This is a genomic window from Parapedobacter sp. ISTM3 (genome assembly GCF_016533505.1).
Classification (GTDB): Bacteria; Bacteroidota; Bacteroidia; order Sphingobacteriales; family Sphingobacteriaceae; genus Parapedobacter; species Parapedobacter luteus.
In genome coordinates this window covers 114,864-172,534 of the sequence record NZ_JAENGN010000007.1, presented here as the reverse complement: position 1 = coordinate 172,534, position 57,671 = coordinate 114,864, and the positions used below count along the sequence as shown (strand labels likewise).

Annotated in this window: 50 protein-coding genes and 1 riboswitch (2 of these 51 cut by a window edge); of the genes, 29 read left to right on the top strand and 21 right to left on the bottom strand. The window is 49.4% G+C overall.

All coding sequences use genetic code 11. The annotated features are described in order from the left end of the window. Positions 1-164 carry the 3' portion of a gamma carbonic anhydrase family protein gene (locus JHJ32_RS11710; protein ID WP_079717112.1) on the top strand. Its footprint begins 352 nt before the window's first position, so 164 of the gene's 516 nt are visible here — the last part of the coding sequence; the start codon falls outside the window, past its left edge; it ends in the stop codon at positions 162-164. Positions 165-174: 10 nt separating this feature from the next. Here the strand turns inward: JHJ32_RS11710 and JHJ32_RS11705 are convergent, their stop codons facing one another. The 5 genes from JHJ32_RS11705 to apaG all read right to left on the bottom strand — a co-directional run bounded on the left by JHJ32_RS11705 (position 175) and on the right by apaG (position 7,487). Beyond that, on the bottom strand, positions 175-1,839 hold the full coding sequence (locus tag JHJ32_RS11705; RefSeq protein ID WP_200121068.1) for an Ig-like domain-containing protein: 1,665 nt from the start codon (positions 1,837-1,839) through the stop codon (positions 175-177). An 81-nt stretch (positions 1,840-1,920) separates the two neighbouring features. Beyond that, entirely contained in the window at positions 1,921-3,780 is a 1,860-nt protein-coding gene (mnmG, locus tag JHJ32_RS11700; RefSeq protein ID WP_200121067.1) for a tRNA uridine-5-carboxymethylaminomethyl(34) synthesis enzyme MnmG, read from the bottom strand. 76 nt (positions 3,781-3,856) lie between these two features. Beyond that, positions 3,857-5,719 (bottom strand): ABC-F family ATP-binding cassette domain-containing protein, encoded by a 1,863-nt coding sequence (locus JHJ32_RS11695; RefSeq protein ID WP_200121066.1) that lies wholly within the window; start codon positions 5,717-5,719, stop codon positions 3,857-3,859. Then, positions 5,716-6,372 carry an oxidoreductase gene (locus JHJ32_RS11690; RefSeq protein WP_200121065.1) on the bottom strand — a complete coding sequence of 219 codons (657 nt, stop codon included), beginning with the start codon at positions 6,370-6,372 and terminating at the stop codon, positions 5,716-5,718. The genes JHJ32_RS11695 and JHJ32_RS11690 overlap by 4 nt, the downstream gene beginning before the upstream one ends. Before the next feature lie 728 nt (positions 6,373-7,100). Continuing rightward, the gene (gene apaG / locus JHJ32_RS11685) at positions 7,101-7,487 is read right to left on the bottom strand and encodes a Co2+/Mg2+ efflux protein ApaG (RefSeq protein ID WP_200121064.1); all 387 of its coding nucleotides are present in this window, start codon (positions 7,485-7,487) and stop codon (positions 7,101-7,103) included. Between the two features lie 127 nt (positions 7,488-7,614). Between apaG and JHJ32_RS11680 the strand changes: the two genes are divergently transcribed. The 8 genes from JHJ32_RS11680 (at position 7,615) to JHJ32_RS11645 (ending at position 13,578) form a co-directional block, all read left to right on the top strand. Then, the gene (locus JHJ32_RS11680; RefSeq protein ID WP_200121063.1) at positions 7,615-8,322 is read left to right on the top strand and encodes an SAM-dependent methyltransferase; all 708 of its coding nucleotides are present in this window, start codon (positions 7,615-7,617) and stop codon (positions 8,320-8,322) included. A 2-nt stretch (positions 8,323-8,324) separates the two neighbouring features. Then, positions 8,325-9,602, top strand: a complete 1,278-nt coding sequence (locus JHJ32_RS11675) for an FAD-dependent monooxygenase (protein ID WP_200121062.1) — start codon at positions 8,325-8,327, stop codon at positions 9,600-9,602. Between the two features lie 57 nt (positions 9,603-9,659). Beyond that, complete coding sequence (locus JHJ32_RS11670) at positions 9,660-9,947, top strand: hypothetical protein (RefSeq protein WP_200121061.1); 288 nt, start codon at positions 9,660-9,662, stop codon at positions 9,945-9,947. Positions 9,948-9,973: 26 nt separating this feature from the next. Continuing rightward, a complete protein-coding gene (locus tag JHJ32_RS11665; RefSeq protein ID WP_079717120.1) occupies positions 9,974-10,720 on the top strand; it encodes an alpha/beta fold hydrolase in 747 nt (248 codons plus the stop codon). A 9-nt stretch (positions 10,721-10,729) separates the two neighbouring features. Next, positions 10,730-11,197: a GNAT family N-acetyltransferase gene (locus tag JHJ32_RS11660; protein ID WP_200121060.1), complete on the top strand. Its 468-nt coding sequence runs from the start codon at positions 10,730-10,732 to the stop codon at positions 11,195-11,197. Between the two features lie 61 nt (positions 11,198-11,258). Then, positions 11,259-11,720 carry a hypothetical protein gene (locus JHJ32_RS11655; RefSeq protein WP_200121059.1) on the top strand — a complete coding sequence of 154 codons (462 nt, stop codon included), beginning with the start codon at positions 11,259-11,261 and terminating at the stop codon, positions 11,718-11,720. Between the two features lie 7 nt (positions 11,721-11,727). Continuing rightward, entirely contained in the window at positions 11,728-12,825 is a 1,098-nt protein-coding gene (locus JHJ32_RS11650) for a Nif3-like dinuclear metal center hexameric protein (protein ID WP_079717123.1), read from the top strand. Beyond that, positions 12,826-13,578 carry a zinc ribbon domain-containing protein gene (locus JHJ32_RS11645; protein WP_079717124.1) on the top strand — a complete coding sequence of 251 codons (753 nt, stop codon included), beginning with the start codon at positions 12,826-12,828 and terminating at the stop codon, positions 13,576-13,578. It begins immediately after the preceding gene. A 62-nt stretch (positions 13,579-13,640) separates the two neighbouring features. Here JHJ32_RS11645 and JHJ32_RS11640 read toward each other — a convergent pair whose 3' ends face one another. After that, on the bottom strand, positions 13,641-14,930 hold the full coding sequence (locus JHJ32_RS11640) for a hypothetical protein (protein WP_200121058.1): 1,290 nt from the start codon (positions 14,928-14,930) through the stop codon (positions 13,641-13,643). Further along, the gene (locus JHJ32_RS11635; RefSeq protein WP_079717126.1) at positions 14,923-15,756 is read right to left on the bottom strand and encodes a DNA adenine methylase; all 834 of its coding nucleotides are present in this window, start codon (positions 15,754-15,756) and stop codon (positions 14,923-14,925) included. Before JHJ32_RS11635 ends, JHJ32_RS11640 begins: the two co-directional genes overlap by 8 nt. Positions 15,757-15,918: 162 nt before the next feature. Here JHJ32_RS11635 and uvrA point away from each other — a divergent pair, with 162 nt between their 5' ends. The 6 genes from uvrA (at position 15,919) to JHJ32_RS11605 (ending at position 25,505) form a co-directional block, all read left to right on the top strand. Continuing rightward, the gene (gene uvrA, locus JHJ32_RS11630; RefSeq protein WP_079717127.1) at positions 15,919-18,777 is read left to right on the top strand and encodes an excinuclease ABC subunit UvrA; all 2,859 of its coding nucleotides are present in this window, start codon (positions 15,919-15,921) and stop codon (positions 18,775-18,777) included. 10 nt (positions 18,778-18,787) lie between these two features. Then, on the top strand, positions 18,788-20,620 hold the full coding sequence (gene mutL, locus JHJ32_RS11625; protein WP_200121057.1) for a DNA mismatch repair endonuclease MutL: 1,833 nt from the start codon (positions 18,788-18,790) through the stop codon (positions 20,618-20,620). 15 nt (positions 20,621-20,635) lie between these two features. After that, positions 20,636-21,367, top strand: a complete 732-nt coding sequence (locus tag JHJ32_RS11620) for a rhomboid family intramembrane serine protease (protein WP_079717129.1) — start codon at positions 20,636-20,638, stop codon at positions 21,365-21,367. A gap of 103 nt (positions 21,368-21,470) precedes the next feature. Further along, positions 21,471-22,352, top strand: coding sequence for a rhomboid family intramembrane serine protease (locus tag JHJ32_RS11615; RefSeq protein ID WP_200121056.1), 882 nt, complete (start codon positions 21,471-21,473; stop codon positions 22,350-22,352). Continuing rightward, a complete protein-coding gene (locus JHJ32_RS11610) occupies positions 22,352-23,476 on the top strand; it encodes an endonuclease/exonuclease/phosphatase family protein (protein WP_200121055.1) in 1,125 nt (374 codons plus the stop codon). The genes JHJ32_RS11615 and JHJ32_RS11610 overlap by 1 nt, the downstream gene beginning before the upstream one ends. A gap of 700 nt (positions 23,477-24,176) precedes the next feature. After that, entirely contained in the window at positions 24,177-25,505 is a 1,329-nt protein-coding gene (locus JHJ32_RS11605; RefSeq protein ID WP_079717133.1) for a PhoH family protein, read from the top strand. Here JHJ32_RS11605 and JHJ32_RS11600 read toward each other — a convergent pair. Then, on the bottom strand, positions 25,500-26,855 hold the full coding sequence (locus JHJ32_RS11600) for an RNA methyltransferase (protein ID WP_079717134.1): 1,356 nt from the start codon (positions 26,853-26,855) through the stop codon (positions 25,500-25,502). The two genes, JHJ32_RS11605 and JHJ32_RS11600, sit on opposite strands and share 6 nt — an antisense overlap. 126 nt (positions 26,856-26,981) lie before the next feature. Here JHJ32_RS11600 and JHJ32_RS11595 point away from each other — a divergent pair, with 126 nt between their 5' ends. The 8 genes from JHJ32_RS11595 to JHJ32_RS11560 all read left to right on the top strand — a co-directional run bounded on the left by JHJ32_RS11595 (position 26,982) and on the right by JHJ32_RS11560 (position 37,718). Continuing rightward, complete coding sequence (locus tag JHJ32_RS11595) at positions 26,982-27,398, top strand: hypothetical protein (RefSeq protein WP_200121054.1); 417 nt, start codon at positions 26,982-26,984, stop codon at positions 27,396-27,398. Between the two features lie 169 nt (positions 27,399-27,567). After that, positions 27,568-28,125: an RNA polymerase sigma factor gene (locus JHJ32_RS11590; protein ID WP_079717136.1), complete on the top strand. Its 558-nt coding sequence runs from the start codon at positions 27,568-27,570 to the stop codon at positions 28,123-28,125. A gap of 109 nt (positions 28,126-28,234) precedes the next feature. Then, positions 28,235-29,443 carry a FecR family protein gene (locus tag JHJ32_RS11585; RefSeq protein ID WP_200121053.1) on the top strand — a complete coding sequence of 403 codons (1,209 nt, stop codon included), beginning with the start codon at positions 28,235-28,237 and terminating at the stop codon, positions 29,441-29,443. 205 nt (positions 29,444-29,648) lie between these two features. Beyond that, a complete protein-coding gene (locus tag JHJ32_RS11580; RefSeq protein WP_079717262.1) occupies positions 29,649-33,140 on the top strand; it encodes a TonB-dependent receptor in 3,492 nt (1,163 codons plus the stop codon). Positions 33,141-33,148: 8 nt separating this feature from the next. Continuing rightward, the gene (locus JHJ32_RS11575) at positions 33,149-34,915 is read left to right on the top strand and encodes a RagB/SusD family nutrient uptake outer membrane protein (RefSeq protein WP_200121052.1); all 1,767 of its coding nucleotides are present in this window, start codon (positions 33,149-33,151) and stop codon (positions 34,913-34,915) included. A gap of 2 nt (positions 34,916-34,917) precedes the next feature. After that, positions 34,918-35,763, top strand: coding sequence for an endonuclease/exonuclease/phosphatase family protein (locus tag JHJ32_RS11570; RefSeq protein ID WP_079717139.1), 846 nt, complete (start codon positions 34,918-34,920; stop codon positions 35,761-35,763). 131 nt (positions 35,764-35,894) lie between these two features. Continuing rightward, positions 35,895-36,194, top strand: coding sequence for an acylphosphatase (locus tag JHJ32_RS11565; RefSeq protein WP_370584507.1), 300 nt, complete (start codon positions 35,895-35,897; stop codon positions 36,192-36,194). Positions 36,195-36,212: 18 nt separating this feature from the next. Then, positions 36,213-37,718, top strand: a complete 1,506-nt coding sequence (locus JHJ32_RS11560) for a lipopolysaccharide biosynthesis protein (RefSeq protein WP_200121051.1) — start codon at positions 36,213-36,215, stop codon at positions 37,716-37,718. On the opposite strand, the gene dusB is transcribed toward JHJ32_RS11560, so the two are convergent. From dusB to JHJ32_RS11520, 8 genes are all read right to left on the bottom strand, one after another. Beyond that, positions 37,715-38,707 carry a tRNA dihydrouridine synthase DusB gene (dusB, locus tag JHJ32_RS11555; protein ID WP_079717264.1) on the bottom strand — a complete coding sequence of 331 codons (993 nt, stop codon included), beginning with the start codon at positions 38,705-38,707 and terminating at the stop codon, positions 37,715-37,717. The genes JHJ32_RS11560 and dusB overlap by 4 nt on opposite strands. Positions 38,708-38,750: 43 nt before the next feature. Next, positions 38,751-39,545 (bottom strand): indole-3-glycerol phosphate synthase TrpC, encoded by a 795-nt coding sequence (gene trpC / locus JHJ32_RS11550; protein WP_079717141.1) that lies wholly within the window; start codon positions 39,543-39,545, stop codon positions 38,751-38,753. Between the two features lie 6 nt (positions 39,546-39,551). After that, positions 39,552-40,217, bottom strand: a complete 666-nt coding sequence (locus tag JHJ32_RS11545; RefSeq protein ID WP_079717142.1) for an aminodeoxychorismate/anthranilate synthase component II — start codon at positions 40,215-40,217, stop codon at positions 39,552-39,554. Positions 40,218-40,224: 7 nt separating this feature from the next. After that, a complete protein-coding gene (locus JHJ32_RS11540) occupies positions 40,225-41,634 on the bottom strand; it encodes an anthranilate synthase component I family protein (RefSeq protein ID WP_200121050.1) in 1,410 nt (469 codons plus the stop codon). Between the two features lie 231 nt (positions 41,635-41,865). Next, entirely contained in the window at positions 41,866-42,543 is a 678-nt protein-coding gene (gene trmD, locus JHJ32_RS11535) for a tRNA (guanosine(37)-N1)-methyltransferase TrmD (RefSeq protein ID WP_079717144.1), read from the bottom strand. Positions 42,544-42,667: 124 nt separating this feature from the next. Beyond that, entirely contained in the window at positions 42,668-44,989 is a 2,322-nt protein-coding gene (metE, locus tag JHJ32_RS11530; RefSeq protein ID WP_200121049.1) for a 5-methyltetrahydropteroyltriglutamate--homocysteine S-methyltransferase, read from the bottom strand. A gap of 119 nt (positions 44,990-45,108) precedes the next feature. Beyond that, positions 45,109-45,212: riboswitch (SAM riboswitch) on the bottom strand. A gap of 116 nt (positions 45,213-45,328) precedes the next feature. Next, a complete protein-coding gene (locus tag JHJ32_RS11525; protein ID WP_200121048.1) occupies positions 45,329-46,021 on the bottom strand; it encodes a response regulator transcription factor in 693 nt (230 codons plus the stop codon). Between the two features lie 10 nt (positions 46,022-46,031). After that, entirely contained in the window at positions 46,032-47,840 is a 1,809-nt protein-coding gene (locus tag JHJ32_RS11520) for a sensor histidine kinase KdpD (protein ID WP_079717147.1), read from the bottom strand. A 121-nt stretch (positions 47,841-47,961) separates the two neighbouring features. Between JHJ32_RS11520 and JHJ32_RS11515 the strand changes: the two genes are divergently transcribed. Continuing rightward, entirely contained in the window at positions 47,962-48,333 is a 372-nt protein-coding gene (locus JHJ32_RS11515; RefSeq protein WP_200121047.1) for a hypothetical protein, read from the top strand. A gap of 18 nt (positions 48,334-48,351) precedes the next feature. On the opposite strand, the gene JHJ32_RS11510 is transcribed toward JHJ32_RS11515, so the two are convergent. From JHJ32_RS11510 to JHJ32_RS11500, 3 genes are all read right to left on the bottom strand, one after another. After that, on the bottom strand, positions 48,352-49,071 hold the full coding sequence (locus JHJ32_RS11510) for a TylF/MycF/NovP-related O-methyltransferase (protein ID WP_079717149.1): 720 nt from the start codon (positions 49,069-49,071) through the stop codon (positions 48,352-48,354). A gap of 257 nt (positions 49,072-49,328) precedes the next feature. Beyond that, positions 49,329-50,759: a pyruvate kinase gene (pyk, locus tag JHJ32_RS11505; protein ID WP_200121045.1), complete on the bottom strand. Its 1,431-nt coding sequence runs from the start codon at positions 50,757-50,759 to the stop codon at positions 49,329-49,331. 108 nt (positions 50,760-50,867) lie between these two features. Continuing rightward, positions 50,868-51,290: an IPExxxVDY family protein gene (locus JHJ32_RS11500; protein WP_079717151.1), complete on the bottom strand. Its 423-nt coding sequence runs from the start codon at positions 51,288-51,290 to the stop codon at positions 50,868-50,870. A gap of 273 nt (positions 51,291-51,563) precedes the next feature. Here JHJ32_RS11500 and JHJ32_RS11495 point away from each other — a divergent pair, with 273 nt between their 5' ends. The 5 genes from JHJ32_RS11495 to JHJ32_RS11475 all read left to right on the top strand — a co-directional run bounded on the left by JHJ32_RS11495 (position 51,564) and on the right by JHJ32_RS11475 (position 55,695). Next, positions 51,564-51,800, top strand: coding sequence for an acyl carrier protein (locus JHJ32_RS11495; protein WP_079717265.1), 237 nt, complete (start codon positions 51,564-51,566; stop codon positions 51,798-51,800). Between the two features lie 26 nt (positions 51,801-51,826). Then, positions 51,827-53,080: a beta-ketoacyl-ACP synthase II gene (gene fabF, locus JHJ32_RS11490; RefSeq protein ID WP_200121044.1), complete on the top strand. Its 1,254-nt coding sequence runs from the start codon at positions 51,827-51,829 to the stop codon at positions 53,078-53,080. A gap of 65 nt (positions 53,081-53,145) precedes the next feature. Next, on the top strand, positions 53,146-53,877 hold the full coding sequence (gene rnc, locus JHJ32_RS11485; protein ID WP_079717153.1) for a ribonuclease III: 732 nt from the start codon (positions 53,146-53,148) through the stop codon (positions 53,875-53,877). A 61-nt stretch (positions 53,878-53,938) separates the two neighbouring features. Continuing rightward, a complete protein-coding gene (gene hisS / locus JHJ32_RS11480) occupies positions 53,939-55,330 on the top strand; it encodes a histidine--tRNA ligase (RefSeq protein WP_200121043.1) in 1,392 nt (463 codons plus the stop codon). Next, positions 55,327-55,695 (top strand): YccF domain-containing protein, encoded by a 369-nt coding sequence (locus JHJ32_RS11475; RefSeq protein WP_079717155.1) that lies wholly within the window; start codon positions 55,327-55,329, stop codon positions 55,693-55,695. Before hisS ends, JHJ32_RS11475 begins: the two co-directional genes overlap by 4 nt. A gap of 2 nt (positions 55,696-55,697) precedes the next feature. On the opposite strand, the gene radA is transcribed toward JHJ32_RS11475, so the two are convergent. Both radA and JHJ32_RS11465 read right to left on the bottom strand, forming a co-directional pair. Next, the gene (gene radA, locus JHJ32_RS11470; RefSeq protein WP_079717156.1) at positions 55,698-57,080 is read right to left on the bottom strand and encodes a DNA repair protein RadA; all 1,383 of its coding nucleotides are present in this window, start codon (positions 57,078-57,080) and stop codon (positions 55,698-55,700) included. Between the two features lie 37 nt (positions 57,081-57,117). Further along, positions 57,118-57,671, bottom strand: the end of a protein-coding gene (locus JHJ32_RS11465) for a serine hydrolase (RefSeq protein ID WP_200121042.1). The gene runs 1,228 nt beyond the window's last position; the window shows 554 of its 1,782 coding nt (coding positions 1,229-1,782); its start codon lies beyond the right edge, outside the window; its stop codon occupies positions 57,118-57,120.

The following is a 57,671-nucleotide window of genomic DNA, read 5'->3' as shown; positions in this document are numbered from 1 at the left end:
CAGCCGGTGCCGTGGTACTTGAAGGAACGATGTGCGAGAGCGGGTATTTATATGCCGGTGTTCCCGCTAAGAAGATAAAGCCGATATCGGACGAGCAGCGGAAGTTGCTCGATGAACTTCCGCTGCGCTATGTGATGTACTCCGGGTGGTTCTCAGCGGAATAGCCATCTATGACTATTTTGGAACGTTGATGGTTTCTTCTTGTTCCCAGTTCGCACGGATGATAAACGTTTTGCCAATGTACCAGACCCGCTCGGGTTGTCTACGTTCATATACGTTGCCAGGATCCCATTTTCCATTGAAGTTCTCGTCGTAAACGATTCGTACGGTATACTTGCCGCCGGGCATCTGGCGAAAGGGAATGTCTGACGGTCCTCTGATTGCAACGCTGCGGTAAACAAAGTCCATTTTTTCATTGGTCACCTGGACCAAGTACTGGAGTGTGGTATCCGGCACGTTGACTTTTAAAATAATGTCGCCGAAATTTTCCGTTTCGTCTAAGGTGAACGATCGGGTTACACTTTTGCTTTTATCACCGAAGTAACCCGAGAAAGCACCCTCTTCGAAGGTCAACGAGTAGTTTCGTTTCGGTCGCCAGTTGTATCGCAAGATAAATCGCCTTGGTGCAACGGTATCACGTGCAAGTTGGAAATTGGTACGTGGTATGGAATCTTCCAGAAGAATGATTTTGCTTCGATCGATGGCCTGCACGGGAGAGCCTGCAGTAAGTTCAATATGCCTGATCCGGTTTACCCGATTTCCGGTTAAGTTGTCGGTTATGATGAAATCGCGGTCATATTTTTCGTTTCGGCCGCGGCGCATAGTCACGGAGTCCAATGGATTGCCATCGTCGAGGAAACGGACTTTTAACGAATCGAATGTCAGATCATTGAGCCATACCACGGCGGAATCGCGATTTACGGAATATTCGAGCTGCTTGTCTTCGTTGAGTTCGGGCGGATACGTGATGATGATTTCCGGGTTTTCAAGTGGTTTATTGAAGGCAAACGTTAGTCTTCCATTGGATTCGAGCTTGCGATCGAGCAGACGGAAATTACGGGCGATTCCACGTGAGAGCTGAAGTAGGATACCCGATGTGTCCTGCGCTAAGGTAATGGAATCATTAAGGAATCCAATAAGTTCGCTGGGGTCGTTATATACACGGTCGTTATTTTCTTCTTTAAGGGCATAGATGTGGTATGTATCTTCACGGAGGTTTCTGAACTGGAAATTTCCCGCGGTATCTGTCAGTGTGAAGATATTTGCTTTGCGTTTGCCAAAGATGGAATCCTGTCGGGTGGGAATAAGCATTACCGTGACTTCTTTTTCTGACAGTTTCGTGAGTGCATTGATGACTTTTCCGGAAACGGCCAGGGAGTCGATGATATCACCGGTGGAAAAAACATAGCTGTAATTCAATAATGGATTGTTTTCATTGAAGTCACCGATGGCCTTACCGAAATTGATGGTGTAGGTTGTATTTTCAGCAAGCGAGTCGGGAAGTTCGATTTCGATGTTTCGCCTGCGGACACGCGGGCTGATGGGTTGGTCGATATCCGGTGATACGCTGATTTCCCTGAGCGGATTAGTTAGCCGGATATATTCATCAAATTCGATAACGATCTTTTCAGCGTTGAAGTTTCGCGTTAGATTAGGCGGCGTCTCATTGATAATTTTGGGCGGTATTGAATCTCTGGGGCCACCGGTGGGCTGCTGTATGCTCGCGCATTGCCAAGTGAGCAAAATAAGGCCGGTAAAGAAGGCGAAAACACCCCATTTCGGATTTGAGCCTATTTTTAGGCGATTAGAGCGAGTTTTTATTTTGGACGATTCTTGCATCGGGTATGTCGGAGAAAATGCCTTATAGCTGATTTATGAAAGCCGAAGTTTTTTACGGTTAAGTAGTTGAAAACAAGATTATTAACTCATATGAACCATTAAAACGGATATATCTGATGGTGAAACCCCCGAAATACGGGATGCCTGGCCAAGAGTACGCGGCTTGACCTTAATTAATTTTTCCCGGGCTTCTTTTGAAAGGGATACCAGACTGGTGTAGTCAAATTCTGGATTGATTTCCTGATCTTCCATGCGGCGCATCTTATTCACGATTTCGATTTCCTTTTCAAAATAGCTGTCGTATTTGACTTTGATTTCTGCCTGCTCGATGATTGCTTTATCATAGTTTGACAACAAGGTAGCCAATCCGCTGTCGGCCCGCGAGATATCGCCGATACTTACCTGAGGTCGGGTAAGGATGTGAAACAGGCGTGTTTTCTGCGTAAGCGGGCTGGTATGCAGTTCCTGCAAAATTGGATTGATGGCGTCGGTATCGACGGAGTGCGTCCGCAGGTATTCAACGATTCGGTCGGCTGAAGCCACTTTCTGTTTTACCTGTACGAGGCGTTCGTCGGATACAAGGCCCAATTGGTGGGCAATCGGTGTAAGCCTGGCATCTGCATTGTCTTGACGTAGCAGCAGCCGGTGCTCAGCCCGTGATGTAAACATGCGGTAAGGCTCTTCGGTTCCTTTGGTCACCAAATCATCGATAAGTACGCCGATATAGGACTCAGAACGTTTAAGAATCAATTCATGCAAATCATTGATGCGTTGGTGGGCATTGATGCCGGCGATGAATCCTTGGCTGGCGGCTTCTTCGTACCCCGTGGTGCCGTTGATCTGGCCAGCGAAAAAGAGGTGTTTGATCTGGTGGGTTTCCAGCGTCAAATCCAATTGCATCGGAGGAAAATAGTCATATTCGATCGCATAGCCCGGCCGGAACATCCGGGCATTTTCAAAGCCGGGAATCAGCCGGAGTGCCTTAAGTTGGATATCTTCCGGCAAAGAAGTGGAAAAGCCATTGACATAGATTTCGACAGTCTTCCAACCTTCAGGTTCCACAAAGATCTGGTGACGATCGCGCTCGGCAAAACGGTTTATTTTATCTTCGATGGATGGGCAGTAGCGCGGACCGAGACCTTTGATTCGGCCTGTAAACATGGGGGATTTTTCGAAACCTTCTTTTAATGTTTCATGCACGGCCTCATTGGTATAGGTAATCCAGCAACAGCGTTGTTCGGTGGGAAGCTCCACATTGGTAAAGGAAAACCGCCCGCGTTCGTCGTCACCCCATTGTTCTTCCATCTTCGAATAGTCAAGGCTTCTTCCGTCTACACGCGGTGGCGTGCCGGTTTTCATGCGTCCGGATTGGAAACCTAAGCTGACTAATTGCTCGGTGAGACCCGTTGCGGCCTTTTCGCCGGTACGTCCTCCGCCAAAGCGTTTTTCGCCGATGTGGATAGTGCCATTCAGGAAGGTGCCGTTGGTGAGGACTACCGCATCACTTTCAATCGCCAGGCCCAGGGACGTGACTACACCATTTGCCCTGCCGTTTTTGACAATAATTTCCTTAACGGTGTCTTGCCAAATATCGATGTTTGGCAAAGATTCGAGCTGTAGTCGCCATTCTTCAGCAAACCGCATGCGGTCATTTTGCGACCGTGGACTCCACATTGCGGGACCTTTCGATCGGTTAAGCATACGGAACTGGATGGTTGTTTTATCGGCGATAATTCCAGAGTAGCCGCCCATGGCGTCAATTTCCCGCACAATTTGGCCTTTAGCGACTCCTCCCATCGCCGGGTTGCAACTCATTTGTGCAATCGTGGCCATATTCATTGTAATAAGTAACACGGACGATCCAAGGTTTGCCGCTGCCGCAGCAGCCTCGCATCCCGCATGCCCCCCTCCCACTACAATGATATTATATTTTTTAAACATGATGTCTCTTTTTGTTCCACGTGGAACATTTATTAACTTCAATTACCGATGTTCCACGTGGAACATCTTATGAATATTATATATACTCTCCTAAGTCGAGCCACCGAGCTGTTTTCAGATCGAGGTCATTATTTAATTGTTCGATTTCGCTTGCGATTTCCGCTATCGCAGTATAATCGTTTGTTTCGTTTAATGCACTGGTTCGCTCAGCTATTCGCTGCTCAAGCAACGGTATCTCAGAATCCAAGGATTCATATTCTTTTAATTCTGTATACGACAGTTTCTTTTTGACGGGCGTTTTGTCTGTTTTCGGTGGCGCTTTCTGTTCGACCGCTGTCTTGGCTCGCTGAACTAATATTGCCTGTTCGGATTTATAATCCGCGTAGTTGCCATTATAAATCGTGACGGTGCCGTTGCCTTCGAAAATAAAGAGTTGGTCCGTGAGCCGGTCAAGTAGATAGCGGTCGTGGGAAACCATTAATAATACCCCCGGGTAATTCACCAAAAACTCCTCCAGTACATTAAGCGTATCAATATCCAAATCGTTGGCAGGTTCATCGAGAATAAGGAAGTTTGGATTTTGCATGAGTACACGCAAAAGTTGCAATCGCTTGCGCTCTCCCCCACTAAGTTTGCTTACCATATTGAATTGCTTTTCCGGCGGGAAAAGAAATTGGGTAAGGAGTTGTGAAGCCGATAGTGTATCGCCGTTAGCCATACTGATATATTCGGCTACGTTTTTTACGACATCGATCACACGTTCGGTTTCGGAAGAAGGTACCAAACCTCCCTGCTTGTAATAACCGAATACGGTCGTGCCTCCTTTGGTTACGGTGCCGCTATCCGGTTGCTCCAACCCGGTAATCAGATTCAGGAAAGTCGATTTTCCAGTACCATTTCGGCCAGCGAGGCCGACGCGGTCGCCTTTTTTAAAAACGTATGAGAAGTCGCTGATAAGCGTTTGTTCGTCGTAACCCTTTGATATGCTTTCCAGTTCAAGTATCTTATTGCCTTGCCTGCTTATTTTTACACTGAGTTGTACGGTGTCGTTCTGCTTTTGCCCTTTGGTTTTCTCTTCCAATTCATGGAAGGCGTCGATGCGCGCCTTGGACTTTGTACCCCTGGCCTGGGGTTGCCTGCGCATCCATTCCAGCTCCTTCCGGAGGAGGTTCCGATTGCGATCCAGTAAGACACCAGCAGCTTCTTCTTGTTCGGCTTTCTTTTCCAAATAGTAACTGTAGTTGCCTGTATAAGCTGTAAGCTTGCCATGGTCCAGTTCGCGGATTCCGGTGCTTACCGCATCAAGAAAATACCGGTCGTGGGTGACGAGCAACACCGTCTTTTGTCCCGTAGTAAGCAGTTTTTCCAACCATTCGATCGTTTCGATGTCGAGGTGGTTGGTCGGCTCGTCCAAAATGTAGACATCGGGCTCATCGATAAGCAGTTTCGCCAAGGACAGGCGCTTCCGTTGACCACCCGACAGCTTGGCGACTTCCCGTGAAAAATCGGTAATCTGCAAACGGGAGAGGATACTTTTGATCGTGTGTTCGTATTCCCAAGCATTCAACGCACTGAGCTGGTCACTTAGTACCATCAGCTGGTGGGCGTCTGCCTGGGGGCTTGCGACCAACTCTTCATATCGCCGGATAAGCCGCTGCTGTTCGTTGTCTGCACTATAAATAAAATCGTTGATAGACGCATAGGCACTTAGGTCGGGGTCTTGGGGAAGGAATCCTATTCGAATGCCCTTTTCCTTGACCACGGTTCCCTCGGTTGGATCCAATGCACCCGCAAGAATGCGAAGCAACGACGATTTGCCCGCTCCGTTGGCGCCGACCAAGGCCACCCTGTCCCCTCGCTGCAAACCGAAATGAAGATTCCTGAACAGCCACCTGTCGTGATAGCTGTGTCCTAACCGTTCTGTTGATAAAATACTCACACCACGTTCTTAATATCGTCCCAGTAATAAATAAATCTCCCTTTGGTATGGCGTTGCGCGACGCTGTTCATCGCCTTGGCAACAGCCGTGGCTGGAATGCTGCGATACCGCTTCATACGGCCTACTAAAAGTGGATTGATGACGTTGAAAACCCGTTCTGAAAACGACTCCAGCGCCCGATGCTCCTGTCGTTGCCCGGTAAGTAAGGAGGGCCGGAAAATATGCAGGCCATCGAAATTAACGGCTGAAATGTCCCGTTCGGTCTCCCCCTTCATCCGTAGGTAGAAATTAGCCGACCGCGGATTGGCACCGATAGCTGAAACCAAAAGGAATGCACGGGCGCCGTTTCTTTTTGTTAGCTGTGCGACAGCCAACGGATAGTCATGATCAATTTGATAATACGCGGCTAAATCCGGGGTTTTCTTCTTTGTGGTACCCAGACAACAAAATACGTCATCTGCAATCAACTGCTTTTCTATTTTTGTAATTGATTGTAAATCAGCGATTAATTGTACAAAATTAGGATGTTCGACGGGCAAATTCCTGCGGGTCACCGCGATTACCCGGCCATAGGCCGGATTATCAAGCAGCTGCCTTAACAACGCACCGCCGATGAGTCCCGTGGCCCCGAATAGTATAGCCGTTTTTTGCATCCTACAAATTTTTGTGCAAAAATACGCAAATATATTGGTACTCTACTGAATAGGTGTGGCACCAGAGGGATTTCGCTTTCTAAGTATTTTGTTGGCCAGCTTTGGATACGCAACGCAACTGGCGGACTCGCTGCGCTCATCCCCCTAGGTTGCTTATGCGTGTCCAAAGCTGGCCTAAGCTCTCGACAGGTTGCGTTTATTAGCCATGGTTTTTGGAGATTGCGAGGAGCGGCATGTTGGATACGAACGCAACTGGAAGACTCGCTGCGCTCATCCTTCCAGGTCGCTTATGCGTGTCCAAAGCTGCCTCCAAGCCTTTTTTACAACAAGTTAAAACCAATGACTAACTTTTGGTCAACATTATTAGGGTTTTATAGGGATTTTATAGGGACCTAATAGGGATATTATAGGGATTCATCCCTATTAAACATGAATAAACTATTAATTAAATATCAATTATATTATAATTAGCCTAACGTTTGGTGTTGAAGGATTGGATGGAAAATGGGAAAGGCTTCGGCGACCTGAGTAAGCGGGTGTCAGCCAGGCTAAAATCGTATTGGGAGGGGAACTTAAATCGTAAAGGTAGCCGGTATGAGCTGCTGCCTAAAAGGGATACGAGCTAAGCAAAGCAGACCTCTCGGACGCCGCTGAAAACAAGCAAGAAATGAAATGTAGAATGGCTCATGCGGCCGCATTGCCATTTAAAGGCAATTTCAATGAAAAAATCAGTTTAACCGATGGGGCGCAATCAGGTCAAATTTTGGAATATTGACGTAAAAGAGATTTCCGTCAAACTCGCGGAGCATCTGGTATGTTCCTTTCATGGTACCCATATCACTTTTGAGGTTGCAGCCTGATACGTATTCGTGCTGCTCACCCGGCTCGATAACGGGCTGCTGGCCGACGACGCCTTCTCCTTCCACCTCCCGGTGCGAGCCATTTGAATCAAAGATATACCAATGCCTGCGCAGAAGTTGGACACTGTAATCACTTAAATTTTCGATGGTAATCTTATAGGCAAACATGAAATGCTCATTTTCCGGATTGGAATATTCGGGCTGATACACGGTTTCAACTGAAACCTTTACCCCGTCAGTAATTTGCGTGACCATGCTTATCACAGATTTTTGGCCAATTTAACAAATGTGTTTGAATTAATGAAGCATAGGGGGAAAATACCTGCCGCTGAGCCGTCGCTGATGTTGCTGTTTCGCGCCGCAATTTTCATTACCTTTGTGCATGCCTTATGGAACGTTGTATCTTATTCCCGTGCCTTTGGCCGATGAAGCCGCAGAAGCGTCCTTTACGCCGTACCTTACGCGCGTCATCAACGGCATCGATGAATATATTGTAGAGAATGAAAAGACTGCTCGCAAATTTCTCAAACAGGCTGGACTTGAGAAGGCGCAGCGCGATTTGGTTATGCATGATTACGGCAAGCACGCCCGCGATAAAGCAGATACCGCAGCTTTTTTCAGGGGCTTGCAGGCGGGTAAAGACGTGGGCTTAATGAGTGAGGCCGGATGCCCCGGTGTCGCCGATCCGGGAGCCGCTATCGTGGCGGAAGCGCATCGCAGGGGCATTAATGTCGTGCCTTTGGTCGGCCCCAGTGCTATCTTGCTGGCGTTGATGGCTTCGGGGTTTAATGGGCAGAGCTTTGCGTTCCACGGCTACTTACCAATCGACAAAGCTGAACGAGCCAAAAAAATCAAAGTCCTGGAGCAGGCGGCCCAGCGGGAGCGGCAGACGCAACTGTTCATCGAAACGCCCTTTCGCAACAACCAGTTACTGGCCGAAATTCTGCGTATAGGCAAGCCTCAGACCCGGCTTTGCGTGGCATGCAATCTTACAGCCGCGGATGAGCAGATTGTCAGTCAGCCTTTGCAGCTATGGCGGAAAGGCTCCTATGACTTTCACAAAAAACCGGCAATTTTCCTGATTTTCTAACCGTGGACAACGTCAACTATACCGATGTGCTCATCGTGGGTGCTGGCCCTTCGGGCCTGATGATGGCGGCCCAGTTGCTCCGGTTTGGCGTACAACCCGTAATCATTGATAGCAAGTCGGGGCCGGACAGAACCTCCAAAGCCATCGCCGTGCATGCGCGCTCGCTGGAGCTGCTGAGGCAAATGGGGCTGGCTGATCCGCTACTTGCCCAGGGCACACCCTGTTATGGCATGCAGCTACAGTCGGGCCGAAATATACTGGGTAAACTGGATTTTTCCCAAATGGACAGCCCCCATACGGTGTTTCCGTTTATTCACATTGTCCCGCAGGACAAGACGGAAAAGTTATTGATAGACCGGTTGACGGAAAATACATGCCCCGTAAAGTGGGAGACCCGGTTGGTCTCGATCCGGCAGGATGATAAGGTGGCCCGCGTGGAACTGCGGAATCAGGAGACCGTCCAAAAATGGGAATGCAAATGGGTCATAGGAGCGGATGGCATAAAAAGTACAGTGAGGGAGTGCATCGGCATTTCATTTGAAGGAAGGCCGTATCACGGCCGGTTTTTTTTGGCAGATGTGCAAATTGAGGGGGCGGATAAGCGCCTGGCTCATTTTTTTATGTCGAAAAAAGGCTTTTTGGGAATTTTTCCATACGGTTCAAACGGGCGGTACCGCCTTTTTGGGCTATTGCCCAAAGAAAAAGAAAACCAATGGTCTCCCGATATCCAATACGCCGATATTAAGCCCATCGTGGAGGAAAGGGTTGGCTTTGAACTTCCGGTAAGCCAAATCTTTTGGATCAGCCGGTTTCTGCTGCATAAACGCATGGCGGAACAGTTCGCCCGGCAGCGCTGTTTTTTGATAGGTGATGCGGCTCATGTGCACACGCCGATTGGCGGCCAGGGAATGAACAGCGGGATACAGGATGCTGCAAACCTGGCTTGGAAATTGGCCGGCGTGATAAACGGAAGGATGGATAGCCAGGTATTGCATACCTACCCGTTGGAGCGTATGCCTGTGGCCCGTGCCACCCTCCGCACGACTGATCGAGCGTTTAAGATCATGACAGCCGTACCGTCTTGGCTCCTTCCGCTGAGAAATACATTCTTGTCCTTGGGATTGCGTTACATCGCAAAAAAAAGCGTCAGGATCGGCAGCCTTTTTGACCATATCGCACAACTGGATGTCCATTACCGTAAAGCACCACTTGCCGTCCATCACGCAACTGGCCGTGGAGTTCAGGCTGGAGACAGGCTTCCCTTTTTACCGATTTTTTAAAAAAAAACCAAAACCCGGACGGACTTACACCGATGGTGCGAAAAACCGGGTTTCGTATTGCTCCTTTTGGGCACCATCAGCCAGCATCATCTGCACCAAGTCGGCCAGTGGGTGCGGCAGAAATACCCCAGGGAGATGCACCTGTATTACCTACCCTATTCGGGTGAAAACAGGGATGTATTCGATGCGTTTGATGTAAAGTCGGACGGGACGAAGATCGTTCTTATCAGGCCCGACATGCACATCGGTTACATCAACGATATGCTGAATGTAAGCCTTATCGATACGTACATGGAAGAGGTGCTGGGATGGAAAAATTTTGGTCATTTGTCGAAAATACACTAATTATGTGTTATTAATTTAAATGCAAGATGAGAAAGCTATTTTATGTGTTGCTAATCAGCGGGGTGCTGCCGGCGACATGGGCTACGGCCCAGCAGACGACCTTTGTGCTGGTGCACGGCGCATGGGGCGGTGGCTGGTCATTTAAAAAAACCGATTCCCTGCTCCGTTCCCATGGACATGCAGTTTACCGGGTGACGCTTACCGGCCAGGGCGAACGTGCGCACTTGGCATCGCCCGATATCGGGCTGGATACCCACATCAAGGACGTGGTCAATACCATCCTGTTTGAAAACCTGCATGATGTGGTGCTTATGGGACACAGTTATGGCGGCATGGTAATCACGGGCGTGGCAGACAGTATACCAGGCCGGATCCGTAAAATGATTTATTTGGATGCTCTTTTGCCGGAAGATGGTCAGAGCCTGGCTACCGCGTTTGGGCAGCCGGAACAGGGCAGTATGCCGTCAACGGATGGATTCATTGTACCGGCTTGGGTGGCAGCAGATCAGCCTTACCCAAAGGACGTACCGCAGTCTGCCAAAACATTTACCCAGCCGCTTTCGTTGAAAAATACAGACCGGCTGAAAATACCGACGACCTACATCCTCACCTTTGAGGGAGATGACCCGGATAAAGACGCCTTCGCAGCGTTTGCAAGGCGCGCGGATGATAATGGGTGGAAGGTCATCCATATGCAGGCCGATCATAATCCGCAGATGACCATGCCAGACAAGCTCGCCCAATTGCTGGATCAACAGGTGATAGAAAACTGACCGCTAATCATGGATAAACAAACGCTTACTTGGCGCCTCAAACCCTTTGATGCGTTGTCGCTCGAAGAGCTGTATAAAATACTGCAAATCAGGCAAGAAGTTTTTATTTTGGAGCAGGCGTGCGTGTACAGTGATTTAGACAATAAAGACCAGCAATCGTTTCACCTGATGGGTTGGCACGGCGATGTGCTCGCAGCCTATACGCGGCTTATTCCACGGGGACTTTCCTACGCCGATGCGACAAGCATAGGCCGTGTAGTAGTGGCCAAAAATTTTCGGGGCTACCATGTTGGCGAAGCGCTCATGCAGCGGAGCATTGATGCTGTTTATAACTTGTTTGGACGCCAAACGATAAAAATCAGCGCCCAGCAACACCTGAAATCATTTTATAACCGTCTTGGCTTTGAACAGACGAGCGAACCTTATATGGACGCCGGTATCCTGCATATTGAAATGACGCTTTCATTGATTGAATAGCGATGACACGGATCACCGCCCAGATTGGGTTTTGTGCTCAAATCGCCGTAATTTAGCAACGATGAATATCGATTACGAAAACCTTTCGCCGGAAATGATGCAGTTGGCGGCTGCAGTGTTCATGATCCGGATGTTGATATGGGTGTTTTATGCCAATACGGTACGGAAGACATTGCTGCTGGTCGCACCGGAAAACAGGTTGATGAAACCCGAACAGGCGTGGCTGCTGGTCATACCTTTTTTCAACATCTATTGGAACTTTTCGGTCGCCTCGAGGGTGGCAGACTCGCTGACCAATGAGTTTTTCGACAGGAAGATTGCTGAAGAGGAAAACCCGGGGCGTGCGGCGGGCATGTGGTATGCGTGGCTGTTTTTGCTTTCAAATATTCCTTTTCCGCCATTTATACTGATTACCATCTTTTTGTTGAGCGTCGTTTATTTTATCGTGTACTGGGTAAAACTAAGCAACTTCCGGAACCTCCTGGAGGAGCATGAGAAGTTTAAAAACAAACAACAGGACTGATGCTATGATGTATTTGCAAGAACTGACCGATTACCTTGAATCACTGGCCCCCCTCGACTATCAGGAGCCTTACGACAACGCGGGGTTGCTGGTGGGCAGCCCGGCAAAGCCGATCAAGCAAGCATTGGTGTCACTTGATTGCACGGAAGAAGTGGTGGATGAAGCCATTGATTTGGGATGTGATTTGATTATTTCTCACCATCCCATTGTATTTAAAGGACTTAAGCGCTTCAATGGCAAAACTTATGTGGAGCGTGTGGTGATGAAAGCCATTAAACATGATATAGCGCTATATGCCATTCATACCAACCTTGACAACGTGACGGGCGGCGTAAATAGCAAGATAGCTGAGCGGTTAGGTTTACAAAAGACCGCCATATTGAGTTCCAGAAAGGAGCTGCTCCGCAAGCTTTCTGTATTTGTGCCCGCAAGCCATGCCGAGGAGGTACGTGCGGCACTATTTGCTGCCGGCGCCGGCCATATCGGGAATTATGACGAGTGCAGCTTCAATGTGGCGGGTTACGGCACATTCCGCGGTGGAGAAGGAACCAACCCTTTCGTTGGCAGCCGCGGTAAGCAGCACCGCGAAGAGGAAGTACGGATCGAGGTGGTATATCCCATTGATCGCGAGCGGAAGCTGCTGATCGGTCTTTTCAAGGCGCACCCCTATGAGGAGGTGGCTTACGATATATATCCGCTGCAAAATAACCATCCGCAGGTAGGTAGTGGCCTTGTTGGCGAGTTGGACCATCCGTTGCCCGAACTGGAGTTCCTTCGGCTGCTGAAAGAACAACTGCAAGCATCGGTAATCCGGCATACGGCCTTGCTCGGCAAACCGGTGGCCCGCGTTGCTGTTTGCGGCGGTGCTGGAGGCTTCTTACTCGGTGCGGCTATTCGGTCGGGCGCAGATGCATTTGTGACGGCCGACTACAAATACCACGAGTTTTTCGACGCCGAGGGAAAAATCATGATTGCCGACGTGGGACATTTTGAAAGCGAACAATTTACGCAAGAATTATTGTTGGAAATTATTCGGAAAAAATTTCCTACCTTTGCAGTCCGTTTGACGGAAATAGATACAAATCCGATAAAATACTACAGTTAAATGGAACAGACCATTGAACAAAAGCTAAGAGCCCTTTGGCTGCTGCAAACCATACACACGAAAATAGACAAAATTCGCCAGGTAAGGGGCGAATTGCCTATGGAGGTGAGTGATCTGGAAGATGAAATTGCAGGTCTGGAAACCCGGATTGAAAAAATTCGAGGCGAATTGGACGACTTGGAAGATTCCATCGTCAACCGCCGCAACATGATCCAAGATGCACAGGCCGCCATCAAAAAGTATGAAGGGCAGCTCAATGAGGTAAAGAATAACCGGGAGTATGACGCGATCACGAAGGAAATCGAAATTCAGGGGTTGGATATCCAGGTAAGCGAAAAGAAAATCCGCGAGTTTGAATTTGAAATTAAGAATAAAACGGAAGCCTACGAAAATACACAGGCAACGCTTGAGACAGCCAAGAAAGACCTTGAAATAAAGAAAGGTGAGCTGGATACCATTACATCCGAAACCCAAAAGGAGGAAGACGAGCTGCTGAATCAAGCGGAGGAAGCCGAAAAGGGCATTGAAGATCGGCTGATTCGCGTATACCGCAGGCTCCGGTCTTCTTATAAAAATGGATTGGCGGTGGTCTCTATCGATCGCGACAGCTGTTCGGGATGCCACAACAAAATTCCGCCCCAGATGCAACTGGAAATTCGCCAACGCAAAAAAATCATCGTCTGCGAACATTGTGGACGCGTATTGGTTGATGAAGCGCTGGTTCAGGAAGTGGAATCGGCCTTCGTGGGCTGATAAATAAAAAATGTGTTCAACTGAGGCCATCATCCTATCCGATGATGGCTTTTTTTTGCCAACTATTCCTCAATAAGGCCGATTATCCATTGTATCCAATGCGCGATGGTTGAGGCCCTGCGCCTGAATGTCGATTCGGATTCTATCGCATAAACATCGCTCATTTTCATGATTTCAACAAGCTGTTCTTTACTGGGCATTTTGGCCTGCTTATGATAGAAGAAGAAGGCCGACCGGAATGCTGTATGTTCAAAGATGTATCCTGCTAATGCCAGTTGCCTCGCTTTGATGTCCAATCGAAAGAGCGCGGAGCCTCTTTGGGTCAGGTAAAATAGGGTCTCCCCTCCTTCCCGGACTTTGTCGATTAATCCCAAATATCTCCCGGCATCGCTGTAATAATTGGTTTGCCTCCCGTCAAAATCATAATTTGCCGTAATTTGTTGATGCGTCAAAAGGGTTTCTTCAAACAGCAGCTCGCAGAGGTTGATAACGCGCTCAAACGAGTCGGCCTGTGGAAACGGAATACTTGGCTCCGCGATTATGGGTGTACGATGCAAAACATCAAGGATTGCCGACAAACGAATGGGAGGTGCTCCCTCGTCGATCAGGTATTTTTTTTGCCGGCGCAAGCGAAGGGAATTATAAACATTCGGGTCTTCAAAAACATATTCACGGAGATGAAAGATGCCGTTTGTATAGGTCAGAAAAAGGGGTCTGACCTGTTTGGTGACCTGCCCATGCCAGAGCCGGAATGGATAGTACAGCTGCCTAATCAGGAAATTTCCCGCGATATAATTTTTTGCCTCAATGAGGCTTAATGAATGTGATCCTTCGTATCCGGCATCGATTTCAATCTGCGCATTTTTGACGGCGACAGTTCTTGATTGGCCATCGGCACAATGGATATCAAAGTCGAATGCCGACGAACCCATCCTGCCATTGACCGTTGCATATAACGCGTCGTCGTTGACAAAATCTTGAATAATCCCGGTGATAAAAGCGCAGTTTACGGCGGTTGACTCGCTGGTTATATTTTTGAAATCCAAGCTTTCAATATGGTGGGGAAACTTAATTTTATAGACTGGGGCATCATCCGGCTCAAAAACGTGATAGGCGTTGAATGAGGAGATAATATAAGCGCGCCGGGTCACTGGAAGTATCGAAAGATTATGGGCGGTAAATAATTGTGGAAGCTGGGATTGGTGGTCAAACTTGGTCATCAACCGCGCTTCTCTCACGGCATTGATTTCTGCGGAGGTGATTTTATAATAGCCTGATTCATTTATCGCTTTCAAGATTTGATGCCGTTCGAACAGCAGCTTCCAAGCAGCTTCATTTTTGGAATCAGTCATAATTGCGTATCAGATATTCATCAATCTCGCCCCGTTTGGCGGCATTTGAGTTAACGGCTCGCGTCGCTTTCACGGTATGGATGTGGTAATTCGCGTATAGGCCGCCGATAAATGCAGTAGCGGAGTTAGAAAGCAGAAATTTGACACCTCTTTCGTTAAGATCGTCGCATACATTACGAAGACGTACCTGATCTTCTTCGCCCCATCCCCCCCGGACATAACCCGTAAAGTTTGCGGTCTGCGATACCGGGTGATAAGGCGGATCCAGATAAACAAAATCATCGCGGGTGGCTTCAGCCAATGCTTGCTCATAATCGATGTTCAGTATTTGGATCGTCGGCGTATTCAGGTACCTACTGACGGCTTTTATCGTGGGTTCGTTAATAAAATTCGGGTTTTTGTACCGGCCAAAAGGCGTATTGAATTCGCCGGCGCTATTCACCCGATACAAACCGTTGTAACAGGTTTTATTTAGGTAGATTAACCTTGACGCACGCTTGATATCTGACAAGTCCGGATAGTTCGGTAGCCTATCCAACCCCCTTATCCGATAGAAGTAGTCCACCTCGTTTTTGTGGCTCATCAAATCATCAATTAACGCCTTTGGGCTATCCCGTATGACTTTATAGACATTGATAAGCTCGGCATTGGCATCATTAATGATCGCCTTCTTGGGTTGCAGATGAAAGAATACGGCTCCTCCGCCCACGAAAGGCTCATAATATGAACGGAATCGGGTTGGCTTCAGTGCGATGATGGCGTCAAGCAGTTGCCTCTTGCCTCCCACCCATTTCAAGACTGGCGCAATCAAGTTGTTTTTTGCCACGAAATAATGCTAAAATGCTTAGCTGCAAAGCTCGCAAATATTAAGGATAAAAACAATTATTTTTTCAGCGGCAGCATGGGCGGTATTCTCGTTTCTTTACTAATAAAATTCACAAAAAATCCGTATTTTTGCTTACCACTTAGTTTTTATTAGAAAGGGTAAATGACGAAACAAACGACGCCCGACTTGGGTGAACAACGTGAAATACAAGTTTTTGGCGCGCGGGTACATAATCTCAGGGACATTGACGTAAGCTTTCCTCGTAATGAATTGGTTGTCATAACCGGCCTAAGCGGTAGTGGCAAGTCATCGTTAGCCTTCGACACCATTTATGCGGAAGGCCAACGCCGGTATATGGAAACTTTCAGCGCCTACAGCCGCCAGTTTCTGGGTGGTATGGAACGCCCGGATGTAGACAAGATCTCCGGGCTCAGTCCGGTGATTTCCATCGAGCAGAAGACCACCAGCAAAAACCCCCGTTCTACGGTGGGGACAATTACCGAAGTGTATGACTTCATGCGCCTGCTCTTTGCCCGGGCGGGAGAGGCTTACTCCTATGTGACGGGGAAAAAGATGGAGCGCATGTCGGAAGAGCAGGTTGTGGACCGTATTATCCAGCAATTTGATGGACAAGCTATCAATGTGTTGGCACCGGTGGTCAAGGGCCGTAAAGGCCACTACCGCGAACTGTTCGAGCAAATTCGCAAGCAAGGCTACGTAAAAGTGCGTGTAGACGGCGAGCTGTTGGACATCGTGCCGAAGATGCAGGTCGATCGGTATAAGATCCATGATATCGAAACGGTCATTGATCGGCTTCTGGTCACGGAAAAAGATCGCAAACGGCTTTACACGTCGGTCATGCAGGCCATGAAAGCGGCAAAGGGCATCATCAAGGTTAGTGATAAGGACAATAACGAGTACTTTTACAGCCGGTACCTGATGGACGCGGAATCGGGCATCTCTTATGATGAGCCGCAGCCCAATACATTTTCATTCAACTCGCCCTATGGAGCTTGTGAGCATTGCGACGGACTGGGATATGTTTATCAAATAGACCGCCATGCGGTGATTCCGGACCCGAAGCTCAGCATCACGAAGGGCGGCCTTGCTCCGCTTGGCGAATACCGTGATACCTGGAACTTTCAGGTATTGAAGGCCGTCGCCAAGAAATACGATTTTTCGCTGGCTACGCCTATTGAAAAACTTTCAGACAAGCAGCTGGACATCCTGCTTTACGGCGCAGAAGAAGACGTAACGGTGCCGGTATCCTATAGCAGCTGGAATACCAAAGACTACAAAATTACCTTTGCGGGCATCTTTAAGATGCTCGAAGAGCAAAATGAACGGCTCGGGCTCAACGGCCAAAACCTGGATGACTACCGCGTACAGAAGGTGTGCCCTGTATGCGAGGGCGCCCGCCTCAAGAAGGAATCGCTTCACTTTAAAATAGGCGGTAAAAATATCCATGAGCTGGCGGCCATGGATATCACTACACTGGCGGCATGGTTTGATGCCGTCGAACAGCAATTGGACGATAGGCAGCGCTTAATCGCGACAGAGATTCTGAAGGAGATCCGTGCGCGGCTTGGTTTTTTGCTGGATGTGGGACTTAATTATCTGACACTCGACCGTACGGCAAAAACACTCTCCGGCGGTGAGGCGCAACGCATCCGGCTGGCCACGCAGATCGGTTCACAACTGGTCAATGTGCTATACATTCTTGATGAACCCAGTATCGGGTTGCACCAACGAGACAACGAAAGGCTTATCAATGCCCTGAAAAACCTGCGGGACATCGGCAATTCGGTACTGGTTGTGGAGCATGACAAGGATATGATTCTTCACGCCGACTATGTAATCGATATGGGGCCGGCGGCGGGCGCACATGGCGGGCAGGTGGTGGCACAGGGCAAACCGGATGCCATCAAATCTGCCGACACGCTTACCGCGGCGTACCTCAACGGAACAAAGGCGATACGCGTACCGGCAGAACGGCGGCCAGGCAATGGGCATGTGCTGCACCTCTCCGGCGCAACCGGCAATAACCTGCGCAATGTTTCGGTTGATTTTCCGCTGGGCAAGCTTATCGTCGTGACCGGTGTATCCGGCAGTGGCAAATCCAGCTTGATTACGGAAACGCTGTACCCCATCTTGAACCGCCATTTTTTCCGTGCAAAAAAGACGCCCCTACCTTATAAGAAGCTTGATGGACTACAGCATGTAGACAAGGTTATCGAGATCGATCAGACTCCTATCGGACGCACGCCGCGGTCTAATCCTTCTACCTATACCGGGGTATTTTCGGACATCAGGGCGCTTTTTGTACAATTGCCCGAATCTAAAATCCGGGGATATAAACCGGGCCGCTTTTCCTTTAACGTGAAAGGCGGGCGCTGCGAAACTTGTCAGGGAGCGGGTATGAAGGTCATCGAAATGAACTTCCTGCCGGATGTGCAGGTGCCCTGCGAGACCTGCAACGGCAAACGCTACAACCGGGAGACACTGGAAGTGCGCTATCGCGGCAAATCCATCAGCGATGTACTCGATATGCGCATTGATGAGGCAGTCACTTTTTTTGAAAACATCCCTTCGATATACCGGAAAATCAAAACGTTGCAGGACGTGGGCCTTGGCTACCTTACGCTGGGCCAGTCGTCGGTAACGCTATCCGGCGGTGAAGCGCAACGTGTGAAACTGGCTACCGAACTTTCCAAGAAGGATACGGGAAAGACTTTTTATATCCTCGATGAGCCGACTACCGGCCTCCATTTTGAGGACGTCAATGTACTGCTCGGTGTACTTAACCGGCTGGTAGACCGCGGAAACACGGTATTGGTGATCGAACACAACCTCGACGTCGTCAAGGTCGCGGACTGGGTGATAGACCTTGGTCCGGAAGGGGGTGCCGGCGGCGGATCAATCCTTTTCAGCGGTACACCCGAAGATCTTGTTCAGTGTAAAAGAAGCCAAACGGCCCGCTTTCTTGAGTTAGAAATGCGGGGAGTAGGGACGTTTTCGTAACTTCGCCAACATGTCAGATATTATCCAACTGTTGCCGGACACCGTGGCCAACCAAATTGCTGCGGGTGAAGTGGTGCAACGTCCGGCATCAGCAGTGAAGGAATTGATAGAAAATGCGATTGATGCCGGAGCAGACAAAATAAGGCTGATTGTAAAAGATGCCGGTAAATCGCTTATTCAAGTGATAGATAATGGTTGCGGTATGAGCGTAACCGATGCCCGGCTATGTTTCGAACGCCATGCGACATCCAAAATCCGTGAGGCAGCAGATTTATTCGCTATCCGGACCATGGGTTTCCGCGGAGAGGCATTGGCATCCATCGCAGCGATCGCGCATGTCGAGCTCAAGACTCGCCGTGTGGAAGATGAGCTGGGCACCTTGATCGAAATCGAAGGCTCAGCGGTCACGCGGCAAGAACCGGCAGCCCTTCCCGCGGGCACGAGCATTTGCGTAAAAAACCTGTTTTACAATATTCCTGCGCGGCGCAATTTTCTCAAAAGCAATCCGGTGGAAATGCGCCACATCGTGGATGAGTTCCAACGGGTGGCTCTGGCCCACCCGCACATCTTCTTTAGCCTGCACAGCGATGACCAGGAGCTGTTTCATTTGCCCGGCGAAAGCCTGAAACAGCGCATCGTTCACGTATTTGGGAACACCTACAATCAGCGACTGGTGCCGGTAGAGGAGGAAACGACCATCATCAACCTGAAAGGCTTCATCGGAAAGCCCGAGTTTGCGAAGAAAACGCGGGGCGAACAGTTCTTTTTTGTGAATAACCGCTTCGTGAAAGATCCTTACCTCAACCACGCTGTCGTCAAGGCTTATGAGGGGATTCTTCCGCCGGACAGCTTTCCGCTGTATGTCTTATTCATTGAAATCGATCCGGCAAAAATAGATATCAATGTCCATCCGACTAAAACGGAGATCAAGTATGAAGATGAGCGGGCGATTTATGCGATCCTGCAATCGGCGGTGAAACGTTCGTTGGGGCGATATAATATCACACCTACGCTTGACTTTAACCAGGAAACCGGATTCAGCCACATGATCAGTCCGAAACCGCTGGAAGAAATTACGCCCCCATCCATTACCTTCAATCCTGATTTTAACCCTTTTGAACACACGAAATCGGGTAGCCGGAAGCAAGCGCCATCGCCATCCATTCCCCAAAATTGGGATACGCTTTATCAGATCACGGAAAAAAAGGGGGACACCCAGCTTGGCCTCCATGGCAACGATGCTGATGTACCGGGAGAGCATGTGCAGCCCGCTAAGAAGCAACCTTTCCAGCTGCATAACAGGTACATCATTTCGCAAATCCACTCAGGGTTTATTTTGATTGACCAGCAAGCTGCACATGAGCGTATTTTGTTTGAGCAGTTTTGCCAGCAGCTGGAAAACCGCCAGGGAGCAAGTCAGCAGAGCTTATTCCCACAAACCGTGACGCTTAGTGGTCCGGACTTCCAATTGATTATGGATTTACTTCCGGACATTCAGGCGCTGGGATTTCAAATCAGGGAGTTTGGCAAACATACGTTTGTGGTAGAGGGCATCCCTGCTGATTTGACCTCAGGCGTGAGCGAACGGCAGGTATTGGAGCAACTGCTTGAAGATTATAAAAACAACCAAGCTGCGCTGAAGCTGCCTAAACGGGAAAAGCTGGCCAGAAGTTTGGCTAAGCATGCGGCCATCAAACCCGGCATGGCACTGTCTGCCGATGACATGGCTGAATTGATAGATAAGCTCTTTGCCTGCGAAATGCCCAATGTATCATTGAATGGCAAGCCGATAATCCTTACTTTTACATTGCAAGAACTGTCAGCGCGTTTTGAACGCGATTAATTGAATAGAAATACCATGTATAATAATTCCGCATCCCCATTTGCTGGACTACCGCCAGTAGTCAAAAACCTTCTCATTATCAATATTATCTGTTTTGTCGGCACGATGATTTTTGAGCAGGCCAACCGCTTTTTCGGTGTTTATTATCCGGACTCGCCATTTTTTAAAATGTGGCAAATCATCACCTATATGTTTATGCATGGGGGATTTACGCATATTTTTTTCAACATGTTCGCGCTCTTTATGTTCGGCCCGGTACTTGAGCAGGTATTAGGGTCCAAACGATTCTTAAATTATTACCTGATTACGGGGCTCGGCGCGTTGGTATTACAATTTGGTGTGCAGGCAGCAGAGGTTTATCAAATTGCGGGGACAGTGGCTGCACGGGATTGGTTGCGATTTGATATGCTTGCAGGAGTCGTGCATGGCAATCATCCGGGATTGACACAGGAAAGCTTTGAGAAGCTGGTATCCATCTATAACACACCGATGGTAGGAGCTTCAGGTGCAATCTACGGCTTGTTGATCGCCTTCGGGTACTTGTTTCCCAACACACCGTTGATGTTGATTTTTTTGCCGGTGCCTATCAAAGCAAAGTACTTTATTCCGGTGATGATTCTTATCGAGCTTTTTCTTGGTGTGTCGCGTACCGGCACCTCCATTGCGCACTTTGCGCATATCGGAGGGGCGCTGTTCGGATTTCTGCTCATTAAGCTGTGGGGTATCAGACGGCCCAATTATTGGTAAAATAAAACAAAGCGGATTGTGTTGTGTCTTCAATAAAAATGATTAAAAAAAATTTTTCCTATATTAGCCACTGTTATCAGGCAACTATACAGAAAGCACGACAATGAAAAGGTCATGGATTGGCGATCTATGGGATAAAGCTTTCCGCTCGGGGAATCCGCTGTATCTGTTTATTGCTATCAACATCTTGGTGTTTGTTGGCATTAATCTGCTTTCGTTGGTTACGGCCCTGGGCATTACGAACGTCCCTTTGTCCGGCTACCTGATGTCGTGGTTGGAGCTTCCGGCATCCATCACCGGCTGGCTGTATAAGCCGTGGACCATTGCCACATACATGTTTACGCAGCAGGGATTGTTCCATGTGCTCTTTAATATGTTGTGGTTGTTTTGGCTGGGCATCATTTTCCTCGATTTTCTTAAGCAGCGCCAATTTGTCTTTGTCTACCTTGCCGGCGGAATTGCGGGAGGCCTGCTTTATTTGCTCGCTTTCAACCTGATTCCGGCGTTCAGCGCACAAGCTTTCCGCACGGTCATGATTGGATCGTCGGCCAGTGTCAGTGCGGTTGTCTTTGCAACGGCTACCCTATTGCCGGATTACACCATCCGGATGCTGTTTTTTGGCAATGTAAAGTTGAAATATCTCGCATTGGCATTCATTGCCATCGATGTATTGGCTATCTCCGGTCTTAATGCCGGGGGAAGTATCGCGCATATCGGCGGGGCTTTGTTTGGCTTTATATACATCAAGCGATTGCAGAATGGACAGGACTGGAGCCGCATGCTGGGCACCGAGCGCAGGAAAAGGAAATTGCGGGTGATGCGGAATGACAGCATGACATCGCCGTATGAAGAGCCGCTGGTACCTAATCAGGAAGTAATCGATCGAATATTGGACAAAATCTCCCAGTCCGGGTACGATAGCCTTACCAAGGCCGAGAAAGAAGCTTTGTTCAAAGCCAGCAAACAGGGCCAAAACGAGTACTGATGGTACGGAAATCACGTCGTATAAGAAAACTGAATTTTTTCGGTAAAACCGTTTTGTTGGCCAATATTATCGCTGTCCTGGCGCTATTACTGAGTTATTCCGCCCCGTACATTAACCCCCGCTCGTTCTGGCCGATCGCTTTCTTCGGCATCGCTTACCTGCCGCTGCTGGTCATCAATATCCTTTTTGTCGTCTATTGGTTGATACTCCGGGCCCGCTATGCGGGCATTTCGTTGTTGGCCATCGTATTCGGCTGGAACACCCTGAGCAAGCATATCGGCTTCAACCGCAAGGTGCCCGAAGCGGTGGTGACATCGCAAGACACGGCAACCATTCGGCTACTTACTTTTAACGTCCATTTCTTCAGGGCCTTTGAGCAGGAGGATACCGAACTCACCATCTGGGAAGATGCCATGAAACTGATGGACAGCATTTCCCCGGATGTTGTGTGTATACAGGAATATTATACCCGCAAGAAAGGACAATATAAAATGGCCCGGGCCTTTGAACGGAAGATCAAGACACCATACCATTACATCTCCCCCACAGCGGAAAATGAGTATGAAGCTTATGGTATCGCTATCTTCTCGCGGTATCCGATTATCGCTTCAGGTCATCTGCCCGAACATGAGCTGGGGGTGAACCGGATTATCTACGCCGATATAGACAAAGGAGGTAAGATTTTTCGGGTATATAATGTGCATTTACGTTCGTTCGGTTTTCAGAAAGAAGATTACGATTTCATCAAAAGGCCTTCCAAAGCCATTGAAAAGGATGCAGCCTCCACCCGGCGTATCGGTTCGCGCCTGAAACATGCTTTCAGTGCCCGGAGCGACCAGGCCGAATCCCTCCGTGAACATAGCCGTGCGTGCGAAACACCCTACATCATTGCGGGCGACTTTAACGATACGCCTTTATCTTATTCTGTAAATCGGGTTTCTGCGGGGCTACGGAACGCTTTTCATGAAAAGGGACGTGGATGGGGAGTAACGTACAACGGCGATTTCCCAAACTTCCAAATTGATTATATCCTGACAAGCAAGGAATTCAAGATACATCATTATCAAATCATCAAAGCGAAGCTTTCTGATCATTATCCGGTGTGGGCGGATGTGCAGCTTTAAAATTCATAAAAGCCTTAATTCATAAAAAAACGGAGAACCGCCTCTTTCGATTTGAATCCTCCGTTTTTAACCTTAATTACAACCGTAGCTGTAATTGAGGCATCAAGTCAAGTATCTTTGATGGCACCTGTCTTATGCTCGCCAGAAAGCCGCATTTACATGATGCTTTTGCCGCATGTATGGTACTCCATAGAGACTGAACTGCGCAAAATCCATTGCGTATGCTTTGATTGGGCCGCCCCCCTTAGGGGACCAGCAAATCTCCAGTAGCATAATGCTTTGGAGCCAATCCATCGCTGAAGCTATCCGAAGCAAAAACCATCAGGTATTGCTTCATCTCGGATGCTTTCTTTATGGACGATTCAAAGAACTTCGTACTTGATAAAGACTAAGGTAATAACAAAAAGTCTGACTGTCAAGAGGAAAGCTATTTGTTTTATTAACAAGTTTTCCACTCAGATACAGGCCGTTATTCACAGGTCCATATCGCCCATATTCGGCTATATTGCTCCAATCAATCTACCTTTTGTGGCGGATTTTATCTTTTCTCCACATTTAGTCTGGCAGACTTATCAACAAGTGACACCGATTCTTGACGCATTGGCCCATTTTTTCCGCTTGCTAAAAATGCCTTTTTTGGAAACGTGGTCGGAAAAAATTGTATTTTTATGTCCACAATTGGAAGGAAATTAGCTTATCTATGACAGCATCCCGCAAGATTTTTGTTTTGGATACTTCAGTCATTTTGTATGATCATAATGCGCTGAATAACTTTCAGGAGCACGATGTGGCCGTTCCCATACAAGTACTTGAGGAGCTCGACAACATGAAGGGGGGCAATGAGACCCGCAATTTCGAAGCCCGCAGCTTTATTCGGTTGATAGACGGCCTTTCCAAGAAGAAGTTAATCAACCAATGGGTACATCTCAACGGGCAAAGCAAAGGCAAATTCAGGGTTATTCTTTCCGGAAAGCCTCAACGGAATGACGCGGCGGAAATTTTTGGCAATGAGAAGTATGACCACCAAATCATCAACGCGGCCCTCACACTTATGGAAGAAAATCCTGCAAGGAAGGTTGTGCTGGTGTCAAAGGACATCTGTTTAAGGTTGAAAGCCAAGGCGCTGAACCTGCCTGCGGAGGACTATGAAACCGGAAAGATAAAAAATGTGGATGAACTCTACACGGGCAAAACGGTACGAAAGGATTTAACCGATGAGCTGGTGGAAGCGCTGAAAAACCGGGCTCCCGTAGCGGTGGATGGTACGTCTTTCAACCATATCGGCGCGAACCAGTTTTATGTGCTGAAGCGGGGTAGGAAAACGTTTAACGCGTTTTACCATAAAAGCACGCAAACATTGGCCCCTGTATCGACGGCTCCGGTATTCCGCATTAAACCCAGAAATCCCGAACAGGCCTTTGCGCTTCACGCCCTACTGGACCCGGCTATCCGCCTGGTGAGTATTCAGGGCAATGCAGGCACAGGAAAAACATTGCTGGCGTTGGCCAGTGCCTTGGAGCAACGGAAGAATTATCGGCAGATCTATATCACGCGGCCGGTTATCCCATTAAGCAATAAAGAAATCGGTTTCTTGCCAGGGGATGCAAAGTCAAAGACGGATCCATTTCTGGCACCCATCTGGGATAACCTCCGTTTTATCAAAGAGCAATATGCCGATGACGAAAAGATGCTTGGAAAGATAGACGAACTGATTGCCACGGAGAAAATTGCAATCACCCCGTTGGCTTTTATCCGCGGACGCACGCTTACCAAAATTTTCTTCATTGTCGATGAGGCGCAGAATTTGACGCCACATGAGATTAAAACCATCATCTCCCGGGCTGGCGAACACACGAAGATCGTCTTTACGGGCGATATTTACCAGATTGACACCCCATACCTTGATGCCGAAAGCAACGGCCTTTCCTATTTGATCGAAAACGTGAAGAACCATCCCCTATATGCGCATATCACCCTGCAAAAGGGCGAACGCAGTGAGTTGGCTAACCTGGCGAATGATTTGTTATAGCGTGGCAATGCGCCACTCCTTGGGATAATAGTTATTTATGCGGTTGGGGAGTATTTTCACCCAGCCCAGCGGGACGTCTTCGTATGTGGCTAATGCCCAGCCGTTGCGGTCGTGCATGAGCGAAAGGTTGCCCTTGCGGAGGTATTCCAGTGCCTGCTCCCTGTCCAGCGCCAGCTTGGGGATGCCCGGACTTTGCTCAACGCTTAATGCGAAGTCGTGTGCCGGAATAAGCTCACCCCGGACCAGTTTCCCCACGCGGGTGCCAGCGTTACGCAGGTAGAGCATATCCTGGACGATACGTAGGTCGACCTCACGGCTTTTGGGCAGAATGTGCAAGTCGCTGCCTACTGTAAACGCGGTGAATGCCCCAAATTCCCTGATCCAACTTTCCAGCTCCTTGGGCATGGAGTTTTTTTCGGTTTTCAGCTTGCGGCGATCAAAAGAAGGTTGCGGGCCTTTCTTGCGGAAAGCGGCCAGGAAAAAGCCTTCACCACGCAGCTTGTGCGGATAAAACCGGTAGCCGGGGCATGCATGCTTGTCTGACAGCGTCTGTTCAATGCCCCATGACTCGTTGATGGGGATGCCGAGCGGTTCCATACCCTGGTTCTCGCAAAGCCAGTCGGCTATCTCTTCATTTTCTTCAACCGAATAGGAACAAGTGGAATACAGCAGTATACCCCCCTCCTTGAGCGCGGGCAAGCTGTCGGCGAGGATGCGCCGTTGCCGTTCGCTGCATAGCAGTACCGCCGCTTCAGACCATTCCGTAATCGCATCGTGGTCTTTGCGAAACATGCCCGACCCAGAACAAGGAGCATCCACCAGCATGATATCGACATAGCCGGGCAGGTGACGGAATGCCGATGGGTCATTGTTGGTGACAATGGTGTTGGCCTGTCCCCAGCGCACGAGATTGTCGGCTAAAACGGTCGCCCGGGCCTTCAGGATCTCGTTGGCAATGAGCAAGCTGTCCGGGTGGAGGTACGTATTCAGCAGCGTACTTTTGCCGCCGGGTGCCGCGCAAAGGTCCAGTGCCACCACCGGTTGGCCGTCCAATGCCAGCGTTTTTATCGCATGGGCAATAAACATCGAGGACGCCTCTTGGACATAATAACAGCCGGCATGAAACAGCGGGTCCAGGGTGAAGATAGGGCGATCGGGCAGGTAAAAGCCGTTGTCGCACCAAGGCACCCGGTCAAGTGAGGCGAGATCAAGCTTACTGGCTTTTGCTGGGTTAATCCGGATGGACGTAACACCCCCTTCCCGCTCATGTACGGACTCAAAAGCCACGGTGTCAAACCCGGCGAGATTACCTAATCGGCGAACCAGCGCGGGCGGTATGATGTTGCTCATGTGGATACAAAGCTAAGGATTTAATCCGGTCCTACCCTTGCGTATGTGTGTGAAAAGAAATATTTTCGAACCCTGAAAGGAGTTCGTTGTTCCGGCGATGGCTTTCAAAATTACATAAATCAGTACATGCAACCACCATTAACAGACGAACCCGTCTATCAAGTACCGGCTCGTTTCCGTTTTTCGGAAAACTTACATATCGTTTTTTGGTTAATCAAAGACATTAGCTGGGCCATGCTCTGGCAACCCCTGGGCATGGTGATGGTCATCCCGACGCTGCTGTTGGCCGTCAAAATAACCATCCAAACCCGATACATCAAGAGTGAGCTGTATCACAATCTGGCCATTTTATGTTGGATATGTGCCAACTGCACATGGATGACCTTTGAATTTTTCTGGCCTGAACACGATTCGCTTCGATATTACACGGCTATACCATTCAGTTTTGGCATCGGTTTTATTGTTTATTATTACCTTGTGCTTTTGCCTGCGGCGGGGAAGCGTGCCGTAGCGGTGGTGGAAAAAGTAGATGCGGCGCCGTGAATGGCATGCATTGCCGCTGCTAACATAAACTTAATACGAATTGCATACAAACTTTAGTTAACCCCCCTATTTTTGTTGGCGAAACATATCCTTGTGTGGTTTAAAAAATAGCGTTATGTTTGTTGGCACCAAGGATAATCCACAAATTCAAACGAGGAGATAATTTGCCATGTCTACCTGTGTCGATCCAGCGTTGATTGCCCGTTTGCGTGACGGGGAGGAGGCCGCTTTCAGGGCAATTTACGATCAATTGCATGGTCGGATTTACAGGCTGATTCTTGCTTTGCTCAAAGACACGGCGAAAACCGAAGAAGTGTTGCAAGAAACGTTCATCTCCCTATGGATGAACCGGCACAAACTGGATGGCGAACAACCATTGTATCCCTATATTTACTTAATCGCTAAACGGCTTGCCATAGACCATTTTCGGAAGAAGCTGGCGGAAACCAATGCCTCGGATTACGTGAAGGTGTTCGCTGCTAATTCCACGAACAACACTGAAGAAACCGTTTTCTTTGAGGATCTCAATCGTTTTGCGCGGGAATCCATCAATTCGCTGCCCGCCCAGCAACAGCAGGTTTTCACGTTGAGCAGGGATGAGGGGCTATCCTATGACGAAATAGCAGAACGGTTGCAGATTTCGCCCAATACGGTGAGGAACCACATGGTCAATGCATTAAGGACGCTAAAACTCCGCTTTACCCAACAAGGGATGATTTATTGGTAAAAAATATATGAACCGATAGTCCATCCGCCCATTCCATCCGTTTATTCTTATATAATTGCAGTAATTCGTTCGGAAAGACAGTGCTGCTCGTATATATTTAGGACGTACCATGATGGACAGAGCACATTTACGCTATTTGCTTCAACGTTATCTTGCCGATGAAATCAGTGCAGATGAGCTGCGGGAATTAAAGCAGTATGTGCAGCATGAGCGCATGGATGATGCCTTAAGTGACGTGGTCGATGAACTATGGCAGCGGATGGACGATGAGCCGATAGCACCGGCTTCCAGTGACGCCATGTATCAAGGTATCCTCCGGCATGTAAATGAGGCGCCCGATGCACCGTTGGCGCAGCCTATGGCAGCAAAACCATTCAAGCGAAGCCTTTACTGGGGCTGGTTGGCCGGGGCCGCCGCATTGCTGTGCGCAGGTATTTTGCTTTTCCGTGATGGCCGTTGGCCCGGCCGGGAGGCGAAGAAAGACCAGGCTGCTGTGGTGGATATTGAGCAGCCCATTGTCCCCGGAGGCAATAAGGCGGTATTGACATTGGCCGACGGGCGAGAAATTGACTTAAGTTCGGACCATTCGGGCATCGTCATGGGCGACCGGATTACCTATGGGGATGGAAGCGTAGTTGTGGATGGAGGACAGGGGCATTCGGGCGAAAATGAAGTGCGGGAGCCGATGCTGATAACCGCTCCCAGGGGCGGCACCTACCAAATCACCCTATCTGATGGCACCAATGTTTGGCTCAACTCGGCCTCTACGTTGAAATACCCAGGCAGCTTTACGGGGAGCGAACGTATCGTCGAACTGGAAGGCGAAGCGTACTTTGAAGTACGCGGGCAGAAAAAAATACCGTTTGTGGTGAAAACAAAGAATCAAACCGTAGAGGTTCTTGGTACGCAATTTAATATAGCAGCTTATCCCGACGAATCCGACGTAAAGACTACCTTGGTGGAAGGCTCCGTCCAAATCAGGAATTTGGCCGCCAACCATTTGGATGTATTAAAGCCCGGTGACCAAAGCGTGGTGCGGGGAGCGGCAACGAAAATCCGTTCAGTGGATGTGGAGCAGTACATCGCTTGGAAAAATGGGTATTTTGCGTTTTCCGATGACGAACATATCAGCCAGGTCATGAATGTTATTGCCAGGTGGTATGATATCGAAGTGGAATATCAAGGTGATATGGCTAACAAATATTTCGGGGGTACCATTTCACGGTTTGAAGATTTCGAAACGTTGTTGAAAACGATAGCGCTCACCGGATCCATCCGGTTCAAAATTACAGGAAGGAGGGTAATCGTCATGACATAGTAGCCTAAGTGGAGACAGTAACCGAGGCTAAAAGGCAATCAGGAGCGTTGCGACCGCTCCTGATGCGCGTGGCTTTGGGCCAAAGGATTTAATGAAATAAGAAATCGAATGAATTTTTTCTATAAACCCTATTCAAATGTATAAATTTTTTACCGCACATTACAATTGTCTTCGTAAATGTGTGATGCCCAACTACTTATTGGCTATGAAATTGTCCTGTATTTTGTTGTTAATCAGCTGCTTGCAGGTAAGTGCCTTTACATATGCCCAACGCATTACGCTTCAGAAAAACCAGGTAACGCTGATAGAAGTATTTAAAGACATCAAGCGGCAAACAGGCTATCATATTTTTTACGACGCACACATCATCCGGAATACCAAGCCGGTCAACATTAATCTTCAAAATGCTTCAATTGAAGAGGCGCTCTCAGAAAGCCTCAAAGGACAGGGGTTGGGGTATAAGCTGGTGTCGCAAAACATCATCATCACCCGTATCCCCGGCTACGACCCCACCATAGCGGGCACAAGAAAACGAAACGTCCAGGAGATTGTGATTACCGGGCGGGTGACGAATGAACAAGGGCAGCCCTTGGAGGGGGTCACCGTCGCTGTTAAGGGCGGCAAAACGGTGGTAACTACCACAGCGGACGGCTATTACAGCGTTCGCTTACCCAACCGCGATCAGTCTCTCTTGTTTTCAATTATTGGCTATGCTTCACAGGAACTACCTGTTTCAAGCGACAATGTCATCAATGTTTCCCTCCGTGAGCAGGTGAGCGGCCTGGATGAGGTGATCGTGGTGGGTTATGGAACACAGCGCAAGGCAAACCTTACCGGCGCCGTTGACCAGATTGGTCCTGAAGTGTTGGAAAAGCGACCCATTACAAACGTTGCCCAAGGACTCGTTGGGGTCGTCCCCAACTTAAATATCCAGCTGTTGGACGGGAAACCGACCCAGTCTCCGGCTTTTAATGTACGGGGCATGACGTCTGTTGGCCAAGAAGGCAGTGCGTTGGTTTTGATCGATGGCGTAGAGGGCGATCCGCGGATGCTGAACCCAAACGACATCGAAAGCATCTCGGTACTGAAGGATGCTTCTTCCGCCTCTATTTATGGAGCACGGGCAGCGTTCGGTGTGGTATTGATCACCACCAAGAAAGCGGTCGAAGGACTCACATCAATTACGTATTCGACCAACTTTTCGTCACGGGCGCCTACTGCCGTGCCTGACAACATAACCGATTCATATCCCTGGGCACAAGGCTTCAGTGATGCCTGGTCGCGCTGGAATGACAATGGAAATACGCCAACTGCTGTCAATAAAACCCTTCCGTTTTCACCGGCATACCTGGAGGAGATAAAACGGCGCTGGGAAGACCCCTCCCTACCCCGGGTCGAGGTCGATCCCGCTACCGGCGAATACCAATACTATTATAGCACGGACTGGTACCGTGAGCTTATGAAAGATCGGTTTTTCGCACAGGACCATAACTTGTCACTGACCGGAGGCAATGATAAAGCATCGTTTTATGTCAGCGGGCGCTTTAACGGGCAGGATGGGCTTTACCGATATAACTCAGACGACTACAGCATGCACAACCTCCGTGCGAAGGGTACGATCCAACTGACGCCTTGGCTACAGGTCGAAAACAATGCTGAATACTCCAAAATGCGTTACTTCCAACCGCTTAACGTCGGTGAAGGCAGTGGCATCTGGCGGAACATGGCAGACGAAGGGCACCCCCTTGCACCGCTTCTGAATCCGGATGGTTCGTTGTCTTTCTCCGCAGCGTATACCGTGGGTGACTATTATATCGGACGGAATGGTATAGACACCGAACAACGCTTCCTGCGCAACCGCACGGCACTCCGGGCTGAATTTTTTGATAAAAGCCTGACCGTGCGCGGCGATTTTACGTTTCAGAACAACGATATCGGATCCAGCCAGAAGCGGGTTCAGGTACCCTACAGCCGTTTTGAGGGAGTAACCGGCTATACGGGAACCAATACGAACGACTTGGAGGAACGTCGCCGAACCACCGAGTACCTGGCGACCAACCTGTACGCGGACTACGTGAAAAATTTTGCCGACGCACATCATCTTACGTTGCTGGCCGGCTTCAACTATGAGCAATCGTTGTACAAAAACCTGACCGTGCGGCGAAATGGTATCGTGTACGAGGATGCTGACGACATCAACCTTGCCCTGGGGCAGGGGATCGTAACCACAGGTGGACACCAGAAATGGGCCATCGCAGGCGGCTTTTTCCGGGTGAACTATAATTTCAAAGAGCGCTACCTGCTTGAGCTTGTGGGCCGCTACGACGGTTCTTCGAAATTCCCGACTGATCAGCAGTGGGCGTTCTTCCCCTCTGCATCCGTCGGGTGGCGTTTGTCGGAAGAATCGTTCTGGAACGTCAATCCCGCGGTCCTGTCAAACGTTAAACTGCGGGCATCTTACGGCTCCTTGGGCAACGGCAATATCAACCCGTACGAATTCACCGAAAATTTCAGGATTTCCCAGTCCGGCCGGATCATTAATGGCATCCGTCCGCAGCAAACCGGACAACCCGGTGTGATTCCCGCAGGCTTGACCTGGGAAACGGTGACAACCGGGAATATCGGGCTGGATATTGGAAGCTTGAACAACCGCCTGCAATTCGTGGGCGAGCTTTATCGCCGGTGGACGTCCGACATGTTTACCGCTGGCCCAACCCTGCCGGCTATCTACGGCACCGCCGTACCGCGCGGTAACTATGCCGACCTGGAAACTACCGGGTGGGAAGTGACCGTAAATTGGCAGGACCGTTTTGAAATGGCCGGCAAGCCGTTCGCTTACGGCATTAAAGTCTTTATGGCAGACTCTTATGCAACCATCACCAAGTACAACAACCAGGAGCTGAGCCTTGCGCTCCCTCATTATACCGGGCAACGGATAGGGGAAATCTGGGGTTACCGCGTTGAAGGGCTGTTCCGTTCGGAAGAGGAAATTGCCAATTCGCCTTCACAGCACAACATCCCGAATACGAATACTCGGAGAAACTATCCCGGAGACCTGAAGTTTGTCAACCTGGATGGGGATGACGTCATTTTCCATGGGGAAAACCGTGTTGGCAATTCGGGAGACAAGACGATCATCGGCAACTCCGAACCCCGGTATGCATACGGCATCAACCTGTCTGGTGACTGGAACGGTTTCTTCCTCTCCGCATTTTTCCAGGGAGTACTGAAGCAAGACTGGTATCCGTCTGCCGAAGCACGGTTCTGGGGGCAATATAACCGCCCGTATAATCAATATCCGCGCTGGCACCAGGATAACATGTTCCGGGAAGAGCTCGGTAATTTTGACGCCTATTTGCCCCGCCTTGTGGGCTATATCGCCCAGGGAAGCGGGCGGGCATTGCAGGTAGCCAATGATCGCTTCTTGCAGGATGCATCATACATCCGGTTGCGCAACCTGCAGGTGGGGTATGCTATTCCGCAACGCGCCTTATCCAAACTGCATGCCAAGGGGCTGACGGTATACCTTTCGGCCGAAAACCTGTGGACTTGGTCGCCTATGTATAAATGGACCCGCGATACCGACGTCACCAGTATTTACGGCTCTGACCGCGATCTGAGCGGGGGAAATAGCGGGGACGGCTACAACTACCCGATGATGCGTTCTATCTCGGCAGGATTAACACTTAATTTTTAACGATCACCATGATGAAGATTTTTCAATATTTGCTGATCGCCATGGCGAGCTTGTCATTGGCGTCCTGTAACCTGGAGGAAATTCCCGTAGATACTGCCACGAATCAGGCTATTTTTGGATCGGCAAGCGGCATGGAGCTTTATGCCAATTCATTTTACGACATTCTGCCCGGAACAGACCAAGGTGTTTTTAACGGCGATGACGTTTCCGACGTCGTCGCACGAAACGGCGTGGACAACCTATTGTCACCCGGTGCATTGAGTCCCATAACCAGCAGTGGATGGTCGTGGACGGCACTGCGCAACATCAATTACTTCATTGAAAATGCGGAGCAAAGCACTGTTGCCGAAAGGAACCATTTTCTGGGTTTGGCGAGGTTTTTCCGTGCGCTGTTTTATTTTGAAAAAGTCAGGCGTTTTGGCGATGTGCCCTGGATCGATAAGACGATCGACGTCAACGATTCGGAAACCTTATACGGCTCACGTACGGACCGCTTTACCGTGATGGACCATGTGCTGGCCGATCTGGATTTTGCCATCGAAAACATTGCGCTGGAAACCGATCCGACGTGTACCCGAATCACCAAAAATGTCGCTCGGGCGTATAAGACGAGAATTTGCCTTTTTGAGGCGTCCTTCAGAAAATACCACGGCCAGTACGAGATGCAAGCTACGGCAAACGCCTGGTTCCAGCATGTAGTGGATGCAGCCAACGGGATTACCGGGTTTACGCTGCACCAATCGGCCAATGAAAGCTTGTCTTACCGCGAATTATTCATCACCCGTATGCCTTATGCCGATGAAACCATACTGGCCGTCACCCTGGACGCCAACTTACAGGTGTTCAGCTCGGCAAACCGCCGGTTTATCAGCCCCACCTTTGGCAATCGGCCCAGCCTCACCCGCAACTTCGTCAACATGTACCTCAACCTTGACGGCACACGTTTTACCGATGATCCCGATTATCGGACCACCCCGTTTGCCGAGGAAGTGAAAGGCCGCGATCTGAGGCTGAAGCAGACCATCCGGTCGGGCGATTACCACCGCACGGAAAATGGCGTCCCCGTCATCGCGCCGCCCAATTTTAACCAGACATTCACTGGCTACCAACCCATCAAGTGGTGTTACGATGAGCGTTTTCCTTATGATGATGAAAGCAGAAATGACAATGCACACATCATCATGCGCTGGGCCGAAGTGTTGCTGAATAAAGCCGAGGCCTTGGCTGAACTGGGCAACATGACCATTGCCGACTGGTCGGCAACCATTGGAGCGATCCGCGCCCGTGCTGGCATTACCGGACCAACCTTGACGACATTGCCCGCCTCGGCTGATCCGTATCTGTTGTCCTACTACCAAGGACGGTTTACCGACCCGATTCTGTTGGAAGTTATCCGTGAACGAACAGTGGAACTGGTGTTTGAAGGACTTCGCCCGGATGATTTAAGGCGGTGGCGCCTCGGCGATCTGTTCGAAAGCGCTCCGATGAACGGCATGTATGTGCCCGCATTGGGCGAATACGATCTGAATGAGGATGGCATAATGGATGTTTGTTTTTATCAGGGCAGCCGCCCGGCACCTTCCAACCCATCAGTGGCTTTTGTGGATGTATCGCCATCCACGGCAGCGGGGCGTGCGCAGCTTTCCAACGGCACATCGGGAGAGGTGATTCACAATCCGGGGCCCCGCGAGTGGCAGGACCGGAAATACCTGTACCCGATACCACAGGCCGACCGCGAACTGAATCCTGCATTAGGCCAAAATCCGGGATGGTAACGATGAACAAGTTCTTCATCATCTTAATGTCGTTAACCCTGCTGGGCGGGGTTAACGCACAGGAACGGCGGTCTACCTTAAACGTTGCCAGCTATAACCTGCGGATGGACACGCCACGCGATAGCCTGAACGCCTGGCCGCACCGCAAAGCGAACGTCAAAGCACTTATCCAATATCACGATTTCGATATCGTTGGCACGCAGGAGGCATTTATCCATCAGATCAACGATCTGTTGGAAATGCCAGGGTATGCCTATTTCGGTGCTGGGCGCGACGACGGCCAACAAGGCGGCGAACACTCGGCTATCCTTTACAAGAAAGACCGCTTCGAAATCATCGACTCCGGCAATTTTTGGCTGAGCGAAACTCCGGAAGTACCTGGACTGGGATGGGACGCCACGTGTTGCAACAGAATTTGTTCATGGGTAAAAATGACCGATAAAAACACTCAAAGGGCGTTTTACGTGTTCAATGCCCACTTTGATCACCAAGGGGTGGTTGCTCGCCGAGAATCAGGGAAGCTGATGGTGGCGAAAATTAAGGAAATCGCGGGGGAGCTGCCTGTTATCTGTACCGGCGATTTCAACTCCACGCCCGAAACGGAACAGATTAAAGGCCTGTCGGCCTTGCTCAACGATGCCTATAGCGCTACCAAGATGCCTCCTTACGGACCTGTGGGCACGTCAAACGGCTTCCGGTTTACTGCCCCGTTGCGCAACCGCATAGACTATGTATTGGTAAGTGACCACTTTGAAGTGACGAAATATGCCGTGCTGACGGATGCGAAGGATCAACGGTATCCATCGGATCACCTGCCTGTGGTAGCAACCCTTCGTTTAGTACGCTGATAAGTCAGGTTAGGCAAATAGGACATTGGACTATTTGCCTATTTTTTTAACAAGTGATTGCTAATCTGAGAAACGCAACGCATTTTTCGGTGATACTTTTTATTTTTGGAGGTAATTTACGATCTCCGGCAATGGCAAACGAACATGAGCTGAAACACCTCAACATCACGGTGTACGGAAAAGTGCAGGGTGTGTATTTCCGACTGACGACCAAGGCGGTGGCTGACCAGCTGGGCGTGAAAGGAACGGCCCGAAACAAACCTGAAGGTACCGTATATATTGAAGCGGAAGGCGATTCATTTGCGCTTGAATCGTTCTTGGAATGGTGCCAGGAGGGGCCCGAAGGGGCGGTAGTCGAAAAAGTCGATTGCGAGGAAGGCGAAATGAAAAACTATCGTAACTTTGAGGTCATCAGGAAATCGCGTGACTGATCGTAATGTTTTAAGAACTTGTCTGTACTTCAAAAATTTGCCGGACAAACCGCTATTTACGGGCTGAGCACCATCGTTGCGCGGCTGATCAACTTTGTGCTGACGCCGCTGTTCGTAAGGAAGTTTCCAACGGCTGTTTATGGCATTTTCACCCATTTGTATAGTTGGGCGGCGATGGTACAGGCTGTTCTGGCATTCGGAATGGAAACCACCTTTTTCCGATACCTACAGAAGCACGAAAACAACAAGGAAAGGGTTCTCAGCAACAGTTTCCTTGTCATTCTGTTCGTTTCCGTCTTATTTGTCATTACCGTTTTTTTATTTACACCGACTATCGCAGCATGGCTCGACAATGGTGGTCAGGGCGACGACTATCCTCGATATGTTCGCTATTTTGCGGTCATTCTGGCGGCAGATGCATTGGCTGTTATACCTTTTGCGCAGCTGCGGGCCGACGGGCGCCCGATTCGGTTTGCGGTGGTGAAACTCCTGAATGTCCTGACGTTGGTGGGGCTCAACCTACTGTTTATCGTGGTTATTCCGTGGGCATTGCACCACATGCCCGCATGGGTTCCCTACTTTGAAGGGTGGTATCGACAGGGATGGTTGGGCTACGTTTTTTTGGCCAATCTTGCTGCCAGCGGGCTTACGCTCGTGCTTCTGCTTCCTGAACTGCGGAAGATTCGGCTACGGCCTGATCGCAAGCTTCTGGTTGACATGCTTTCGTACAGCTTTCCCGTATTGGTTGCCAACATTTCGTTTATCATCAACGAGTACCTCGATAAGATGATGATCCCCCTCCTGGTGCCGGGAAAAGCAGGAGAGGTGGATAACGGCATATATGGCGCAGTCTCCCGCATTGCGGTCTTTCTTAGCCTTTTCGTACAGGCATTCCGCCTGGGGGCCGAACCGTTTTTTTTCAGCTACGCAAAAAATGCGAATGCCCGTAGCGTTTATGCGATCATCATGGATTATTTTGTGATTGCCATGGTACTGGTGATGGTCGGCATCACGGTCAATATCGAATGGCTGAAATATTTTATACGCGGCGGAAGCGAGGCGGACATGGCGCTCTATTGGTCGGGTTTGCACATTGTCCCGATCTTGCTTATGGGCTATGTTTTATTGGGTATTTATGTAAATTTATCGATTTGGTATAAGCTTTCGGATCAGACGCGCTTTGGTCTTTATATTTCAGGTATTGGCGCTGTCATCACCTTGGTGCTCAATTTCGTGTTCATCCCGCGGTATAGCTATGTTGCCTCGGTCTGGATTACGCTGGTCGTTTATTGTTGTATGGTAGCACTTTCCTACTTCTGGGGACAGCAGCGATACCCCATTCCTTATCGGGTAGGCAAGGCATTGGGCTATATCTTGGCAGGTGCTGGCATCTGCTGGCTGTCCTTCAGTGTCTTCGATAGGAATGTATACGTTGGAAACCTCCTTTTCCTGGGGTTTATTGGCGTGACGCTTCTGCTGGAGCGGAAAATGTTGCTGGCGGTTTTTAAGCGAAGCGCTCGTTAAGCCCATTCGGGCTCAAACTGCTCACTGATTTCATCGAGCACGGCGTGGATGTCGGCAATAGCCGTAAGGGAAACCAGTTTCATGCGATACTCCTTGAAATGCGGAATGCCTTTGAAATAGTTGGCGTAGTGACGCCGCATTTCGAAGACACCGGTTTTCTCCCCTTTCCACGCAATGGATTTCTCGAAGTGTGTGCGGCAGACAGCCACCCGTTCGGCAATGGTGGGGCCAGGGAGGTATTCGCCTGTTTGGAAAAAGTGCTTAATTTCGCGGAATATCCACGGGTACCCAATCGATGCACGGCCAATCATGATGCCGTCTACTTCATACTCCATGCGCCATGCGGCAGCCTTCTCCACACTGTCGACGTCGCCATTGCCGAAAATAGGAATTTGGATGCGGGGGTTGCGTTTTACCTCCCGGATGAGGTGCCAATCGGCTTGTCCCTTGTAAAGCTGCGCGCGTGTGCGGCCATGAATGCTCAAGGCTTGAATGCCGACATCCTGAAGGCGTTCGGCGACCTCATACACATTCTTGGTGTTATCGTCCCAACCAAGGCGCGTCTTGACCGTCACGGGCAGATGCGTGGCCCCCACCACGGCCTTGGTCATGGCCGTCATCTTGTCTATATCCTGCAGCAGGCTGGCTCCGGCCCCACGGCAGGCCACATTTTTGACGGGGCAGCCATAGTTGATATCGATGAGGTCCGGCCCCGCCTGAGAGGCAATCTCCGTTGCTTCGCGCATGGTATCGATGTCGCTGCCAAAAATCTGAATGCCGATGGGGCGCTCGTATTCGAATATGTCCAGTTTCTGTCGGCTTTTGGCTGCGTCGCGGATGAGCCCCTCCGACGAGATGAATTCGGTGTACATCATGTCCACCCCGTTTTGTTTGCATACAAAGCGGAAAGGCGGATCACTGACATCCTCCATCGGTGCAAGGAGCAGTGGAAATTCACCGAGATCAATATTGCCTATTTTGACAGTCATGTAAGGATCGTTGATGTCCGGTGCAAAAATACGTAAATTTTTGCTAATCGGATGACTGCAAAGACGCAACGAAGTGCTGTATGGCTTGTGCGGGATCTCCGGTCTTCATGAAATTTTCGCCAATCAGGAAGGCTTGGAATCCTGCTTGGCGCAGCCGCTTGATAGTGGCGGCATTGCTGATGCCACTTTCTGAAACCTTGATAAACCGGTCTGGAATCGAATCGGCCAGTCCCAGCGAATGCTCCAGTGATACCGTAAAGTCTTTCAAGTTGCGGTTGTTTACGCCGATGGCATCTACGCTGTCCATGATGCTGCGGTCGAGTTCGTCGTGTCCGTGCACTTCCAGTAGGACGCTGAGGCCCAGTGATTGTGCCGTTTCAGACAACGACTTGATCTCACTTGGCCGGAGGACCGCCGCAATCAACAAGATAACATCCGCACCATGCGCTTTGGCTTCAAACAGCTGATACTCGTCAATGATAAACTCCTTACGGAGCAGGGGAATAAGCAGTGCGTCACGCGCGGCCGTCAGGTCATTGAGGCTGCCGCTAAAAAACTCCGAATCAGTAAGTACGGAGACTGCTGACACGTGGGCGGCCTGGTAGCCGGCAACGACTTCCTCCACGGGTGAGCGATCGTTAATGATTCCCTTGGATGGCGAAGCGCGCTTATATTCGGCGATGATGCCGTTTTTGCCGGGCGACAATACAAATTCGCGCAGCGAAAAACATGCTCGGGAAAATAGCGGTTTCCTTTCCAAATCGGTTATCGAAAGGGTTGCTTTTGCCTGTTCGACTTCCTGTCTTTTTTTGGCGATGATGGTATCTAAGATAGTCATTTTTTTTCAGTGGTCAATGGTCGGTGAAGGGTGATCTGCGGCCAGTGAAGGGTGGCCGGTGATCGGTGATCGATGCTGGGGTGTTGACGACAGCCAGTTGGCAATCATCTCCTTGCCATATTGGGTGAGTACCGATTCGGGATGGAATTGTAGCCCCTTTACATCCAATGTGCGGTGCGAGAGGCCCATGATGACTCCGTAGTCATCCTCGGCGGTGATGCGGAGGACATCGGGTAATTGCTCCCGCGATACCGCCCAGGAATGATAGCGTCCTACGGAAAACGAGGACGGCAGGCCGCTGAATAGGGGCTCGTCAGATACCGTAACCGATAGCGGCATGGCCATACCATGTACTGGCTTGGCAAGATTATAAAGGGAGCCGCCATACACTTCGGCGATGGCCTGTTGGCCAAGGCAGATACCGAGAATGCTTTTCGTTGGCCCGTATTCGCGGATGACATCAAGCAGTAATCCGGCCTCCTGCGGAATGCCCGGCCCGGGCGAAAGCAGGATTTTGTCGAAAGCCGCTACATCTTCCAGCGCAAACTTATCATTGCGCCATACCGTGGCATCATGCCCGCATTCATGCAGGAGGTGCACGAGGTTGAAGGTGAAAGAGTCGTAATTGTCTACCACCAATATCCGTGGTGATGATTGTTGTGGGTTGTTCATTGTCGTATTAAATATCTTGTGCCAGTTCCAGCGCTTTGCGCAGGGCGGCAATTTTGTTATTGACTTCCTGAAGCTCGTTTTCGGGATTTGAATCGGCAACAATGCCTGCGCCGGCTTGATAATGAAGGGTGTTGTTGCGGCTTAAGAACGAACGTATCATGATGGCGTGGTTGAAATCGCCATTAAAGCCCATATAGCCGATGGCTCCGCTATAAAAGCTGCGCTGCTGGTTTTCATAGCGATCGATCAACTGCATGGCCATATGTTTGGGTGCTCCGCTAAGCGTCCCGGCCGGAAATGTATCTCCCACGACATCAAAAGAGTTTATTCCTTTTTTCAGTGTACCGCAGACTTTGGAAACCAAGTGGATAATATGGGAGTAATACTGCGTCTCCTTGTAAGATTTGACGTGTACATGCGCACAGTGACGGCTTAAATCGTTGCGGGCAAGATCGACCAGCATAACATGTTCGGCGTTTTCCTTAGGGTCTTCCTTAAGGGCTTCAGCAATTTTTTCATCCCGTTCTTGGTTGCCGCTACGCTTGAACGTACCGGCAATGGGGTAAATGGTCGCTTCATTGTTGCGGATGGTCAATTGGGCTTCGGGCGAGGAGCCGAATAATTTGAAGTCACCGTAGTCGAAATAAAACAGGTACGGTGAAGGGTTGATGGAGCGTAGCGAACGGTATACGTTGAATTCATCGCCTAAGAATGGCCGGGAAAAGCTCCTGGACGGCACAATCTGGAAAACATCACCCCGGTAAATGTGGGTCTTCATTTTTTCTACCAGGGCTTTAAACCCCTCATCGGTCATGTTTGACGTTTCTCCACCGTTGATGGAAAAGCTGTATTCGGGGAAGTTTTTGTTTTGGATAAGGTATTGGATTTTTTCCAATCCGGAGGGGCTTTCTTCGTTTTCAAGTTGATGCTCGAAGATATAAAGCTGATTGCGGAAATGATCGATGGCAATGACATACCGATAGACATGGTATTGCAAGTAAGGAATATTGCGGTTGGGATCGATCGGGCTTTTCAATTCGATATCCTCAAAGTGAGCTACCGTATCAAACGTAAAGAAGCCAAACAGGCCATTGGAAATGACATTAGCATCCAATACGCGTGTTTCTTCAAACGCTTGCCTGAACAGGGAAACTTCTTCACGAAGGTTGATGGCAGCAGCAGGCTTCCTTTCCACCGGGCTGCCGGGGTACTGGATTTCGAGAAACTCCTTATCCAGTTTAATACCTGCTATTGGCTGGCAACAAATATAGCTCATGTTGTTTTCCCGGCTATGGTATTCTGAGCTTTCAAGCAACAGGCTGTTTGGAAACACGTCACGCAGCCTGAGGTAAGTGCTTACCGGCGTGGTGGTATCCGCCAGCAAGTGTTTGTAGTTGGTTTTAAATCGATAAGCCATAATTTCCTTTTAATAGACAACAAAAAAAACCCGACGGATTTTTAAAACGTCGGGGCATATATGTTTAAATCTTGAGCCGTGATTAACCACATGTAACCGTCCCAGCCTGCCCGACGTTATTTCCATCGAGCCGCCACCATAATGCGATGCGGAACTTGTTCATTAACATAGTGTAGCAAAAATATAAAAAAAAAACGCCAAACAAATTTTTTGTGGTAAAAATGAAAAAAATCAGTCATCCAACAGATCCGGCCTTCGGGATTTGGTCCGGGCGATGGCCTGTTCGTCCCGCCATTGGTTGATGGCGGCCTGATTGCCACTGAGCAATACATCGGGAACTTTGTGCCCATTCCAGTCGGCCGGCCGGGTATACACCGGAGCGTCCAATAAGCCACCTTGGAACGAATCCGAAAGCGCTGATGTTTCATCCGATAGCACGCCCGGGAGCAGACGTACAACAGCATCAACCAAGACCGCCGCAGGCAGCTCTCCGCCGGAGAGGACATAGTCGCCGATCGAAAGTTCACGGGTCACATAGATGTCGCGTATGCGTTGGTCAATGCCCTTATAATGCCCACAAAGGATGATAAGGTTGGCTTTGGTTGACAGGTGGTTGGCGATAGTCTGGTTGAGCGTGTCGCCGTCAGGTGTCATGAAGATGATCTCATCATAGCTGCGCTGGGCTTGCAGTTGCTCGATACAAGCGGCAAAAGGGGCCACTTGCATCACCATGCCGCTGCCGCCCCCGTACGGGTAGTCGTCCACGCTTTTATGCTTATTATCGGCGTAATCGCGCAGGTTGTGCACAACGATTTCGCAAAGTCCCTTTTTTTGCGCACGCTGTAAGATGGAATGTGCAAAAGGACTATCCAACAGCTGGGGTAGCACCGTAATAATGTCAAACCGCATACGGGCAAAGATAGTGTTTTTTGGTGATGGGTCGGCCATGGCCGATGGCCTTTAGGGGGGTTAAAAAAGTCCGGCTGCCGCTATTGGCAGCCGGAGTCAGCGAAAATTTGTCGCGTAAAGGCACTTACACCGTTTCTGTTACGCCGCGCAACGTTTTGGCCGCTTCTACCATGGCTTCCAAAGCCGCCTTGGTTTCAGGCCAGGCACGGGTCTTTAGGCCGCAGTCCGGATTAACCCATAGTTGCTCCGCAGGAATGACGGCCTTTGCTTTTTCAAGCAGGGCTACGATCTCCTCCTTGCTCGGTACACGAGGTGAATGGATGTCATAAACGCCGGGGCCAATGTCATTCGGGTAATTGAAGTCAGCAAAGGCATCCAACAATTCCATTTGTGAGCGGGACGTTTCGATGGTGATGACATCAGCATCCATCGCCGCGATGTGCTCAATGATGTCATTAAACTCTGAATAGCACATATGCGTATGGATTTGCGTGTCGTCTTCCACATTGGATGAGGAGACGCGAAACGCACGTACCGCCCAGTCAAGGTATCCTTTATGGTCGGCCTTACGCAGCGGGAGTCCTTCGCGGATGGCAGGCTCGTCAATTTGGATGATCTTGATGCCGGCTTTTTCCAGTGCCTGTACTTCATCCAGGATGGCGAGCGCAATCTGGTAGGTGGTCTCTGAACGCGGCTGGTCATTGCGCACGAACGACCACTGCAGGATCGTTACCGGTCCGGTGAGCATGCCCTTCACGGGGCGTTCGGTGAGCGATTGCGCATATGCAGACCAGCGCACGGTCATATCTGCGGGGCGGCTTACGTCGCCATAGATGATGGGGGGCTTCACGCAGCGTGAACCGTACGATTGCACCCACCCATTTTTGGTGAACGCATAACCGGAGAGCTGCTCGCCGAAGTACTCCACCATGTCGTTGCGTTCGAATTCGCCATGCACCAGCACATCGATATCCAATTCTTCTTGCAGACGGATGGTCCGCTCGGTTTCTTCGGCGATGAGTTTATCATATTCCTCTTGCGTGATGGCGCCCTTCTTCAGGTCGGCCCGCCACTTGCGGACGTCCCGTGTCTGTGGGAACGAGCCGATGGTGGTGGTGGCAAAGGCCGGCAGGTTGAATTTTGCGAGTTGCTTTGCTTTGCGTTCGGCGAACGGACTTGTCCGTTGTGCGTCGGCATCGGTAATGCTTTTTACACGGGCCTTCACCTCCTCGCGGTGAATCAACGTTGACGTACGCCGGCTTTGCTGTGCAGCCCTGTTGGCTTCGAAACGGGTTAATGTCGCCGCGTCAACGTTGCCAGTTGCCAGGACGGCCAAATCTTTTACCTCTGCCAGCTTTTGTTTGGCAAAGGCCAGCCAGTTTTTGACCTCCGCGGGCAACGATTGTTCATTGTCTTCTAAATCCAGGTCAAACGGAACATGCAGTAAGGAGCTTGACGGCGCTACCCAAACGCGGTCTGCACCTAATGTGTCCACGGCCTGTTTAATCTTCCGGAGAGACGCTTCGTAGTCATTTTTCCAGATATTGCGGCCATCCACCACGCCCAAAGAAAGAATAAGGTTGGCAGGCACGGCAGGTAACAGTTCGTCCAACTGTTTTTCGCCGCGTACAAGATCGACATGCAGCGCCTGCACCGGCAGGCGCAGCGCCGTTTGCGCATTTTCCTGCAGCGCCTCGAAATAAGTGGCGACCAACAGCTTGATGCCATTAGCGGCGGCCGAGAGGCGATCATAGACGGTTTGATAGAGCGCCCGGGTCTTGTCGTCGATATCCAGCGCCAAAAACGGTTCATCAAATTGTATCCACAGGGCTCCGGCTTGAGCCAGTTTGCCGAGGATTTCTTCATAAACAGGCAATAGGCGATCTATCAAATCCAAGCGGTTGAAGCCGGCTTCTTTTTCCTTGCCTAAAAGCAAGTAAGTGATAGGACCCAACAATACCGGTTTGGTGACAATACCTAACTGCTTGGCTTCGTTAAACTCGTTGACGATCTTTTCCGAAGTAAGGCGAAACTGCTGGTCTTTTACAAATTCAGGAACAATGTAATGGTAGTTGGTATCAAACCATTTGGTCATTTCCATGGCGGTCACATCCAGGCCGTCCTGCTGGAAACCGCGGGCCATGGCAAAATACAAATCGAGGTTGTATGAAGATGCTCCTGCTAACGGAAAGCCCTGGTAACGAGCAGGGATAGCGCCCACGGTCAGCGAGAGGTCCAACACCTGATCATAGAAAGAGAAATCATTTGACGGGATGAGGTCAATACCCGCATCCTGCTGGGTCTTCCAATTGCTTTCGCGTATAGCGCGTGCAGCATCCAATAGCTCTTGCTGGCCTATTTTTTTTGCCCAATAGGCTTCGTTAGCCTTCTTCAGTTCCCTTAGGGCGCCGATGCGGGGGTAACCCAAATTGTTGGTTTTTAACATGACAATGTGTATGATAACTATTTAAATATACAAATCAGCTACCGCCTCTCCTACTTCGGAATCGGCGATCCTACGTTTTTATATTGCTTTAGGGGAGAGGGCACAAGGTGAGTTGTGTCTGCTTATTTTTCCCCGATTACCCGGGGTAGAATTTAGCACCTTGTCTGGTGACAGGTTGCTAAGGCTTCACAGGGTCCATTCCCTCTGCCTTTCTCCATAAGCGGCCGCTAATATCGGCATAAAATTTGAAATGCGCAAAAAATAATTCGCAGGCGCGGCGCCCATCCATCCGTCATGCGGAAACGAGCAAACTTGTAGAAGGCGCTTATCCCAGCCTGATTAACTGACCAACAGCTTATAACCCTTGCCATGCACATTCACGATTTCCACCTTGGGATCATCGCGCAGGTATTTGCGCAGTTTGCTCAAAAAGACGTCCATGCTACGGCCATTGAAATAGTTGTCGTCGTGCCAGATTTTTAGCAGGGCTTCCTCCCGGGTAAGCACATCGTTCTTTTTGATGCAAAGTAGGCGCAACAACTCAGCCTCCTTGGTGGATAGTTTCTGCTGATAGCCATTGCTGCTGATTTGCTGGGCGACATAATCGAAGTGGTAATTCCCGATTTGGAATTTGTCCGGGAGTTCCTCCTCCCCTTGCTTTTCGCGGGATGCCCGCTTAAGCAAGGCGTTGATACGGAGCAAAAGCTCTTCCACGCGGAAGGGCTTGGTAATGTAGTCATCACCCCCCAGGCCAAATGCTTCGGTCTTGTCTTCCATCATCCCTTTTGCCGTGGCAAAGATAATGGGAATGTCCGCGTTGGCTTTCCGGATTTCTTTGCCCAAGGTAAAGCCGTCTTTACGGGGCATCATCACATCGAGGATGCAGAGGTCAAATTTCTCTTTATTGAATTGGCGAAGGGCTTCGTCGCCGTCTTTGCAGAGTGTGACGTCAAACTTTCCTTTCAGTTCCAGGTAGTCCTTTAAGATGTCGCCCAAATTGGGGTCGTCCTCTGCTAATAGAATTTTTTGCATAATAGTCTCCCTATCCTTTGAGCGGCAGCATGATTTCAAACGCAGTTCCTTTGTCCTTCTCGCTTTTTACCTGCACTTTGCCGCCAAATCGTTTTACAATGTCACTTACGTAGCTTAACCCCAAACCGAATCCTTTTACGTCGTGACGGTTTCCGGTGGGTATGCGGTAAAACTGATCGAAAATCTTGGAAAGCTGGTCACGGTTCATTCCGATGCCCTTATCGGCCACGGTAATGTGTATGTGGCTGCCGGCATTTCTTGTTTTAATGGTGATGTCGGGCTTTTCTTTGCTGTACTTAATCGCGTTATCGATCAAATTGAAAAACACGTTGGATAAATGTAATTCGTCTCCCACGACAGTAGCATCTGTTGCATCAAGATGCATGTGCACATTGGCGTCGTTTTTGAGCAATTGCAGCTCCATGCTATCCACCACGGCTTGCGCAAGGTCATTAACATCTACATCGCGAAGTTCCAATTTGAGGTTTCCTTTTTCCAGGCGCGCGATGTTAAGCACCCGTTCGATATGGTTGCCTAAGCGCACATTTTCGTCGTATATGATATTAGCGAGACGGGCAGCCCGCGTCTGATCAGATGCTATCTCGGGATCGCGCAGGGATTCGCTGGCAATCATGATGGTCGCCACGGGGGTTTTAAACTCGTGCGTCATGTTGTTGATGAAATCCGTCTTCATCTCGGAAATCTTCTTTTGGCGGAGCATGGTAAAGATGGTGTACGCAAAACAGCTGATGAGTACCAGTAAAAGCGCGACCGACGAAAACAGCATGACCGTCATGTTGCCCATCAAAATGTTGGCTTTATTGGGGAAATAGACAGAAAGCCGGCCGGATGAGCGCTCATTGTCCGCACGGAATAACTCGGTGGTATACAGGTTTTGGGACGAAAGGTCCTCCGCCGAAAAATTCGCGAACGCATACAGCGTGGTGTGGTTGTCTTTTATTTCCAGGTTGAAGGCGGATTTTATATCCCGGCTTAGCAGCTCCTTACGCAGCTCGCGTCTGATATAAGCAACGTCGATGCGCTGGCTCAACGGGCGTTTATACAGTTCGATCTCTGCGGCGAAATCCTCCATTAATTGGGGGTTTTTGCCGCTTAGTATCGCAATGGTGTCCATCAGCGTAGTGGCCTCCAGCAGTTGGAGCTGGCGCTCTTTGCGGGCTATTTCGCTTTTCAGCTTGAGATCTTGCCTGGGAGGTAAGGTTTCGATGGCGTAATTTAAAACCGTGGAGCCGTATGCAATGGGGCCTGGAATAAAATAACGCACGCTGTCATCTTTGGCTTTGAGCAACGGCACCTGCCGGATAGCATAGAGACCCACAATATTGTCATTGCGTTGGAAAGCGCCATCAACCGTGGCGTTCGTCTGAAATTTGACGCGCAAAAAGTCTTTATACCGGGAATCATTGAGATACGTCTCATAAAACTCATTGCTTTCAATAGGCAGCACCACGGGATATTGTGCAAACAGCGTCTCCTCATGCCGTTTGAAGGCGGCGTATTGCCGGGCTTGTTTTTCCCGTAGCCGCTCAATCTCGGTTTTTAGGCGCAACTGTTCCTCCAGCTTGCGTTGCTCCCGCTCCAGTTTTTCTTTGTTTTTGCGCTGGGCATCGGCGAGCTGCATGACCTCTCGTTTTTCAGCCTTGGCGGCGACCGCGTTGAGCGCAGCTTTCACCGATTCGTCAAATAGCTGTGCTTTCAGGATGTATGATTGCTTAATAAAAAAGTATTGCATGGCCATCACCCCCAGTAGGGCCACGGTCATCAACCCGATAATCAATCCGATACTCTTATGTTTCATCCCACACAAAAATACAGAAGCTAAGCAGCAATACACAGGGTTTTAACATATTTTAACAGGGATAACATGACGGCCTTGACGTGTTTTTGCTATTTTTGAATTGTACTAATTCCCTGGGACAATGAAAGCGTTCATCATCGTATTAGGTGTTATTGGCATTTTTACCGTGGCCTACGGGCAATCGGACAACAAACAGCAGCGGGCTGACGGATTTGCGCGAAAGAACAGCCCGGCTGATAGCGCTGCAGCCGCCCCCAAGCAGCATCGCTTACAGTCGTTTCCGACCGATCCGATGCCCAACGCATATCGCGGAGACAGGTGTGTTGAAATACCGAATGGATACCGTGGGGATAACTGCGTATCCATGCCGAACCTGTACCATGGTCCGTTGGTTACGCCGGCACAACCGGATAGCATCCGGGATAAACCATTAACTATTTTGCCGAAGCGGAAGAAACCCACGCTGCCTCCGATTGAACCATCGGAAAATTGAACCGCCGCGGGCCACTGGTTATCGTGCGGCCTTTCTGACGTGGAGTTTTCTGCCCTTTTTGCTAAGCTCAAACCCGCTTTTATCGCGGAAATATTCATCCACGGCAGACCGGCAGCCTGACCACGCGTAATAGTCGTCAAATACAATGACACCGCCGGGCGACAAACGGGGCTCAATTTGAACAAGGCAGCTCATCACGGAGGCATACCAATCGCAATCGATGTGCGCGAAAGCCACCGGCTCCGTGAGATACAGGGTATCCTCGAAATATCCCTTTATCAGTTTGATGTTGTTGGTTTCGACGGGGACGCCGTGTTTAGCGAGGTTGGCGGTGACGACCTCCTTCAGATTTTCGGTATAGCCATAGTAGGTATTGTTGCCCAGTCCTTTAGATTTTCCGCTTTTGATTTCTTCATACCGAGCATGTACATCGGCATCATCCTTTTCCGACGGTGGGGGAATCAATCCAAACGCGTCGTATATCCGAAATTCCCGTTGCTTGCTTTTTGCCTTTCCGATGGCGATGGCCGAGCCACCGAGCGCGCAGCCGGCTTCGATAAACAATCCCGGGACCCCCGCACGCTCTACCTCAGCGGCCGCGCGATACAGGTTAAATAGATCCTTGGTCGTCAAATAGGTCAGTTGCTGCGTTTTTATCCGCATAAGCTGAGCCTTTTCTTTGTCTGTGAAGGAATAAAATAAAGACTGTGCTTTTATGAGAAACTGGTCAGCTATCATTTTTGTCAACATCAATACGTGTAGGGGCAGGAATGTTATTCATTGCCCAGCTGGACGGTTGTCCAATGTGATATATAACGCTACAAGTTTGAAAATATTTTGTTTGCGCCTGATCACAGAAAGCCTTGTTTTTTACCGGCTGCGGTCCCTGACGCCGATCTTCCGGTACTGAAGGAGGCAAGAGCAAACCTGTTCAAGAAGAAGCCACCCAGGCCGAAGCCAAGGTGGCTAAATGGTATTGGGGTTGTGTTATTCCGCTATTCTACTTCCGTAACCTTGATGGTGTTGGTTTTGCCTTTTTTATGCAATGGTGTCGATGCGGTATTGATGACGATTTGTCCCGGCTGCACAAGGTTTTTGTCTTTCAGCAGCGAGTTGACGTCGTGGATACTGCCGTCGGTGCTCTCAAACTTGTCGTAATAGAAAGTTTTTACGCCCCATAGCAGGCTCAGTGTATTGAGCAATACCGGATTGCCTGTAAAGATGTAAATGTCTGCATTCGGGCGGTAGCTCGATATTTCGAAAGCCGTATAGCCGGAATAGGTCATTGCGACAATGGCCGAGGCATTGGTCTTTTCGGCTAAGTATACAGAGGATCCGCAGATAGCATCCGGGATGACGGAATCCGTGCTGTGCTCGGATTTCTTGGAGCTGTAATACGGGTAAGAAGTCCGTTCGACATGCACAATGATTTTGCTCATGGTTTCGATGACAATTTCGGGGAACTCTCCCACAGACGTTTCACCGCTCAGCATGACTGCGTCCGCTCCGTCGAGCACCGAATTGGCCACGTCATTCACTTCCGCGCGCGTAGGGCGAGGGGTGGTAATCATGCTTTCCAGCATCTGGGTAGCAATGATGACCGGCTTGGATGCATTGCGGCATTTCTTTACGATCATTTTCTGAAGCACGGGAACATCCTCCATAGGCATTTCTACGCCCAAGTCTCCCCGGGCAACCATGATGCCGTCGGTCGCAGCAATGATGGCGTCAATATTATCTATCGCCTCAGGCTTCTCTATTTTTGCGATGACACGGGCGGACTTGCCTTGAGCCGCAATGACTTCTTTGAGTTTCACGATGTCTTCCGCTGTCCGCACGAACGACATCCCTATCCACTCGACATCATATTGGAGAACGAAATTAAGGTTGTCTAAATCTTCTTCGGTAAGGCTGGGAATGGAAACCTTAGTATTGGGCAGGTTTACCCCTTTGCGGGAAGTGAGCACACCGCCATGGACAACCTCGCACCACACGGTGTCAGCAAAGTTTGACCGTAGTACGCGCAGCTGGATTTTCCCATCGTCGAGTAAGATGATTTCATCTGTTTTGACGTCTTTTGGAAAATTATCGTATGTAATATAAATACGGTTTTCATCACCGATAAGCTCCTGGGTAGTGATTTCCACCTGTGTGCCATTGAGCAAGACCGCACCGCCTTCCTTCATTTTCCCGATACGGATTTTGGGACCCTGTAAGTCTGCCAAGATGCTGATATTTGTCTGGTGTTCTTGGTTGATCTCCCGTATGGTTTGAATTACTTTGAGGTGATCTTCTTGGCTGCCGTGTGAAAAATTAAGCCGGCAAACGTCTACACCTTTGGCAATCATGCTTGTTAATACATCTTTTTTAGCCGATGCTGGCCCTAATGTGGCTACGATTTTAGTTCGCTTTTGAACCTTTTCCATTTATCGAGTTGTTTTGTTTATTGTATTGCCCCTTCCTATAAGGCATTTATAAAATGATATTCCTGTGTTTAGTTATGGTGTAATTGATACACTTTGACAAATATGGCGCTAAAATATTAGATTTTCTTTGGATTTCAATTTTTGTGGGGAGATTTCACTGGCGACAACCACTTCCGGAATCGTTGTAATATGGTTCTCGATGGCAGCCAAATCCTCCTCATCGATAAAGTTCCTGATTAGTAAAAAATAATCCGAATGACGCATTTCAGGGATTAAGAAGCCCCCGGCTGTCCCTCTGTTGGCCAATAGGTAAAACTCGGTGTCCGATGTTTCCGAAAAATCAGCATACCGGCTGAAATGCGTTAGGCCTATTGGTGCCGGCATCCAAACCTCGTGGTCGTCTATCTTGCTCAATTTAAGCCCCGTAAGTTTGTTGATGAAATAACATAGGCGATAGTCTCTAAGTGAAGAAGTAATGGCAATGAGGACGAAATCGAGGTCCAATTCGTATTTTAGTGTGACTTTATTCAAAGTTTTTTCTATATTCAGCGCAAATTTACAAAAACAAAAACACTAGTATAGCAATTATATACAAGATAATGAAGGTAAGATGCTATATAGCGATATACCAAAAGTAAACCGTCGTATAACTGGCAATCCATAGGCTAAATCATTGATATAAAAACCATAATTTAGTTATGCTGGATGAACCTTAATAATGTTCTAAAAATCAAAAACGTTTTAGTATTTGCTGAAATTTATTTTTCTTTGCACAGATTTATTAAACAATTAAACTATAAAATCATGTCTGATATCGCATCAAGAGTTAAAGCAATTATCGTTGAAAAACTAGGTGTAGACGAAAACGAAGTGACCCCGGAAGCTTCATTCACCAATGATTTAGGTGCTGACTCACTTGACACAGTAGAGTTGATCATGGAATTCGAAAAGGAATTCAACGTAGCTATTCCCGATGACCAGGCTGAAACCATCAGTACGGTAGGACAAGCAATCGCTTATTTAGAAAAAAACGTTAACTAACTAATTCATTAGGCTAATCGTAATAAATGGAGCTTAAAAGAGTAGTAGTAACAGGGTTAGGTGCGCTTACTCCTATTGGGAATACTGTCCCAGCATTTTGGGATAGCCTGATCAAAGGGGTAAGCGGCGCTGCTCCTATCACCAAGTTTGACGCTTCGAAGTTCAAGACCCGTTTTGCTTGTGAAGTAAAGGGGTTCAATGCTGAGGATTTCATGGAGCGCAAAGAAGCCCGGAAGGTAGATCCATTTGTACATTACGCATTGGCTGTAACCGATGAAGCGATTGCTGACGCTTCGCTGGAGTTCGATAAATTAGATACCAATCGCATCGGCGTGATTTGGGGGTCTGGCATCGGCGGTCTGAAGACGTTTATGGATGAAGTAAGCAATTTCGCCAAAGGTGATGGGACCCCACGATTCAATCCGTTTTTTATTCCGAAGATGATTCTGGACATCGCTCCAGGGCACATCTCGATGCGGCATGGATTGCGTGGTCCCAATTTCTCCACGGTATCTGCTTGTGCATCATCTACCCACGCATTGATCGATTCATTGAATTATATCCGTACAGGGTGCGCCGATATCATTATCAGCGGCGGTTCTGAGGCGATTATTAATGAAGCGGGCATTGGGGGGTTTAATGCGATGCACGCTTTGTCTACACGCAACGACGATCCGAAGACGGCGTCAAGGCCTTTTGATAAAGACAGGGATGGGTTTGTTGCCGGTGAGGGTGGCGGAGCCATTGTGCTGGAAAGTCTGGAACATGCCAAAGCTCGCGGAGCGAAAATTTATGCGGAGCTCGTCGGCGGAGGCATGAGTGCAGACGCCTATCACATCACGGCATCGCATCCTGATGGCCTCGGAGCCAGGCTTGCCATGGCCAACGCCATGGCCGATGCAAAGCTCTCCATTAAAGATATCGATTATATCAATGTACATGGTACGTCCACTCCGGTAGGGGATCCCAGTGAAATCATGGCTATCCTTCAGCTCTTTGGCGAGCACGCTTATGGACTTAATATAAGCTCGACAAAATCGATGACAGGACACTTATTGGGGGCTGCGGGGGCCGTTGAATCCATTGCCTCTATCCTGGCTGTACGGCATGACATCGTCCCTCCGACTATCAATCATTTTACGGATGATCCCAACCTCGATCCGAAACTGAACTTCACTTTTAACAAGGCAGAAAAACGGCAGGTCAACGCGGCCATGAGCAATACCTTTGGTTTTGGTGGACATAACGCTACCGTTATATTTAAGAAGTTTGAAGCATAGGTTTGAAGGCATTTGCAGCAAAGGGGTTTAGCCCCTTTGCATGTTTGTATTCAGTTAGTCATTAGATGCCTCTTTCAAAGATTTACAAACTGCATTTTTCGTCTAATCGCCGGTATGTCAAGGCGTTGAAGAATATGCTGGGTTTTGTGCCGGGCAATCTCCATCTTTATCACTTGGCTTTCCGACACAAGTCTGTGGCTGTACCGGTCAAAGATGGCGTGAAAAACAGTAATGAGCGGTTGGAGTTTTTGGGAGATGCCGTGCTGGGTTCGGTGGTGGCGGAATTATTGTTTAAAAAGTATCCATACAAAGGCGAAGGCTTTTTGACCGAAATGCGCTCAAAAATCGTAAGCCGTGCACACCTTAACCAATTGTCAAAAAAGCTGGGCCTTAATGAACTCATCCAATATGATACGCGCATGATCAGCTATCCCAATAAACAGGGATCGCTGTTGGGTGATGCTTTTGAAGCGTTGATTGGCGCCATTTATCTCGATAAAGGATATGTATTTACCAAGAATTTTTTGATAAATCGGATCATCAAGCCTCATGTGGATATCCAAACACTGGAACAAACCGAAACGAATTTTAAGAGCCGGCTTATCGAATGGTGCCAACAGGCGGGCAAGGAAGTGAGCTTTGTGCAGACCGAAAACGCCGAAGGCGATAGCGTCAAAATCTTCACCATCGATGCTGTGGTCGACGGTGAGGTATGCGGCACCGGCCGCGATTACAACAAAAAAAGCGCAGAGAAAATTGCTGCTGAGAAGGCCTGTGAGACCCTGAATGTCCTTTAGCGTGCCGCAAAAATCTAAAATCTAAAATCTAAAATCCTAAATCAATCCCTACCTTTGCGCTATGGCAGTAATCAAACCCGCTTTGGCAAAAGGCACGCGCGACTTCTCGCCCGTGGAAATGGAAAAACGTAATTACATTTTTGATACCGTCAAAAAGGTATTCGCCAAATACGGATATCGTGAAATACAGACCCCTTCCGTTGAAAACCTGCAAACCCTTACAGGTAAATATGGCGACGAAGGGGATAAGCTGATTTTTAAAATCCTCAATTCGGGGGATTACCTGGCGAAGGTCCCTGCCGAACTGCTGGAAAGCAGGGCGTCGGCACCGTTGATTCCGCATATTGCCGAGAAGGCGCTGCGCTATGATCTAACGGTGCCTTTTGCTCGGTATGTCGTGATGCGTCAGCATGAGATTGCCTTACCGTTTAAACGGTTCCAGATACAACCGGTATGGCGTGCCGATAGGCCCCAACGGGGGCGCTATCGGGAGTTTTACCAGTGCGATGTCGATGTGGTAGGTTCGGACAGCCTGCTTAATGAAGCGGAGTTTGTACTTATTTATCACGAGGCGCTTACTAATTTGGGGTTGAGCGACTTTACGATTAAGCTAAACAACCGCAAGATATTGACCGGTATCGCAGAAGTGCTCGGTAAGCCGGACCTGATTGTAGACATGACTGTCGCCATTGATAAGCTTGACAAAATTGGACTGGATGGCGTGGTCACGGAATTACTTGACCGCGGCTTTTCTCCGGAAGATTTGGAAAAGCTGCAGCCTATCATTCAACTGCAAGGGTCTAATATGGAAAAAATCGAAAACCTGAAGCAAGTACTGGCGTCGTCAGCAATCGGCTTGCAGGGGATCGATGAGCTCGAAACGGTATTGGGTTATGTTGAAAAGCTGACGGGTGATACGGCACTGCTGAATCGTTTTGTGGCGGTTGACATCACGTTGGCGCGCGGACTTAATTATTATACGGGGTGTATTTTCGAAGTGGCAACCAATGAAGTCCGTATGGGAAGCATCGGCGGCGGCGGCCGATACGATGACCTTACCGGAATGTTCGGACTCAAAGGGCTTACCGGCGTGGGCATTTCGTTCGGCGCAGATCGGATATACGATGTGTTGGAAGAACTCGGATTATTCCCCGAAAGCACTGCCCAGTCTACCAAAGTACTCATCAGTAATTTCGACAAGCTCGCAGAACTATATGCGTTGCCCTTGCTGCAAAAACTACGTAATGCCGATATCGCCGTTGAGCTTTATCCCGCCGCGGCAAAGCTTAAAAAACAATTGGCTTATGCCGATGCCAAGAAGATACCGTATGTTGTCCTCATCGGGGAGGAGGAAATCCAAAGCGGACTCTTGACATTGAAAGATATGCAAACGGGTGAACAGCGAAAACTGGATGAGAAGGCATTGTTTACCTTTTTATCTTCACCACTATGAATTTTTTAGGCAATCTCATCTGGATTATTTTTGGCGGCTTTTTTATTTTTCTGGAGTACCTTGTCGGCGGGCTGGTGCTGTGTCTTACTATCGTGGGCATTCCCTTCGGCATCCAGCTTTTTAAGTTGGCCGTAGCTGCTCTGGTCCCTTTTGGTACCGTCGTAACCAACCGCCCATCCAGCACGGGGTGCCTCTACACGCTGATGAACATCCTTTGGATTGTGTTTGGTGGAATATGGGTCGCACTCACGCACCTTGTATTCGGCCTGCTGCTCTGCATCACCATCATCGGTATCCCCTTTGGCCGCCAACATTTTAAATTGATGGGACTTGCCTTTACTCCTTTCGGGAAGGCACTCAACTAACACTAACCGAACACGGCCTGGAAGACTTCCTCTACCCGGGATACCGGTTTGATGGCTATCTGGTATTTAGCCGTGCTCAAGCCTTTGACGTTATATTTAGAAATATAAATCGTTTCAAAGCCCAGTTTCTCCGCTTCGGCGATGCGTTGTTCGATACGGTTGACCGCCCGGATCTCCCCCGAAAGTCCCACTTCGCCGGCGAAGGCCGTAGTGGCGGGCACGGGAATGTCCTGCTGTGAGGAAATTATCGCCGTGATGACGGCCAAGTCAATAGCAGGGTCTTCCACACGCAGGCCTCCGGCCATATTCAGAAATACATCCTGAGCGCTCAGCCGAAAGCCGAATCGTTTTTCCAGTACGGCAAGCAGCATATTCATCCGCCGCGTGTCAAACCCGGTGGAGGAACGTTGCGGAGTGCCATAGGCGGAGGTACCTACTAATGCCTGCACTTCAATAAGCATGGGACGTACGCCTTCCAATAACACGGCGATAGCGATGCCACTCATATTGTCTTCGCGCTGAGAGAGCAGAATCTCCGAGGGGTTGCTTACCTCGCGCAAGCCAGACCCCTGCATCTCATAAATGCCCAGTTCGGCGGCCGAACCGAAGCGGTTTTTAATGGCGCGTAAGATACGGTATACATGATGGCGGTCTCCTTCGAATTGCAGTACGGTGTCGACCATGTGTTCCAATACCTTGGGGCCTGCGATGGCCCCGTCTTTGGTGATGTGCCCCACAATGAATACGGGGATGGCGGTTTCTTTGGCAAACCGCAATAATTCGGCCGTACATTCGCGTACCTGCGACACACTGCCCGGGGCCGAATCGATTTGGGCGGAATGCAAGGTCTGTATGGAATCAATGATTACCAGTTGAGGAGCGATGGCATCCATTTGTTTAAAAATGTTTTGCGTGGAGGTCTCGGTGAGGATAAAGCATTCGGCTTTCGGCGATTGCATCAGCCGTTCGGCGCGCATTTTGAGTTGTTGCTCGCTTTCCTCACCGGAGATATACAGGACCTTCGCACCGGGCATGCTGAGTGCGAGCTGCAACATCAGCGTAGACTTTCCGATGCCAGGTTCGCCGCCGATGAGCACCAGCGAACCGGGGACGATACCCCCGCCCAGTACACGGTTCAGCTCGTCATCCGGTGTGACGTAACGCGTTTCTTCCCGATGGGCGATTTCCTGTATCCGCGAAGCCTTGTTTGTCCGTTTGGCGGCTGGGCCTGAGGCTGTCCGCCAGTCCGGTACACGTGCCTTTGCGGGCTCCACAAGTTCCTCCACGAACGTGTTCCATTCGTTGCATGAGGGGCATTTGCCGAGCCACTTGGCAGATTCATATCCGCAGTTCTGGCAGAAATAGGTCGTTTTTGTTTTGGCCATGTTTTTCCTGAGTCGTTATCGCCGTTCGTTTAGCGTGTCAAGATTTTGAGGCATTGATCGCTTCATATAAGGCGTCCTGCACCCGCCCTCTGATGTTGAGGCTGATCAGCTTGTTGCTGACCGCCGGATGCACCCGGTTGGAGAGAAAAATATAGACCAGCTGCGCTTTCGGATCAATCCAGATGCAAGTGCCCGTATATCCGGTGTGCCCAAAGGTGGCATCCGAGGCTAAGTTCGAAGGGTAGTGCTTGGCGGTATCGGGATCCCAGCGGTCAAACCCCAGGCCCCTCCTGCTGGTGGCGGATTGCCTGGAAGTAAATAGGTCAATCGTCTCGGCCTTGAAATAGCGCTCGCCGCCGTAAGTCCCCCGATTGAGCAATAATTGCCCATAGATAGCCAGGTCGTTTGCCGAGGCAAACAATCCTGCGTGGCCTGCGATACCCCCGGCCATGGCCGCTCCCTGATCATGCACATACCCTTGCAGTAAGGTCTTTCTGAACGTTTTGTCGTTTTCAGTTGGCACGATGTGGCTTTTGTCAAAGCGCCGCCTGGGCAGATAACCCGCGGTTTGCATACCCAATGGACGGTAAA

Bases quoted from the DNA above. Each gene is read 5' to 3' on its own strand.
- JHJ32_RS11520 (WP_079717147.1), bottom strand. From the start codon at position 47,840: ATGAAACATAAGAGTATCGGATTGATTATCGGGTTGATGACCGTGGCC.
- JHJ32_RS11545 (WP_079717142.1), bottom strand. From the start codon at position 40,217: ATGAACAACCCACAACAATCATCACCACGGATATTGGTGGTAGACAAT.
- JHJ32_RS11615 (WP_200121056.1), top strand. From the start codon at position 21,471: ATGAAAAGGTCATGGATTGGCGATCTATGGGATAAAGCTTTCCGCTCG.
- hisS (WP_200121043.1), top strand. From the start codon at position 53,939: ATGGCAGTAATCAAACCCGCTTTGGCAAAAGGCACGCGCGACTTCTCG.
- JHJ32_RS11660 (WP_200121060.1), top strand. From the start codon at position 10,730: ATGGATAAACAAACGCTTACTTGGCGCCTCAAACCCTTTGATGCGTTG.
- JHJ32_RS11575 (WP_200121052.1), top strand. From the start codon at position 33,149: ATGATGAAGATTTTTCAATATTTGCTGATCGCCATGGCGAGCTTGTCA.
- dusB (WP_079717264.1), bottom strand. From the start codon at position 38,707: ATGACTGTCAAAATAGGCAATATTGATCTCGGTGAATTTCCACTGCTC.
- JHJ32_RS11690 (WP_200121065.1), bottom strand. From the start codon at position 6,372: ATGCAAAAAACGGCTATACTATTCGGGGCCACGGGACTCATCGGCGGT.
- mutL (WP_200121057.1), top strand. From the start codon at position 18,788: ATGTCAGATATTATCCAACTGTTGCCGGACACCGTGGCCAACCAAATT.
- JHJ32_RS11595 (WP_200121054.1), top strand. From the start codon at position 26,982: ATGCAACCACCATTAACAGACGAACCCGTCTATCAAGTACCGGCTCGT.
- mnmG (WP_200121067.1), bottom strand. From the start codon at position 3,780: ATGTTTAAAAAATATAATATCATTGTAGTGGGAGGGGGGCATGCGGGA.
- JHJ32_RS11580 (WP_079717262.1), top strand. From the start codon at position 29,649: ATGAAATTGTCCTGTATTTTGTTGTTAATCAGCTGCTTGCAGGTAAGT.
- JHJ32_RS11650 (WP_079717123.1), top strand. From the start codon at position 11,728: ATGTATTTGCAAGAACTGACCGATTACCTTGAATCACTGGCCCCCCTC.
- JHJ32_RS11540 (WP_200121050.1), bottom strand. From the start codon at position 41,634: ATGGCTTATCGATTTAAAACCAACTACAAACACTTGCTGGCGGATACC.
- JHJ32_RS11495 (WP_079717265.1), top strand. From the start codon at position 51,564: ATGTCTGATATCGCATCAAGAGTTAAAGCAATTATCGTTGAAAAACTA.
- JHJ32_RS11570 (WP_079717139.1), top strand. From the start codon at position 34,918: ATGAACAAGTTCTTCATCATCTTAATGTCGTTAACCCTGCTGGGCGGG.
- pyk (WP_200121045.1), bottom strand. From the start codon at position 50,759: ATGGAAAAGGTTCAAAAGCGAACTAAAATCGTAGCCACATTAGGGCCA.
- JHJ32_RS11475 (WP_079717155.1), top strand. From the start codon at position 55,327: ATGAATTTTTTAGGCAATCTCATCTGGATTATTTTTGGCGGCTTTTTT.
- JHJ32_RS11665 (WP_079717120.1), top strand. From the start codon at position 9,974: ATGAGAAAGCTATTTTATGTGTTGCTAATCAGCGGGGTGCTGCCGGCG.
- JHJ32_RS11605 (WP_079717133.1), top strand. From the start codon at position 24,177: ATGACAGCATCCCGCAAGATTTTTGTTTTGGATACTTCAGTCATTTTG.
- JHJ32_RS11610 (WP_200121055.1), top strand. From the start codon at position 22,352: ATGGTACGGAAATCACGTCGTATAAGAAAACTGAATTTTTTCGGTAAA.
- JHJ32_RS11640 (WP_200121058.1), bottom strand. From the start codon at position 14,930: ATGACTGATTCCAAAAATGAAGCTGCTTGGAAGCTGCTGTTCGAACGG.
- trpC (WP_079717141.1), bottom strand. From the start codon at position 39,545: ATGACTATCTTAGATACCATCATCGCCAAAAAAAGACAGGAAGTCGAA.
- apaG (WP_200121064.1), bottom strand. From the start codon at position 7,487: ATGGTCACGCAAATTACTGACGGGGTAAAGGTTTCAGTTGAAACCGTG.
- JHJ32_RS11705 (WP_200121068.1), bottom strand. From the start codon at position 1,839: ATGCAAGAATCGTCCAAAATAAAAACTCGCTCTAATCGCCTAAAAATA.
- JHJ32_RS11645 (WP_079717124.1), top strand. From the start codon at position 12,826: ATGGAACAGACCATTGAACAAAAGCTAAGAGCCCTTTGGCTGCTGCAA.
- trmD (WP_079717144.1), bottom strand. From the start codon at position 42,543: ATGCGGTTTGACATTATTACGGTGCTACCCCAGCTGTTGGATAGTCCT.
- fabF (WP_200121044.1), top strand. From the start codon at position 51,827: ATGGAGCTTAAAAGAGTAGTAGTAACAGGGTTAGGTGCGCTTACTCCT.
- JHJ32_RS11655 (WP_200121059.1), top strand. From the start codon at position 11,259: ATGAATATCGATTACGAAAACCTTTCGCCGGAAATGATGCAGTTGGCG.
- radA (WP_079717156.1), bottom strand. From the start codon at position 57,080: ATGGCCAAAACAAAAACGACCTATTTCTGCCAGAACTGCGGATATGAA.
- rnc (WP_079717153.1), top strand. From the start codon at position 53,146: ATGCCTCTTTCAAAGATTTACAAACTGCATTTTTCGTCTAATCGCCGG.
- metE (WP_200121049.1), bottom strand. From the start codon at position 44,989: ATGTTAAAAACCAACAATTTGGGTTACCCCCGCATCGGCGCCCTAAGG.
- JHJ32_RS11680 (WP_200121063.1), top strand. From the start codon at position 7,615: ATGCCTTATGGAACGTTGTATCTTATTCCCGTGCCTTTGGCCGATGAA.
- JHJ32_RS11525 (WP_200121048.1), bottom strand. From the start codon at position 46,021: ATGCAAAAAATTCTATTAGCAGAGGACGACCCCAATTTGGGCGACATC.
- uvrA (WP_079717127.1), top strand. From the start codon at position 15,919: ATGACGAAACAAACGACGCCCGACTTGGGTGAACAACGTGAAATACAA.
- JHJ32_RS11620 (WP_079717129.1), top strand. From the start codon at position 20,636: ATGTATAATAATTCCGCATCCCCATTTGCTGGACTACCGCCAGTAGTC.
- JHJ32_RS11590 (WP_079717136.1), top strand. From the start codon at position 27,568: ATGTCTACCTGTGTCGATCCAGCGTTGATTGCCCGTTTGCGTGACGGG.
- JHJ32_RS11565 (WP_370584507.1), top strand. From the start codon at position 35,895: ATGGCAAACGAACATGAGCTGAAACACCTCAACATCACGGTGTACGGA.
- JHJ32_RS11510 (WP_079717149.1), bottom strand. From the start codon at position 49,071: ATGATAGCTGACCAGTTTCTCATAAAAGCACAGTCTTTATTTTATTCC.
- JHJ32_RS11585 (WP_200121053.1), top strand. From the start codon at position 28,235: ATGATGGACAGAGCACATTTACGCTATTTGCTTCAACGTTATCTTGCC.
- JHJ32_RS11515 (WP_200121047.1), top strand. From the start codon at position 47,962: ATGAAAGCGTTCATCATCGTATTAGGTGTTATTGGCATTTTTACCGTG.
- JHJ32_RS11600 (WP_079717134.1), bottom strand. From the start codon at position 26,855: ATGAGCAACATCATACCGCCCGCGCTGGTTCGCCGATTAGGTAATCTC.